At 47.1% G+C, this 42,082-nt stretch carries 51 protein-coding genes, 1 tRNA gene and 1 pseudogene; 12 read left to right on the forward strand and 41 right to left on the reverse strand.

The window, feature by feature from the left end:
* The 7 genes and pseudogenes from NFR98_RS10170 to cax form a co-directional block, all read right to left on the reverse strand.
* Positions 1–182: pseudogene (locus tag NFR98_RS10170) on the reverse strand (UPF0236 family protein); the annotation flags it as partial.
* Positions 183–528: 346 nt separating this feature from the next.
* On the reverse strand, positions 529–1,908 hold the full coding sequence (gene rlmD, locus NFR98_RS10175) for a 23S rRNA (uracil(1939)-C(5))-methyltransferase RlmD (RefSeq protein WP_035188853.1): 1,380 nt from the start codon (positions 1,906–1,908) through the stop codon (positions 529–531).
* Between the two features lie 13 nt (positions 1,909–1,921).
* On the reverse strand, positions 1,922–2,785 hold the full coding sequence (locus NFR98_RS10180; protein WP_035188855.1) for a DNA-3-methyladenine glycosylase family protein: 864 nt from the start codon (positions 2,783–2,785) through the stop codon (positions 1,922–1,924).
* A gap of 619 nt (positions 2,786–3,404) precedes the next feature.
* Positions 3,405–4,193 carry a delta-lactam-biosynthetic de-N-acetylase gene (gene pdaA / locus NFR98_RS10185; protein ID WP_061565714.1) on the reverse strand — a complete coding sequence of 263 codons (789 nt, stop codon included), beginning with the start codon at positions 4,191–4,193 and terminating at the stop codon, positions 3,405–3,407.
* A 142-nt stretch (positions 4,194–4,335) separates the two neighbouring features.
* Positions 4,336–4,533, reverse strand: coding sequence for an SE1561 family protein (locus NFR98_RS10190; RefSeq protein ID WP_017554110.1), 198 nt, complete (start codon positions 4,531–4,533; stop codon positions 4,336–4,338).
* A gap of 142 nt (positions 4,534–4,675) precedes the next feature.
* A complete protein-coding gene (locus NFR98_RS10195) occupies positions 4,676–5,470 on the reverse strand; it encodes a YfkD famly protein (RefSeq protein WP_251460059.1) in 795 nt (264 codons plus the stop codon).
* Positions 5,471–5,896: 426 nt separating this feature from the next.
* Entirely contained in the window at positions 5,897–6,958 is a 1,062-nt protein-coding gene (cax, locus tag NFR98_RS10200) for a calcium/proton exchanger (protein WP_251460061.1), read from the reverse strand.
* Between the two features lie 113 nt (positions 6,959–7,071).
* On the opposite strand from cax, the gene NFR98_RS10205 reads away from it, so the two are divergent.
* Positions 7,072–8,256, forward strand: coding sequence for an MFS transporter (locus NFR98_RS10205; protein ID WP_251460063.1), 1,185 nt, complete (start codon positions 7,072–7,074; stop codon positions 8,254–8,256).
* Between the two features lie 315 nt (positions 8,257–8,571).
* Here the strand turns inward: NFR98_RS10205 and NFR98_RS10210 are convergent, their stop codons facing one another.
* Positions 8,572–9,414: a YihY/virulence factor BrkB family protein gene (locus tag NFR98_RS10210; RefSeq protein WP_017551473.1), complete on the reverse strand. Its 843-nt coding sequence runs from the start codon at positions 9,412–9,414 to the stop codon at positions 8,572–8,574.
* A gap of 124 nt (positions 9,415–9,538) precedes the next feature.
* On the opposite strand from NFR98_RS10210, the gene NFR98_RS10215 reads away from it, so the two are divergent.
* On the forward strand, positions 9,539–9,763 hold the full coding sequence (locus NFR98_RS10215; protein ID WP_251460065.1) for a DUF1128 domain-containing protein: 225 nt from the start codon (positions 9,539–9,541) through the stop codon (positions 9,761–9,763).
* A gap of 169 nt (positions 9,764–9,932) precedes the next feature.
* Here NFR98_RS10215 and map read toward each other — a convergent pair whose 3' ends face one another.
* The 5 genes from map to NFR98_RS10240 form a co-directional block, all read right to left on the reverse strand.
* Complete coding sequence (gene map / locus NFR98_RS10220) at positions 9,933–10,685, reverse strand: type I methionyl aminopeptidase (RefSeq protein WP_251460067.1); 753 nt, start codon at positions 10,683–10,685, stop codon at positions 9,933–9,935.
* Positions 10,686–10,833: 148 nt separating this feature from the next.
* Entirely contained in the window at positions 10,834–11,349 is a 516-nt protein-coding gene (locus NFR98_RS10225) for a type 1 glutamine amidotransferase domain-containing protein (protein WP_014097235.1), read from the reverse strand.
* Positions 11,350–11,482: 133 nt separating this feature from the next.
* Positions 11,483–12,307, reverse strand: a complete 825-nt coding sequence (motB, locus tag NFR98_RS10230) for a flagellar motor protein MotB (protein WP_251460069.1) — start codon at positions 12,305–12,307, stop codon at positions 11,483–11,485.
* Positions 12,300–13,103 (reverse strand): flagellar motor stator protein MotA, encoded by an 804-nt coding sequence (motA, locus tag NFR98_RS10235; protein WP_017551469.1) that lies wholly within the window; start codon positions 13,101–13,103, stop codon positions 12,300–12,302. Before motA ends, motB begins: the two co-directional genes overlap by 8 nt.
* Before the next feature lie 254 nt (positions 13,104–13,357).
* On the reverse strand, positions 13,358–13,732 hold the full coding sequence (locus NFR98_RS10240; RefSeq protein WP_179234649.1) for a DnaJ family domain-containing protein: 375 nt from the start codon (positions 13,730–13,732) through the stop codon (positions 13,358–13,360).
* Positions 13,733–13,830: 98 nt separating this feature from the next.
* Here NFR98_RS10240 and NFR98_RS10245 point away from each other — a divergent pair, with 98 nt between their 5' ends.
* Positions 13,831–13,989, forward strand: coding sequence for a hypothetical protein (locus tag NFR98_RS10245; RefSeq protein WP_185740937.1), 159 nt, complete (start codon positions 13,831–13,833; stop codon positions 13,987–13,989).
* Between the two features lie 34 nt (positions 13,990–14,023).
* Here NFR98_RS10245 and NFR98_RS10250 read toward each other — a convergent pair whose 3' ends face one another.
* On the reverse strand, positions 14,024–14,374 hold the full coding sequence (locus NFR98_RS10250) for a DUF488 domain-containing protein (RefSeq protein ID WP_026684483.1): 351 nt from the start codon (positions 14,372–14,374) through the stop codon (positions 14,024–14,026).
* 112 nt (positions 14,375–14,486) lie between these two features.
* On the opposite strand from NFR98_RS10250, the gene NFR98_RS10255 reads away from it, so the two are divergent.
* The 4 genes from NFR98_RS10255 to mreBH all read left to right on the forward strand — a co-directional run bounded on the left by NFR98_RS10255 (position 14,487) and on the right by mreBH (position 18,661).
* Entirely contained in the window at positions 14,487–15,740 is a 1,254-nt protein-coding gene (locus NFR98_RS10255; RefSeq protein WP_179234651.1) for an MDR family MFS transporter, read from the forward strand.
* Between the two features lie 186 nt (positions 15,741–15,926).
* Positions 15,927–16,694, forward strand: coding sequence for a TraR/DksA C4-type zinc finger protein (locus NFR98_RS10260; RefSeq protein ID WP_035183711.1), 768 nt, complete (start codon positions 15,927–15,929; stop codon positions 16,692–16,694).
* A gap of 178 nt (positions 16,695–16,872) precedes the next feature.
* Positions 16,873–17,388 (forward strand): acyl-CoA thioesterase, encoded by a 516-nt coding sequence (locus NFR98_RS10265; protein WP_017551466.1) that lies wholly within the window; start codon positions 16,873–16,875, stop codon positions 17,386–17,388.
* A gap of 262 nt (positions 17,389–17,650) precedes the next feature.
* Entirely contained in the window at positions 17,651–18,661 is a 1,011-nt protein-coding gene (gene mreBH, locus NFR98_RS10270) for a rod-share determining protein MreBH (RefSeq protein WP_026684487.1), read from the forward strand.
* 72 nt (positions 18,662–18,733) lie between these two features.
* On the opposite strand, the gene floT is transcribed toward mreBH, so the two are convergent.
* The 6 genes from floT to NFR98_RS10300 all read right to left on the reverse strand — a co-directional run bounded on the left by floT (position 18,734) and on the right by NFR98_RS10300 (position 24,343).
* Positions 18,734–20,248 (reverse strand): flotillin lipid rafts scaffold protein FloT, encoded by a 1,515-nt coding sequence (floT, locus tag NFR98_RS10275; RefSeq protein ID WP_035183710.1) that lies wholly within the window; start codon positions 20,246–20,248, stop codon positions 18,734–18,736.
* 12 nt (positions 20,249–20,260) lie between these two features.
* Complete coding sequence (locus NFR98_RS10280) at positions 20,261–20,815, reverse strand: NfeD family membrane protein (protein ID WP_480038342.1); 555 nt, start codon at positions 20,813–20,815, stop codon at positions 20,261–20,263.
* Positions 20,816–21,145: 330 nt separating this feature from the next.
* Positions 21,146–22,276, reverse strand: coding sequence for a bifunctional cystathionine gamma-lyase/homocysteine desulfhydrase (locus NFR98_RS10285; RefSeq protein ID WP_035183703.1), 1,131 nt, complete (start codon positions 22,274–22,276; stop codon positions 21,146–21,148).
* Positions 22,277–22,292: 16 nt separating this feature from the next.
* Positions 22,293–23,207, reverse strand: a complete 915-nt coding sequence (locus NFR98_RS10290) for a PLP-dependent cysteine synthase family protein (protein WP_014097223.1) — start codon at positions 23,205–23,207, stop codon at positions 22,293–22,295.
* 18 nt (positions 23,208–23,225) lie between these two features.
* Positions 23,226–23,696, reverse strand: a complete 471-nt coding sequence (locus NFR98_RS10295; RefSeq protein ID WP_014097222.1) for an S-ribosylhomocysteine lyase — start codon at positions 23,694–23,696, stop codon at positions 23,226–23,228.
* A gap of 5 nt (positions 23,697–23,701) precedes the next feature.
* A complete protein-coding gene (locus tag NFR98_RS10300; protein ID WP_061565728.1) occupies positions 23,702–24,343 on the reverse strand; it encodes a class I SAM-dependent DNA methyltransferase in 642 nt (213 codons plus the stop codon).
* Positions 24,344–24,502: 159 nt separating this feature from the next.
* Here NFR98_RS10300 and NFR98_RS10305 point away from each other — a divergent pair, with 159 nt between their 5' ends.
* On the forward strand, positions 24,503–25,066 hold the full coding sequence (locus NFR98_RS10305; RefSeq protein ID WP_061087110.1) for a beta-class carbonic anhydrase: 564 nt from the start codon (positions 24,503–24,505) through the stop codon (positions 25,064–25,066).
* A 452-nt stretch (positions 25,067–25,518) separates the two neighbouring features.
* On the opposite strand, the gene NFR98_RS10310 is transcribed toward NFR98_RS10305, so the two are convergent.
* Positions 25,519–26,208 (reverse strand): N-acetylmuramoyl-L-alanine amidase family protein, encoded by a 690-nt coding sequence (locus NFR98_RS10310; RefSeq protein ID WP_014097218.1) that lies wholly within the window; start codon positions 26,206–26,208, stop codon positions 25,519–25,521.
* Positions 26,209–26,797: 589 nt separating this feature from the next.
* On the opposite strand from NFR98_RS10310, the gene NFR98_RS10315 reads away from it, so the two are divergent.
* The 3 genes from NFR98_RS10315 to NFR98_RS10325 all read left to right on the forward strand — a co-directional run bounded on the left by NFR98_RS10315 (position 26,798) and on the right by NFR98_RS10325 (position 28,886).
* Positions 26,798–26,870 (forward strand) — tRNA-Arg (locus tag NFR98_RS10315).
* Positions 26,871–26,997: 127 nt separating this feature from the next.
* Positions 26,998–27,999 carry a tyrosine-type recombinase/integrase gene (locus NFR98_RS10320; protein ID WP_251460073.1) on the forward strand — a complete coding sequence of 334 codons (1,002 nt, stop codon included), beginning with the start codon at positions 26,998–27,000 and terminating at the stop codon, positions 27,997–27,999.
* A gap of 158 nt (positions 28,000–28,157) precedes the next feature.
* Positions 28,158–28,886, forward strand: coding sequence for a helix-turn-helix domain-containing protein (locus NFR98_RS10325; protein WP_251460074.1), 729 nt, complete (start codon positions 28,158–28,160; stop codon positions 28,884–28,886).
* Positions 28,887–28,970: 84 nt separating this feature from the next.
* On the opposite strand, the gene NFR98_RS10330 is transcribed toward NFR98_RS10325, so the two are convergent.
* The 18 genes from NFR98_RS10330 to NFR98_RS10410 all read right to left on the reverse strand — a co-directional run bounded on the left by NFR98_RS10330 (position 28,971) and on the right by NFR98_RS10410 (position 38,843).
* Positions 28,971–29,417 carry a phBC6A51 family helix-turn-helix protein gene (locus tag NFR98_RS10330; protein ID WP_251460076.1) on the reverse strand — a complete coding sequence of 149 codons (447 nt, stop codon included), beginning with the start codon at positions 29,415–29,417 and terminating at the stop codon, positions 28,971–28,973.
* Positions 29,418–29,428: 11 nt separating this feature from the next.
* Positions 29,429–29,965: a hypothetical protein gene (locus NFR98_RS10335; protein WP_251460078.1), complete on the reverse strand. Its 537-nt coding sequence runs from the start codon at positions 29,963–29,965 to the stop codon at positions 29,429–29,431.
* Between the two features lie 35 nt (positions 29,966–30,000).
* On the reverse strand, positions 30,001–30,735 hold the full coding sequence (locus NFR98_RS10340; protein ID WP_251460080.1) for a hypothetical protein: 735 nt from the start codon (positions 30,733–30,735) through the stop codon (positions 30,001–30,003).
* A gap of 1 nt (position 30,736) precedes the next feature.
* Positions 30,737–31,387 (reverse strand): hypothetical protein, encoded by a 651-nt coding sequence (locus NFR98_RS10345; RefSeq protein WP_251460082.1) that lies wholly within the window; start codon positions 31,385–31,387, stop codon positions 30,737–30,739.
* 64 nt (positions 31,388–31,451) lie between these two features.
* Positions 31,452–31,799, reverse strand: a complete 348-nt coding sequence (locus NFR98_RS10350) for a hypothetical protein (protein WP_251460084.1) — start codon at positions 31,797–31,799, stop codon at positions 31,452–31,454.
* On the reverse strand, positions 31,799–32,011 hold the full coding sequence (locus tag NFR98_RS10355) for a hypothetical protein (protein ID WP_437184215.1): 213 nt from the start codon (positions 32,009–32,011) through the stop codon (positions 31,799–31,801). The genes NFR98_RS10350 and NFR98_RS10355 overlap by 1 nt, the downstream gene beginning before the upstream one ends.
* The gene (locus tag NFR98_RS10360) at positions 31,986–32,576 is read right to left on the reverse strand and encodes an HNH endonuclease (RefSeq protein ID WP_251460086.1); all 591 of its coding nucleotides are present in this window, start codon (positions 32,574–32,576) and stop codon (positions 31,986–31,988) included. The genes NFR98_RS10355 and NFR98_RS10360 overlap by 26 nt, the downstream gene beginning before the upstream one ends.
* A complete protein-coding gene (locus tag NFR98_RS15770; protein ID WP_277613382.1) occupies positions 32,573–32,698 on the reverse strand; it encodes a hypothetical protein in 126 nt (41 codons plus the stop codon). The genes NFR98_RS10360 and NFR98_RS15770 overlap by 4 nt, the downstream gene beginning before the upstream one ends.
* Before the next feature lie 5 nt (positions 32,699–32,703).
* Positions 32,704–33,018, reverse strand: coding sequence for a hypothetical protein (locus NFR98_RS10365; protein ID WP_251460087.1), 315 nt, complete (start codon positions 33,016–33,018; stop codon positions 32,704–32,706).
* A 63-nt stretch (positions 33,019–33,081) separates the two neighbouring features.
* Positions 33,082–33,981 (reverse strand): RING finger protein, encoded by a 900-nt coding sequence (locus NFR98_RS10370; RefSeq protein ID WP_251460088.1) that lies wholly within the window; start codon positions 33,979–33,981, stop codon positions 33,082–33,084.
* 124 nt (positions 33,982–34,105) lie between these two features.
* Positions 34,106–35,695 (reverse strand): hypothetical protein, encoded by a 1,590-nt coding sequence (locus NFR98_RS10375; protein WP_251460090.1) that lies wholly within the window; start codon positions 35,693–35,695, stop codon positions 34,106–34,108.
* Positions 35,696–35,753: 58 nt separating this feature from the next.
* Entirely contained in the window at positions 35,754–36,104 is a 351-nt protein-coding gene (locus NFR98_RS10380; RefSeq protein WP_251460092.1) for a hypothetical protein, read from the reverse strand.
* 390 nt (positions 36,105–36,494) lie between these two features.
* Positions 36,495–36,710: a helix-turn-helix domain-containing protein gene (locus NFR98_RS10385; protein WP_251460094.1), complete on the reverse strand. Its 216-nt coding sequence runs from the start codon at positions 36,708–36,710 to the stop codon at positions 36,495–36,497.
* A gap of 438 nt (positions 36,711–37,148) precedes the next feature.
* Positions 37,149–37,346 carry a hypothetical protein gene (locus NFR98_RS10390; RefSeq protein WP_251460096.1) on the reverse strand — a complete coding sequence of 66 codons (198 nt, stop codon included), beginning with the start codon at positions 37,344–37,346 and terminating at the stop codon, positions 37,149–37,151.
* Between the two features lie 89 nt (positions 37,347–37,435).
* Positions 37,436–37,723 (reverse strand): hypothetical protein, encoded by a 288-nt coding sequence (locus NFR98_RS10395; RefSeq protein WP_251460098.1) that lies wholly within the window; start codon positions 37,721–37,723, stop codon positions 37,436–37,438.
* Between the two features lie 291 nt (positions 37,724–38,014).
* Positions 38,015–38,338, reverse strand: a complete 324-nt coding sequence (locus tag NFR98_RS10400; protein ID WP_251460100.1) for a hypothetical protein — start codon at positions 38,336–38,338, stop codon at positions 38,015–38,017.
* Positions 38,339–38,464: 126 nt separating this feature from the next.
* The gene (locus NFR98_RS10405) at positions 38,465–38,686 is read right to left on the reverse strand and encodes a hypothetical protein (protein WP_251460102.1); all 222 of its coding nucleotides are present in this window, start codon (positions 38,684–38,686) and stop codon (positions 38,465–38,467) included.
* Positions 38,673–38,843: a hypothetical protein gene (locus NFR98_RS10410; RefSeq protein ID WP_251460104.1), complete on the reverse strand. Its 171-nt coding sequence runs from the start codon at positions 38,841–38,843 to the stop codon at positions 38,673–38,675. The genes NFR98_RS10405 and NFR98_RS10410 overlap by 14 nt, the downstream gene beginning before the upstream one ends.
* Positions 38,844–39,114: 271 nt before the next feature.
* Between NFR98_RS10410 and NFR98_RS10415 the strand changes: the two genes are divergently transcribed.
* Complete coding sequence (locus NFR98_RS10415) at positions 39,115–39,330, forward strand: helix-turn-helix domain-containing protein (protein WP_251460106.1); 216 nt, start codon at positions 39,115–39,117, stop codon at positions 39,328–39,330.
* Here NFR98_RS10415 and NFR98_RS10420 read toward each other — a convergent pair.
* Together NFR98_RS10420 and NFR98_RS10425 are read right to left on the reverse strand one after the other, a co-directional pair.
* Complete coding sequence (locus NFR98_RS10420; protein ID WP_251460108.1) at positions 39,305–39,781, reverse strand: DUF3102 domain-containing protein; 477 nt, start codon at positions 39,779–39,781, stop codon at positions 39,305–39,307. The two genes, NFR98_RS10415 and NFR98_RS10420, sit on opposite strands and share 26 nt — an antisense overlap.
* Before the next feature lie 299 nt (positions 39,782–40,080).
* A complete protein-coding gene (locus NFR98_RS10425; RefSeq protein WP_251460110.1) occupies positions 40,081–40,914 on the reverse strand; it encodes a tyrosine-type recombinase/integrase in 834 nt (277 codons plus the stop codon).
* Positions 40,915–42,082 lie beyond the last annotated feature (1,168 nt).

The raw sequence follows: 42,082 nt of genomic DNA on the forward strand, positions 1-42,082 counted from the left end.
CTCCGGCAGTACTGCCAGCCTTCCGCCTGTTTCTTCAGTCTAATCGTTTGATCTAACTTCTCAAATACGTCCCCAACCCATTGTGTAAAAACTTTTTGCATCAGAATTTTAACCTGTTCTTCAAATTCAATAAGACTCTTTGTATCCTTTAATAATCCAGCAATTATTGATATAATATCCATGGGAAGACCTCTCTCTAGATGTTCATTTCATGGTGTACATTTAGATGATAGAGTGTCTTCCTATTTTTTCCACTCATCTGCCCCTGCGAGTAAAATTTTACACATACAAAATTAATTCTAATTGATGTTTAATATTTATAGCTTCCAATATTAATATCTATCCTATCTCCACAACCCTACAAATTCATCTAATCTGTCAACTCAACCCTAAGCACTTTTTTAATGTCGACTTGTTTCCTCAATAAAAAAAATTAAGGATTTCCAAGGTTCAAAGGTACTGCCAGAAATCAGACAGAAAACCCTCCAACCTTGGAAATCCTTTATTTATAAGTACTTTGAATAGACCTTATTTCTCCACCCTTGACATCAAGACAACACACTCAACGTGCGCCGTTTGCGGGAACATATCCACAGGCTGCATGTACGCTACGTCATAAGCCTTGCTCAATATGTGCAAGTCCTTCGCCAAAGTGGAAGGGTTGCACGACACGTAGACAAATTTTTTCGGCTTTACCTTCAAAATTGTCCGTAAGAGGGCTTCGTCACAGCCCGAACGCGGCGGGTCGACGATGACAACGTCCGGGCGCCAGCCTTGGTCCAGCCATTTCGGCAGGAGGGTTTCTGCTTTGCCGGCAAAGTAATGGGCGTTCGGGATGTTGTGGGCGGCGGCGTTTTTTCTGGCATCTTCAATCGCTTCCGGAATCACATCCATGCCACGGATTTCAGATGCGCCGTCCGCGAGCCACAAGCCAATGGTGCCGACACCGCAGTAAGCATCCGCAATTTTCTCCTTGCCGGTCAACGCAGCGGCGTTTTTCACTTCATTGTAAAGCTTCACCGTCTGGATCGGGTTCAGCTGGAAAAAGGCGCGGGCGGAGAGTTCGTATGTGAATTCTTCGAGCCGTTCTTCAATGATTTCTTTTCCGGATAAATGAATCGTTTCGTCGCCGAAAATAACCGACGTTTTTTTGGCGTTCACATTTTGCGCAACCGATACGACTTCCGGCAGGCGCTTTTTGATCTCAGAAAGGATGACATCTTTGCGCGGCAGCTCCCGCCTGGCCGTAATCAGCACAACCTGGGCTTGGCCGGTCTGGGTGCCTACCCTTGTGACAATTGTCCGCACGATGCCTTTCCCGGTTTTTTCATTATACACCGGGACATGAAAATCATTTAAAATTTGTGTCACCACTTGTGTCACTTTGTTTGTCAGCGGATGCTGGACAATGCATTCCGGCACGTTGATCAGCCGGTGGGAATCGAGGCTGTAGAGGCCGGAAATAATTTTCCCATGGTCTTCGCCGAGCTGGAACTGGCTTTTGTTCCGGTAAATCCACGGGTTATCCATGCCAATCGTCGGGCGGATATCGAGTTCGTCTACTTTTAACTTTGTATGGCGTTCAAGCGCCTGGATGACAATGTCGCGTTTTTCGATAAGCTGCTGCTTGTACGCAAGGTGCTGGAGCTGGCAGCCGCCGCACTGCTCGTAAACCGGGCACGGGGGTTTTACCCGGTGGGGCGAGCGTTTTCGCACCTTTTTGGCAATGCCCTCCACGTATTTCGGGTGTATCCGTTTTGCTTCAACGACCACCTCTTCGCCCGGCAGTGCACCTGGCACGAAAACGACCGTCCGCTTAAAATAGCCGACCCCTTCCCCGTTGATGCCGAGCCGTTTGATCGTCAAGGGAAATTGCTGTTTTGGTTTAATGATGGCTTCTTTTTGCATAAAATCCGTCCTTCTATTCGATGCTGCGCCATAAGTACAAGGAGGCATAACTCAAATAAGGCTCCCAGTCTTTTGCGTAAGCGTCCATTTCTTCATAAGTAGGTTTTTTCTCAAGCTGGAAAAGTTTTTTCAATGCCTTCTGTATGCCGATGTCAGCTTTTGGAAAATGATTCAGGCGGCCGAGCCCGAACATGAGAAAATTTTGCACGGTCCACGGGCCGATGCCGCGGATTTTCACGAGCGTTTTTAAAATTTCCTCATCCGGTTCCTTCTCAAGTGCCGCCAGATCCAGTTCGCCTGATGCCACCAATTTGGAAAGCCCGATTACATACTCTGCTTTCCGCTCGCTAAACTGCAGGGCGCGTAAATCTGCGACTTGCAATGCAGCCGTTTTTTCAGGAAACGGATAAAACCAGACACCGTCTTTTTGAAAACCAAAATGGTACACGAAACGCTCTGTCAGCGTATGGGCAAATTTCATATTGAGCTGCTGGTGGATGATGCATTTGACCAGGCAGGCATATGGCGAAAAGTCGAGCACAAACGGTGTACCGCGGTGTTCTTTAAAAAGCGGTTCAAGGGCGGTGCCGGTAAAATGGTTTGTGATGCCTGCGAGGTCTTTCTCCCACTGAAAAAGGTGAAAAATCCGCTTCTCAACGATTTCAGCGGTATCCGGATTTTCGCCTTTGATGAGAAATGCAGGTGCCTCCGTCGTGCCGGTTGCAGTGATAGCCGCTGTTTCCGGATGTTTGCCGTATATCGGGATTTTCACTGTCCGTCTAAGCGGATCCACCGCATGCAACGGGTCGAGGCTTAATCTTTCGAGCGCACGATCAAAATTGTACGGGCCATTGATTTTAACGATTTTCTCCCACATGGCGTCCTCTCAATTCGTTTTTAAGTATTATAGCACAAGCGCTCGCCCTTTTCATTGCCGATTCAACGCGCATGAAAAACAACGCAAGATAAAGAGACCCGGCCTGTTACTTGTCTAATCAGAATTTTTATTTGGACAAACGCAGGTGAGCTGCACGGCTATTTGTCTAATTAGCCTTTTTAATTAGACAAAAGCGGAAGGGCTGCTCGAGCACTTGTCCAGTTAGGGCTCTACCAATTAGACAATTGCAGGAGGGTTGCGTGCTCATTTGTTTAATTAGCGTTTCCAATTGGACAAATGCAGGTGATCCGCCCGGCTATTTGTCTAATAAAGCTGCCAATTAGACAATTGCAACAGACCCGCGCGAGCATTTGTCTAATTAGACGCCCATGCCGCTGTGAAAGCAGCACCAGCGGAAAAATAAAAATCAACCGGCGCATATTTCAGAATAGACGCCCATGCTGCAGTGAACGCGGCCAGCAGAAGAATGAAGATCAGCCGGCACAATTGTTTCCAATTCGTTCAACCCAACCCGGCAAGCCCTTTTCCTTCTGGCAAGAAACCAGCCTGTTCCGGCAAGAAAAACAGAGCTGCCCACTTTTCAGGCAGCCCTCTTTGATTACTTTTTCAATTTTTCGGTTTTCATAAACTCATCCATGCTTTTGAATTTGTAGCCTTGTTTTTTCAAGTCTTTGATCACGCGTTCCAATGCGTTGGCATTGTCTTTTGACACAGTATGGAGCAAAATAATGGCCCCAGGGTGGATTTGTGACATGATGCTGTCATAGGCAAATTGTGTGCCGCGCTGGCGGTTCACATCCCAGTCGAGGTAAGCCAGTGACCAAAGGACATGGGTGTAGCCTTCTTCATTGCCCAGTTTCAGCGTCCGTTCGCTCAGGATGCCGCGGGCCGGGCGCAAATATTTCATTTCTTTCTGGCCGGTAAGGCGGGCGGTTTCTGCTTTCACTTTTTCCAACTCTTCACGTACTTGTGCATCGGAAATCTGTGTCATGTCCGGATGGCTCCATGAGTGGTTGCCAATGATATGGCCTTCTTTCACCATCCGTTTCACAAGATCCGGATGTGATTTTAAATAGTGGCCAGTGACGAAAAAGATGGCAGGGACTTTTTCTTTCTTCAGAACATCGAGTATTTTCGGGGTATACCCATTCTCGTATCCATTGTCAAACGTCAAATACACATACTTGTCATTCGGATTGCCCTTGTAAATGCCGCCGTATTTTTGCAAAAGGGCGTTATAAGCGGCGCCGGCATCCGCCTGCTGCCCGTTTTTGCCTTTGTTAAATCCCCAGTTGATTGGGGCGTTGGAAAGGGCAAAAGCATCTCGCTGCGGGCATATTGAAAAAAACAGGAAGACTGCAAAAAGTGTTGCAAAAACTTTTCTCATAACCAAACTCCTTTTTGTTGTTTTCCTTATCTTTCTCATTTCTGCAGCCGGAAATGCTGGCAGTATCTGTTCGTGCAGGAAAACAGGGCAATATCGTTCCAAAACAGCAGTCGTCCCCCGATGCCAGATAAAAAACCGGCCTTTACAAAGAAGGGGCCGGTTTGCGCTTTTTGAATTGGTCCATTTTCATTTCGATTTCATCGATCATTTGAATAAGCCGGTCAATATCTTCAAGGCCTGCCGCTTCCGGATCAATCGAATCCAGAACCTCCAAAAAGATATTCAGCCGTTCCATTAAATAAGTAAGTTGCTGGTCCTTGTCATATACCGCTTTCCCCAAAAAAATCCTCCTCACGTACTTCTTTCTTATTATAGTATACCCCATTTTCGGCACAGAAAAAAGCTGCCGTTCAGACAGCTTTTTCTTTATTAGCGTGAGACAGGCCTCCTCAGAAGCCGGCGAACCTGCCCAATAAACTTCCTTATTTCGGCTGTTCGCTCACGGAAAAGCCGAACGAAACATAGTCCTGAATCGGAATCCAGGCGCCAATGCCGTGGGAAGTGACGTTTTTCACCAAAATTTCCCGTTTCGTCCCTTTAAGGACAAGGTACACTTCGCCGTATGTCACTTTTCCTTTTTCGTTCACGGCCGGTGCATAAGCATACAAATAGCCGAGCCGTTTTGCCGGGACATTGTATTCATGGCCTTTTTTCGTGCCGGCTCCGATAATCGTGTCAAAGGAAAGCGGCAGCTTCGAGTTTTCCATTGCTTTTAACAGCATCATTTTCTTTACATCGTCCGCTTGCGGAATCCTGGCAGTCAGGCCGCCGTGCACGATCTTTTGCGCTTCCTGGACATAGTGCATTTTATAATTGGCATCGCCGCCGCGGTTATCAAAGTAGTTCGTATTGATTTTTTGGTATTGCCAGTTTGGCGACGTTTCGCTGGATTCATAATTCAGCGGCCATTCGCCCAGATAAATTTTCGCGCGCAAGCCGAGCGATAAAAACGAACGGTTCACGCTTGTTTCATTCAACATCCGCACGAGATTCGGGTTTTCAATTCTGACATTAGATGTTTTCAGCAAAGTTTCGGTAAACTTGCTCGGCTGCAAGTAAGGCAGATCCTGCGACGAGTTCGGATACGTATTTTCTTTTGTAATGTTTAGGACCGACTGTGGAATTTGCACCTGTTTATCTGCCGGCTTTGCTTCCCCTGCCGGCACAGCAAAAAGTACGGCAAGCAGGAAAATCAGGATCGTCCGCATCCATTTCATTGATGTTGTCTCCTTTCACAAGAGGTTACGAACGTACCGTTATTTTTTCCTGCCCGGATTAAAATATCCGTTCCATGCAAATAAAACCCGGCTCCTTTATGCCACATGCATCACGGCACTCCGCCGCGATGTGCCAGCGTATTTTGCGCTTCACACGGCCGATATCTTCCGGCGTTACTGAAAAAACTCCGGTTCACCGCTGGACTCCCGTTTATAACGGGCCGCAAGTTTCCGGCGTTATTGCAGATAACCCGTGTTCCTTTTATCCCGATGCATGAGCTTCACCAGTATTTGTCAAAGTATCGCACATATTGCTTCCATTTATAATGGACATAAGCTTCCGGCGTTACTGCAAACCGATTTTCCTATATCCCGTTAATGGATCGCACGCATTTTTTCCGGCTATGATGGATACCGATTCCGGAATTACAGCAAGTAAAAACCGATCCCCATGATAATGTAGGCTGCCAGCATGGTGGCACCTTCAAACCAGTTTGTTTCCCCGTCATTTGCCAAAATGATCGTAAGCATGACCGCAGCGATCATCGAGACCAGCTCCGGTATGGAAAAGACAAGCGGCATGGCTTTTTCAAAAAACAAAGATGCGAGCACCAGGACGGGGACGACAAACATGGACACCTGGAGCGTGGAGCCGAATGCAATTTCAACCGCAATATCCATTTTATTTTTTACCGCCATTAAAATGGCCGAAGCATGTTCAGCGGCATTCCCGACAATGGCAACGATGATAATCCCGATAAACATTTCGCTCCATCCGAAACTTTTTGCAACGGACTCAAAAGTATGTACGAGATTTTCCGAAATATAGGCCACTGCAAGCGTCGCAAGGGCAAGCACAAAGATCGATTTCCCCTTTGACCATTCCGGCGCTTCATGTTCTTCTTTCTGCTGGGCCCGTGCTTCCCTGTCCTGATAGATCCCGCGGTGTGTCACCAGTTTAAAAAACAGGGCAAACAAGTAAAGCAGGATTAAAATAATGGAAATGCCAATGCTGAGGCTGACCGTCTTCCCTTCTGACATATTCATGGAAAAAATTTCAGGAATCACAAATGCGACAAAAATCGCGAAAATCAAAAGCCCTGAATTATGCCGCGCATCATACACGTTGAACTTTTGGCGTTTGTATTTGATCCCCCCGAACAAAAACGACATGCCAGCAACAAGCAGCAAGTTCCCGAGCACAGAGCCTGTCAAAGAAGCAAGCACGACCTGGTGCAGCCCGGCCGCAAGGGAAAACAATGAAATAATCAATTCCACCGCATTTCCGAATGTGGCATTTAACAAGCCGCCGATCCGCGGACCCGCTATAATCGCGAGACTTTCGGTTGCCCGGCCCATAAAACTGGCCAGCGCAATGATGGTCAGGCAGTAAACGGCAAACATCAAAACGTTCGGCCAGTGCAAAAGTGCTCCTGCAACCGAGACGGGAACCCCGATCATCACCATAATGGCAAACATTTTATTCATGGCCATCCTCCTTATCTGCTTTCTATAAAATTTTACAAAAGAACGGTTGGCTTGCCAAATTTTTCTGATCTGATTATGCTATAGAGAACGAATGCACAACGAGAACAAGCCGGGTGAGAGCAATGAATCGTTATGAAAATATGCGTTTTTGGATTTTGGTATTGATGACTTCTGTTTCCGGATTTACACAGGGCATGCTTTTGCCGCTGATTTCCATTATTTTTGAAAAAGATGGAATTGATGCATCATTGAACGGGCTGAATGCAACCGGCCTGTATATCGGCGTTTTATTTGCATCCCCGCTCATGGAAGCGCCGCTGCGGAAATTCGGATATAAGCCGCTTATTTTAACAGGCGGGCTGACCGTATTTGCCTCACTGCTTTTATTTCCGGCCTGGAAATCGTTATGGTTTTGGTTTGTTTTGCGCCTTTTCATCGGCATTGGAGACCATATGCTGAATTTTTCGGCGCAGACATGGATCACGTCTTTCTCCCGGAAAGGGCAGCTCGGGCGGAACATTGCGTTATACGGGCTTTTTTTCAGCCTTGGATTTGCCGTCGGGCCGTATATGACAAGGCTTGTAAATGTGGATGAGCGCCTTCCCTTTATTGCCTGCTCCATCATCAGCCTTTGTTTCTGGCTGGCCGTTTTTCTTTTAAAAAATGAGCACCCGGAAGCAGATTTGGAAAATGTTTCTTTTCTGGCCACATTTCAGCGCTTTGGTAAGGTCTGGAAACTGGCGTGGGTTGCATTGCTCCCGCCGCTCGGTTACGGATTCATGGAATCGTCTTTAAACAGCAGTTTCCCGGTTTATGCATTAAGAAACGGAATAAATGTCGATGCTGTTTCCATGATTATCCCTGCCTTCTCGATCGGAAGCATCGTTTTTCAGCTTCCGCTCGGCATGTTAAGCGACCGGCTCGGAAGGCGAAAAGTGTTGATTGCGGTCCTTTTGATCGGCTGCGCCTGTTTTGCGGGGGCTGCTTTTAGCAAATCAAACGTCATCGCGCTGTTTGCTTGCTTTTTCGTTGCCGGTATGGCCGTCGGCTCGACGTTTTCTCTCGGGATCAGTTACCTGTCCGATCTGCTGCCGCGGCCGCTCCTTCCCGCCGGCAACATCATGTGCGGCATTCTGTACAGCTTTGGCAGCATGGCCGGCCCTTATCTTTGTGGCGTGATCATTAAATATACAAAAGGGCCCGTATTTTTCCTGCTGATTTGTATGCTATTGCTTGTTTTGTCCGTTCTGATTTTCCGTTTCAAAAAAACGGCCGCTGCTGTTCCCCGGCACTCCTGACAGCTGCCCGCTTCCGGCTTTGCCTTTTGTCCGCCGTTCTCAGCAACCTCCTTTGCTGAGAACGGCTGCGATAAGATCTACCTGAAAAACCGGCCGCGATCTTAACCCGGGGATCTCTGTGTTTAGATCGCGCGGCATTTTGACTGCCTTTCTCTAACGAAGAAATTTGTCCGTCTGTTTTAACTTAGAACGCTTCTCTGTTAAAACAGACGGAAATTGGAACGCCTTTCTTCACTTAGAATGCTTCGTCTTTTTACTAAGATGTCATGGTAACTTGCCGCTTTTTTAATATGCGCATAAAAGCAATGATCCAAATTAGCAATTTTTGTGTTTATCATTTAAAACGGCATTCAGTTCACCGCCAAAAATGAGGATGATGCCGCTAATATAAAACCAAAGCATCATGATGATCATCCCGCCGAGGCTGCCGTATGTGGCATTATAATTTCCAAAATGGCTGACATAAAACGATAAGGCGAGTGACGCCACAATCCAGCCGACTGTTGCAAAAATGGCTCCGGGGACAACCGTCAGGCAGCCAAATTTTTCATTCGGCGCAAAAAAGTATAACAAGGAAAACACGATAAACAGCAGTACCGGCGTAAGCGCCCATCTTAAAATATTGATCAAATTTTTCAAATCATTCGGCAGCCCGAAGTAAGAAAACACATAATGGATGAGCTGCTGGCCGAACACAGGAATTAAAATAACGGCTATAAACACGATGATCATCCCAAGTGTCAGCATCACCGACATGAGCCGTTGCATGACAGGCGGGCGTGATTCCTCTACTTTATAAGCCCTGTTTAATGCTTTAATGACCGCGTTCATTCCGTTTGAAGCGGACCACAAAGTCGCGATCATCCCGAAAGAAAGCAGGCCGCCGTGCCGATTGATCAGCACTTCTTTCAAGGTGGTTTCGATCAGCTTGAACGACTGGCTTGGCGCAAAATACCTGACCATATTTAACACATCATCCGTTTTAATGGGCAAATAAGGAAGCAAGGTAAACAAAAAGATCAATAGCGGAAATAGAGATAAAAGAAAAAAGTAGGATAACTGTGCAGCCATCCCGGTAATATCGTTCCGTTTTGAGTTCTCTAACAAAGCCGCAATGGTTGAACGTTTTTTTTCTGCCTGGAGTGCAATTTTATCCAATTTTCATCACCCTCTGTCCGTCCGGTTTACCACTATATTTCCCTCTCCGGTCCGTATGAAACGTTTCGGGATCGGTAGTCATGCGGTATAATAAAACAAGAAAAACACGAAAAGGGTGAAAATGTTGGATCTCTCAGAAAAATCAGCGCAAAATATGGCTTATATGGTGCAGGCAATTACAGCGAAATTAAAAATGGTCAATACGGCGGCACTGCAGTCGTCCCAGTTTAGCATTGACCATTATGACGATTTGTTTGACTTGTACGAAATGGTGATGAAAAAAAATACATTCAGCCCGAATGAAATGCAAGCTATTGTGGAAGTGCTCGGCAGCCTGAAAAAAGATTGATTCCGGCCGATTTCAGAAAATGGGGAGCCTTTATTGCCTTCCTGATTTTGGGATCGAAGCATGGAAAGCCTTTGAAGGTTTCAGAATGTAAAAAAGCTGGGAGCTTTATTGCCTCCCAGCTTTTTTAAGTTTCCGGAATAGAAACCCGGATCCGTGTTTCAGTGCAGCATTAATCTTCCTGATCGGTAATGATCACAATGCCGTCTTTTGTAATCGCAATGGTATGTTCATACTGTGCGGAAAGGGATCCGTCCCTCGTCCGGGCTGTCCAGCCGTTGTCATCCATCTTCGTTTCATAGCTGCCGATATTCACCATCGGCTCGATCGTGATGACCATCCCTTCTTTGATGCGCGGTCCTTTATGCGGCAGCCCGTAGTGCGGCACTTCCGGTTTTTCGTGGATCGTCGGGCCGATGCCATGGCCGATAAAATTGCGGACAACCGAGAACCCCTGTGCTTCCACATACGTCTGAATGGCGTGGCCGATGTCACCGATCCGGTTGCCCGGTTTGGCCTGTTCAATTCCTTTATAAAGCGCTTCTTTTGTAACATCAAGCAGTTTTTGCGTCTGCTCACTTACTTTTCCGACCGGATAACTCCAGGCGGAATCAGCCAGCGCGCCGTTCAGGTTGACGACCATATCAATCGTGACGATATCTCCTTCCTTTAACGGCGTTTTCCGCGGAAACCCGTGGCAAATTTCATCATTGATGCTTGCACATGTCGCATACTGATAGCCTTGGTACCCCTTTTGTTCAGGGGTTGCCCCGTGCTCCCTTAAATAACGGTCAACAAATTCCTCAATTTCCCATGTTGTGATCCCCGGCTTGATCATTTTTGCAATTTTTTTATGCGTATCAGCAAGCAGTTTGCCTGCTTTTTTCATCATGTCAATTTCTCTTTGCGATTTCAGTGTAATCATCTTCTACTTCCTTTCGTTATGGCAACATTATTCTATGTAAAAGTTCATTTTCTGTTTCCCCGCTCCATTTATCATATCCCTAATTTGCATTGTGCGCAAAGTAAAAAAACTGCTGCCCGGAAAGAGGCAGCAGTTTTTACATACAAGCTCATCCGTTCAGGAGTTTCAGCGATTCCCTGTTAAATGCAGGGATGTCATCCGGCGTACGGCTTGTGACAAGTTGGTTTTGGCATACGACAACTTCTTCGTCGCGGAAGTTCGCACCGGCATATTCCATGTCAACACGGATCGATTTGTAACCTGTAGCAGACCGGCCTTCCAATGCTTTTGCTGTAATCAAAAGCTGCGGGCCGTGGCAGATTGCAAACACCGGTTTTTTCGAATCCATAAACTGTTTTACAAATTGGACAAAGCGATCGTCGGCGCGGAGTTGGTCCGGAGAAAAGCCACCCGGAATCAGAAGGGCATCAAAATCACCCACGCTGACATCATCGATGCCTTTGTCAATATGGATTTCGGTGCCGTGTTTCCCTTTTACCGTTTTTCCGGCTTCCATTTCAATATTGACAATTTCATGGCCGGCTTCCTTATATGCTTTCACCGGTTCGGTGTACTCTGAATCTTCCACTTCATTGGTGACAAGTACAGCGATCTTTTTAGCCAATCGAACCATCTCCTTTTCTAATCTTTGGGACGTTTATATTTTACCTCGTTTGTGCGGTTTTAAACAAACAGTTTGCTTCACGGAACGATGGGGCGATTGGAAATACGGATCCGGGCGCTCTTTTTGCGTGGTTTTACCAGTCGCTTCCTTCCTCATTTTTCGGGAGAATGAGTACTTCCACCCGCCGGTTTTTTGCCCGGCCATCCGGCGTATCATTCGATGCAATCGGATGGTATTCCCCATATCCTTTTGCCGAAAAATATTTCGGATTTAAATTTTTGTTTTCTAAAATGATCTTTAAAAAATTGGTTGCGCGCATCACGCTTAAGTCCCAGTTTGATTGAAAGACGGAGTTGTGGATCGGCACATTATCCGTATGGCCGCTCACGATAATGCTTCTTGGCGGATCCATTACGAGCAAATTGGAAAGGGCTTTGGCTGTTTTGATATCTTCTTTCCGGACCTCCGCTTTTCCCGAATCAAACAGGACATTGTCTCGGATCGTAATCAAAAGCCCTTCGCCTGTCAAAGACGTTTCAAACTTTCCTTCCAATTTATTGTGCGCTATGTACGTGTTGATTTTTTGCTGGGTTTCTTTTAATTGGGCGTCCCCTTGCCCATTTGATGCATTTGTTGTGCTGTTGCTTTTTGAACCATTCGTTGTGCTGTCCCCGTTTTTTTGTGCATCATTTTTCTTTTGCTCGATAAATTTTTCTGTGTCGGATGTGCCGTTATCATCCCCGGATGTCTGCTTTGTATAATCGAAAAAGCTCGTCCCGCCAACAAACACCCCGTTTAAGACTTTAGAAAATCTTTGAAACTTCTGGGCATCGATAGAACTCATTGCAAACAGAACGATATACAGGGCAAGAAGCAATGTCAAAAAGTCGGAATAAGGCAGGAGCCATGCCTCGCTGTTTTCCTCTTCTTCTTGTTTTTTCTTCCGCTTTTTACTCATTTGTTGCCACGCTGCCTTCTGTAATCTCTTCCATCAGTTGTATCCGTTCTTCATTTGGCAAATAAGACGCCAGTTTCTGTTCGATCACGCGCGGGGATTCGCCTGCCAGAATGGAGAGAATCCCTTCCAGCATCATTTCCTTGTTTTTTGCTTCGTTTTTGGACTTCCGTTTTAATTTATTGGCAAACGGATGCCACAATACGTAGCCGGTAAAAATTCCGAGCAGTGTGGCCACGAATGCGGCTGAAATGGCATGCCCGAGCACTTCTGTATCCGACATATTTCCGAGGGCAGCGATCAGCCCCAATACAGCACCGAGCACCCCGAGTGTCGGGGCATACGTGCCTGCCTGTGAAAAAATGGCAGCCCCCATCTGATGCCTTTCTTCCATTGCTTCAATTTCTTCGCTCAGCACATCGCGGATATATTCGGCGCTCTGCCCGTCAATCGCAAGGCTCAGGCCGTTTTTCAAAAAAGCGTCATCGACTTCATCCAGCCTTGCTTCAAGCGCCAGCAGCCCTTCTCTCCGAGCAGTCTGGGCCCAGTCGGAAAAAAAGCGGATCATTTCTTCCGTGCTCATCAGTTTTTGTTCCGTAAAAATAATCTTCAACAGTTTCGGAACTTTTTTCAATTCACTCATTGGGAAACCGATAATGACGGTCGCAGCCGTTCCCGCCAGTATAATCAAAAGGGCAGCCGGGTTGACGAGGACAGCCGGGCTTACCCCTTTTAACACCATGCCGGTACCAATTGCCACAACACCCAGAATTACGCCGATAATTGATGATTTATCCATTTTTTTCACCTGAATATCATAATGTCTTCTTTCATTATATCGGATGGATGGCGGCAATTTATAGTAAAAAAAGCGGAAAAAATGATGCGGTTTTTAAACGCCCTTGTAAATGGGACAGCTGATTTCAGTTCCCTAGTCTTTAGTAAGCGATTACAATTCAACAGCACCCTGTACCATATCCAGGACGCCGCCCATTTTCTAACGGGCTGCCTGAAACGGAACCGCTTCACTTCCGGTCGTGTTCGCGGCGTCCCTTAATCAAACAGCTTTTTTTCAATTTTATCCTGATAATTTTTAAAAATGGCGCTGTTTGTTTTGATCCGTTTTTTGGAGATCATTTGGTTATACGCCAGCAGTTTCTCGCTCAGTTTCTTTTGTAATCCTTCTTTTTCCATTTCATTTTCAGATTGTTTGATTAAATCTTCAATGGAAAGCAGTTCTTTCTTTAAATTGGCTTCTTCCGGGGAAAAACCGGCATTCTGTAAAATCCGGTAAGCCATCCGCAAATCTTCCGGCACGCCGGAAAGCGGGTCTTTCGGAAGTGGCTTTCCGTACCCCGGCAGATTTTCAAATTGCCCTTCTTCATACGCTTTCCGGATTTTATCTTCCGTCATTCTGGTGAAATCCACAGGTCGGCACCCCTTTCGCTTTTTTTACTATTATACCGTATTCGGGTACATATTTCCTTATGTTTAAGGGACGCTATAGGCAGGAAGGGGGAACGATGATGGGACGCGGAGAAATGTTCGACCATAAAAGAAAAGGTCATCCGGGTCGTTTTCCGAAAGACCAGATGACCGATGAAAAGCAGCACAAAGACAGCAACTATGACGAAGAGCAAATCATTCCGCACGAAGCGTTTAAAAACCGTATGCACAACCCATAATAACAGGCGCCGCAACGTATGCGGCGCCTTTCGATTATGCCCGTCCTTCGAGGTATTCTTTTAACACCACCGCCTGGTTGTGCTTTTCGTCTTTTGCCGCGTAGAGCAATGTCACCGTTCCAGCCTTTCCCCATTCGATCAGCCGGTCCAGTTCCGTTCTGTCTTCCAGCCGGTCCAGCTCTTCCTTATAAAGCGCAGCAAATTCAGCAAAAAGCGCAGGATTATGATTGAATTTTTTCCTGAGGGAACTCGTTGGTGCAACTGTCTTCATCCAGGCATCGAGTGCCGCTTTTTCTTTTGATATGCCGCGCGGCCAGAGCCGGTCGACCAGCACGCGTCTGCCATCCTCGCCAGGTTCTTCATAAATTCGTTTTATCCGGTACATTTGGCAAGCCCCCTTTCAATCCTTGCCCGGTCCTTAACTTTCTTCATTGTTTTCCCCGCTTTTTCTGGTATCATAGGATTGATACCAATTCTGGACAGATGAGGAAATATTTATGAGAATACGTGATTGGGATCAAAATTTAAAAGTCCGTCTGCTTGGGGAATCCTTGATGAATATCACCTTTTGGATGTTTTTCCCCTTTCTGACCATTTATTTCACCGAGGCGTTCGGGGCCGGGCTTGCGGGTGTCCTGTTGATTGTCTCACAAGTTTTTTCCGTCATTGCCAATTTACTCGGAGGATACTACGCCGACCGCTTCGGCAGAAAGAAAATGATGGTGGTGGCTTCAATCGGGCAGGGCGTGTCTTTTTTCATTTTCGGATTTGCCAACTCGCCATGGTTTCATTCCGCCGTGACAGCTTTTATTTGCTTTACGGCTGCCGGCGTTTTCGGTTCTTTTTATTATCCGGCAAGCCAGGCAATGATTGCCGATGTTGTGGATGAGAAAAACCGCAGCCATGTGTTTGCCGTTTTTTATACATCCATGAATATCTCCGTCGTCATCGGCCCGGCAATCGGCGGGATATTTTTTGCGGATTACCGTTTTGAACTGCTTGTTTTTGCCGCCCTTTCCTGTTTTCTGCTTGGCGTCCTGCTCGTCAAATATACGCGGGAAACAGCACCGGTTTGGGCAGGCGGGCAGCAACGCGTCCGTAAAAAATGGTACAGTACGCTGATGGAACAGGCAAAGAGCTACCAGGTGATTGTCAAAGATAAAATATTTATGTTGTTTATTTTGGCCGGAATCCTGATTTCCCAAACGTATATGCAGCTTGATTTAATTTTGCCGGTATTTACAAAGCAGGCCATTCCTGAAGCAGATTTGCTTCATCTGCTCCACTTTACCGGCGAGCAGCTGTACGGTTTTATTTTATCCGAAAACGGGCTGATTGTCGCGCTTTTTTCAGTAGCGGCGACGAAATGGGTGACGAGGTACCGGGAACGGAATGTGTTTGTCCTTTCCTCCCTCCTGTATGCCATTTCGATTTATTTGTTTGGTGTCTGGATTTCAAGCATCGGCTTTATTTTCTCGATTCTGTTGTTCTCGCTTGGCGAACTGATTGTGACGGGGATTCAGCAGGACTTTGTTTCGAAGCTTTCCCCTCCTGAGATGCGCGCGCAATATTTTGCCGCTGCCAGCTTGCGCAATACAATCGGGCGTACAATTGCCCCTGTTTCCATCCCGCTTGCCGGCTGGATCGGCTATAAAGGAACGTTTTCCATTCTGGCCGTGCTTGCGGTCATGAGCGCGGGGATGTATGTGCTGATGTTTCGCCAATATGAAAAGAAACGCCTGTCTGCTTGAAAAAACGAGCACGATCCATGCACAATATGCTAAAAAAGTCTGTCTGTTTAAACGGGCAGACTTTTTTTCATGAACAGCGGCATTTTGAACCATACTAGTTTTAGAAAAGTTTGCGGACTTTTTCCCGGTGGTAAATAGACTCTAACACGATTGAATCCATCTTTTTTAAAGAAAGAAGTGGTGAGTATGCTGACTAAAGAACAACTGGCGCATTTCCGTTCCATTTTAACCGCGCAGTTGAAAGAATTTGAAGCGGAATTCGGGAAAAATGACCATTTCCAAACGGAAACGGCACACCCTTACGATTCCGTTGGGGAACTGTCCAGTTACGATAATCATCCCGCCGATACCGGTACCGAACTGTTCGAGCGGGAAAAAGATATTGCTTTAAATGACCACGCTGAATATGAAGTGGAAAAAATCAAAGCGGCCCTCAAAGCCATTGAGGACGGCACTTACGGAAGATGCAAAGAATGCGGCAAAGAGATCCCGCTTGAGCGGCTTGAAACGCTTCCTTCCACGCTGTACTGCAAAGAGCACACCCCGGATCGGACCATTCCAAAGCACCGCCCGGTTGAAGAAAACGTGCTGAATCCGCCGTGGGGAAAATTCGTTTTTGATAATGGAAAAGATGAATCGGTCGCTTTTGACGCGGAAGACTCCTGGCAGGCTGTCGCAAAATGGGGCACATCCGAGTCCCCTTCCGATTTTGAAACCCCACCAGACAGTTACAATGATATGTATACGGAATCAGATGACCATGACGGCTATGTGGAAGATTTTGAAAACTTTTCCGGCAATGACATCAACGGAAAAAACGTGGAAATCTATCCAAATGAGGAATACAAAGAATATGAAGAAGAATTGGATGAAACCCATACGATGACGCCGTTCGGGGATCTGCCCCGCAACGAAAAAGATCCTTATGTGGAAGACGAGAAAAAAAAGAAATAAGCAAGCAAAAATCAGGTTGAAGTGCCGGACCTGATTTTTCTTTTGAAAAAATTCCGGATGAAAGCCTTTTTTCTATACATTTTTGTTCGTATATGCCAACTGATTTTGCTATAATTTCTATATGGTAAAAGGAAATTTAGATCGCGTTTGACAGCGCCGACATAATGGAGTGAGACTTTTGGAAGACAGACCGAAAAGATACATGCGGGAAACCCGTACAGTAAGAACCAGTTATGTTTTTCCCCCGGACACAAACCATCTTGGCACACTGTTCGGAGGAAAACTGATGGCGTATATTGATGATACTGCATCGATCGCCGCGGCCAAATTGGCAAGATGCACCGTTGTCACGGCTTCGACTGACTCTGTTGATTTTATCGCACCGATCCGCGTCGGAAACGTCGTTACGGTAGAAGCCATGGTCAGCCGGACAGGGCGGACATCAATGGAAATATTTGTAAAGGTCACCGCGGAAGATTTGAAAACAGAAGAGACAAAAATTGCCGCCATTTCTTTTTTGACCTTTGTCGCACTGGATGAGGATGGAAAACCTACACCGGTGCCGGAAATTATCCCGGAAACCGACGAGGAACGATGGTTAAACCAAACAGCCATCCAGCGTGCCGAACAGCGGGTGCTGCGGAAACAACAAAGTGAAGAATTGGCGCGCTATTTGTCCAAAATGCCGCTGTAATGCTTCTGTAGAAAAAATTCCTTTTGAAACAAAAGGAATTTTTTCCTATCCTCCATTGTGAACAAAATTACAAAAAGATTAAATTTGGGGTGCCGGCTATAGCTGTTTTTCGCATATTTTATGGACTTGCCGCGATCATATTTTTGTAACATAAGAGAATGGAAGAAAATGTAACCTTTCAGAACGAAGAAAAAAAGCTATACTAAATGGGAGAGACTACAGTTAATCCGTGCAAAAAGATGATAAAGGTTAGGTGACATGCATGTTTTCAGGGAATGAAATTGGGATCGATCTAGGAACTGCAAATGTTTTAGTATATTCGAAAAAAGAAGGCGTTATTTTAGACGAGCCGTCCGTTGTGGCGATTGATCATTCGACAAGGCAGGTGCTCGCTTTCGGGCAGGAAGCCAAAGCGATGATCGGAAAAACACCTGAAAAAATTACTGTCATCCGCCCTTTAAAAGGCGGGGTGATCGCTGATTTCGATATGACAACAGAAATGCTAAAGCAAATTATGAAAAAAATCAATCAGCAAAGCGGCATCTCGATCCGCAAACCGAACGTCGTAGTATGTGTCCCGTCAGGCGCAACATCGGTTGAACGGCGGGCCATTGAAGATGTCGTCAAAAACAGCGGAGCAAAAACCGTCCATTTGATTGAAGAACCGGTTGCTGCCGCCATTGGTGCCGATCTTCCCGTAGACGAGCCGATCGCCAATGTGATTGTCGATATCGGCGGCGGCACTACGGAAGTCGCCATTATTTCCTTCGGCGGCGTCGTGACGTATAACACGATCCGCATCGGCGGCGATAAAATGGACGATGATATTATGCAGCATGTCAGAAAAACGTATAATCTGCTGATCGGCGAACGTACAGCGGAAAAAATTAAAATGGAGATCGGGCATGCCCTTGTCGACCATCCGGAACAAACGATGGATATTCGCGGGCGCGATCTCGTGGCAGGACTGCCGCGAACCATTACATTAAGTTCATTGGAAATTCAGGCTTCGCTCCGTGATTCCCTGCTCCAAATTTTGGAAACGGTCCGTGCCACGCTGGAAGACTGCCCGGCAGAGTTAAGCGGCGATATTGTGGACCGCGGGATTGTTTTAACAGGGGGAGGCGCCCTCCTTCAAGGCATGCAGGAGTGGCTGAGCAATGAAATTTCCGTGCCTGTCCATCTCGCGCCAAACCCGCTGCAATCTGTGGTAGTCGGCGCGGGCCGCTCCCTCCAGTTCATCCATAAAATGACTGCAGGGGCAGGAAAATAACCGGACACATTTAATTTTTAAAAGAAACGGCGTGCTTTTGCCTTTTGATTTGGCAAAAACACGCCGTTTTTTTCACCCTTTTGTGCTTTGTTCCAAGGCTTCCGGTTCTGGTTCCGCTGTTTGTTGCGGCTTAATCCCGGAAAGGCCTTCCAGCATTTCCCGGACATCAATGCCGCTTGATGCTTTCAAAGTTTCCTGTAATGTCGACATCAAATCGGTTGCATAGCCGGTGATTTTATTCGCACCGCCGTTTGCACCGCTTCCGGTATCGACAACGGTGATTTGGTCAATATTGGAAAGCGGGCCTGCTACTTGTTTCGCATACTCAGGCAACACTTTCAAAATCATATCGAGCACAGCCGCCTGGCCGAATTGTTCGTATGCTTCCGCAATTTTTCGTTTTGTTTCCGCTTCGGCCAGCCCTTTGAGGCGGATGACTTCGGCTTCCGACTCCCCTTGGGCGCGCTGGGCATCGGCTTTAGCCGTACCATCAATGCGGACGCGTTCCCCTTCTGCCTTCGCCATCGCTTCCACCCGGTATTTGTGGGCGTCGGCTTCCGCCATTTGTTTCGTTTTTTCTGCAACGGCGGCCTGCTCAACCGAATAACGATCTGCATCCGCTTTTTTCTTGACTTCGGAGTCGTATTGCCGTTCGCGCCGCAAAATTTCTTTTTCTTCGAGCTCGATTTGTTTTTGCCGCTCGATGATTTTGATTTCCATTTCCTGTGCGGTGACATCCTGTTTCGACCGGGCCGTTTCCAAATCGTACGCCTGGTCGGCTTTTGCCCTTGCGATGTCCTGTTCGCGGCGGAACTCGGCAATTTTCAACTGGTTGAACTTCTCCGCTTCCGCAATTTCAGTTGCCCGCTCCAGTTCTGCGCGTTTTGCTTCTTTTAATGCTTCCGCTTTCCGGATTCTCGTTTCTTTTTCGGCTTCTGCCGTGGCAATATCCGCATCGCGCTTGACCTGGGCAATCCGCGGTTTGCCAAGCGCATCAAGGTAGCCGTTTTTATCCTTCACTTCTTTAATCGTGAACGACACGATGATAAGCCCCATTTTTGCCAAATCCTGTGAGGCAACACGCTGGACTTCCTGTGAAAACTTATCACGGTTTTTATAAATTTCTTCAACCGTCATCGAACCGAGAATTGAGCGCAAATGGCCTTCCAAAACTTCCCGCGCTTCATTTTCGCGGTCTTCTTTTGATTTCCCGAGAAATTGTTCGGCAGCTGTGGCAATTTCACCGATCGACCCGCCGATTTTAATAATGGCAATTCCATCTGCCATCACCGGGACACCTTGTTCGGTGTAGACTTCCGGGGTGGTCACTTCCAGCTTGCTCGATAATAAGCTGAGCGGTTTTGCCTGCTGGAATACCGGGAACACAAATGTACCGCCGCCACGAATGATTTTAATTTTATTTCCAGCTTCGTCGACATGGACATTTTTACCGCCAAGAAAACTCCCTGTCACGATTAACGCTTCATCCGGCCCTGCAGTTCGGTATTTTGAAATAAAGACGCCGATAAGGGCAAGCACCAAAAATACAACAACACCGATGACAATCCAAATTCCGCTCGCAAACATGCGGATCCCTCCTTATAATTGTCTAAAATTTTCAATTTTCAATCGATAATTTTCGTAGGGCACGACATATAAAACGCCATTTTTCACTTCAATCACCAATACCTGCGTCCCTTCTTTAATTTCCTCGTCCTGTATGCTGGCTGCCGGCTTGGAGATGGTTCCTGTTTTGCTGTCAATCACCACTTCACCAAAACCGGCTTTCGGAATCGAAAGAATCGTTTTCCCAACCCTCCCTTTCAGCGAATCTTCCGTGTAAACAAGCGATTCTTCAGCCGAAGACAGCGGAACAAGTACAAACACATTGAGCAGAATATCAAGAATCACCGCGATCACGGCAGAAATGGCTATGATCAGCAGGTGGGAAAGCGGTGTCACTTTTTCCAAAATATACCCGCCTGCTGAGAAAAAAGTAAAAAATGCCAAAATCAGGGCTGGATGGATAAAATTGATGGCGTCTGCCATTCCTCCAAGCAAGTCATTGAACAACAGGTAAAGCACCGTCAGGCATCCCGCAATGATCAGTACAGCCAAATACGCCGTCTCTATCGGCACGCCGAACACTTCCATAAACATCACACCCCTTCCTTGATTGGGATTTTCTTTCAGATGACGCCGGTCATGATTGCTTACTAATCATTACGTTTAAAAATGGTTTAAGTTTCGTGAAAAAGGAAATTTTTTTAAACTGTGGATTTGTCGTTGCGGGCTGGCGGCATTAAGTTTTATACCAAGCCGCGCACCAATTCGCAAGATGATTATGTTTTACAGCAGGCAAAAACGTGGTAAAAATTTTTTCATTCATTTCGTCAAGACCAGGCGGTAGGAAACAAAGCACCAACATTTTCCATTTGATAACGTTACAAAAAGCCTGCTTCCCCATGAGAGCAGGCTAACTTTTTACCTTAGCGCATTTTCCAGATCTTCCAACAAATCTTCGACGTCTTCAATGCCGACTGAGATGCGGATAAGCCCGTCTTCGATGCCAAGTTCGAGACGGCGTTCACGCGGAATGGATGCATGCGTCATAAGCGGCGGGAGCGAGATCAGGCTTTCCACCGCACCGAGGCTTTCCGCCAACGTAAAGTAACGCGTTTTTTTCAATATTTCAAGGGCTTTTTCCTGGGATGACACTGTAAAAGAGGCCATGCCGCCGAATCCGCCGGCCTGGGAACTGTGCACTTTATGCCCGGGATGATGGATAAGCCCCGGGTAATATACCTTTTCAACGGCAGGATGTGCAGAAAGAAAATCAACAATTTGCTTTGTGTTGGATTCAATTTCTTCCATGCGTATGCCGAGTGTTTTAATACCGCGGATCAACAGCCAGCTGTCCTGCGGCCCGAGAATGCCGCCGGTTGAGTTTTGGATAAAATGCAAGTCTTCTGCAAGCGCTTCGTTTCGTACGACAACAAGGCCTGCGACCACATCACTGTGCCCGCCGAGATACTTCGTCGCGCTGTGCACGACGATATCCGCACCTAAAGTGAGTGGATTTTGCCAATACGGGGTGCTGAATGTGTTGTCCACGATAAATGTCAATCCGTTTTCACGGGCTACACCGGCAATGGCCCGCAAGTCTGTTATTTTTAATAGCGGGTTCGTCGGCGTTTCCACGTAGATGGCTTTTGTATTCGGGCGGATCGAGGCACGGACCGCATCCAGATCGCTCGTGTCCACAAAAGTGACGTCGATATGGAAACGGTTCATCACTTTTGTTAAAACGCGAAAAGTACCGCCGTATACATCATCGGTTGCCAAAATATGGTCGCCGGCCGAAAACAGCTGGATCACCGCTGTAATCGCGGCCATTCCGGATGCGAATGCAAAACCGTGTGTACCTTCTTCAATATCCGCAATCAGTTTTTCCAAAGCTTCACGCGTCGGATTGCCGGTGCGTGCGTATTCGTATTTAAAATGGCCGACGCCATCCTGCTTGAATGTGCTCGCATGATGGACGGGCACCGAAACTGCGCCTGTATATGGATCACGGCTAATGCCGGCATGAATGAATTTTGTTTTTTTACGCATGACAAACTCCTTCTCATCAAGAATAAATGCTGCGGCTGAGATACCGTTCGCTGCTGTCCGGAAAAATGGTGACAATATGCGTGCCCGGTTTTGCCTGCTTTGCTTCGCGCAGGCTCGCCTCCAAAGCAGCACCTGAGGAACTGCCGATCAAAAGGCCTTCAAGCCGGGCTGCTTCCGCAAGCCGTTTAAAAGCTGTATCGTCGGGAATCGTATGGATGGCATCAAAAAATGTACGGTCCATAAATGGCGGTAAAAATTCCATGCCGATCCCTTCCGTACGGTGGCTGCGCGGCTCGCCCCCGTTTAAAATCGAGCCTTCTGGTTCCACGATGGCTGCCTTCAAGCCCGGATTTTTCTCTTTTAAATAGCGGGCAGTCCCCATAAACGTGCCCCCGGAACCGGCACCTGCGACAAAAACATCGATATGGCCATCAAGTGCTTCCCAAATTTCAGGCCCAAGCGTCTTATAATACGTTTCCGGGTTGGACGGATTTTCAAACTGTCCCGGGAAATACGCATTTGGTGTTTCAGCGACTAGTTTTTTTGCTTTCGCAATTGCGCCTTCCATACCAAGTTCGGTCGGCGTGTTCACGACTTCAGCCCCGAGCGCCCGCATCAGCGTCTGTTTCTCCACGCTGAATTTTTCCGGCACAACAAAAACAGCATGCACGCCGTAACGAATCGCAGCAAGCGCAAGCCCGATGCCCGTGTTGCCGGCCGTCGGTTCTATGATCGTCCCACCGCGCTTCAGCTTACCTTCCCGAAACGCGCGCTCTACTAGATAAGCGCCGAGTCGGTCTTTTATGCTGCCGCCTGGGTTAAAGTATTCCAGCTTTGCAAACAGCCGGACGCCTTTTGGCAAATCAAATGCGGTTAATTCAACCAATGGCGTGTTGCCAATCAGTTCGTGTACGCTTTTCGCAACCTTCATTTCACTCGTCTCCTGTTATCAGGCAAATACTTGCGTCCACTCATCGCGTTTTGCCAGCATTTTCCGGGCAATTTCCTTTGCGCCTTCCAAAGAATGGCTTGCCGCCCAGCCGCACTGTGTTTCATTGCAGGCCGGTACTTCTGTGGCATGCAATACATCGTTTAACGTTTTTTCAATGATGTCAAGCACCTCGCCATCATCATCCAAATTGATAACGGAAAAATAAAAACCGGTCTGGCAACCCATTGGGCTGATGTCGACAATTTTATCCGTGTAATTGCGGGCGAATTCCGCCATCATATGCTCGAGCGAGTGGAGCCCCGGCATATCCATATGTTCCTTGTTCGGCTGGCAGAAACGGATATCGTATTTGCGGATCACATCGCCGTGAATCCCTTCTTTTACTCCTGCAAGGCGAACATATGGCGCTTTGACTTTTGTATGGTCCAAATTAAAGCTTTCTACGTTCATTTTTTTCATCTCTGTCATGATGATCATGCTCCTTTCATTTTTGCATCCATTAGCCACACAAACCGGTTCATCTTCCGGAAAGAGACATCAAAACCATTTTCCTCAAAGATGGAAGATAAAGCGGGAATGGTGGTGTAATATTCCGTTTCAAGATCTTCCGCAAGCCGGCAGAATCCCCTTGCTTTGGCTTCCTTGATCATCTCCTGTTTTGCTTCTTCCGTCTCAAAAACCGTATCGGCGAACACGATTTTGCCGCCCGCCTTTAACCGGGTGTGGAAAAGGGATATGGCAGCCCTTTTTTCTTCGTCTGTTAAATGGTGGAACGCATACGTGCTGGCAAATGTATCCGCCTTTTCCTGCACATGAAAATTCAAAAAATCCCCGTCTATTATTTTAACATCCGGATGCTTTTTTTGAGCGATTTTTCTCATATTAGCAGAAGGTTCTATCCCGATTATCTTTAGCCCTTTCTCCAAAAGCTTGCCCGTCAAATTGCCTGTTCCCGGGCCGAATTCAACAACAAAACCGGTTGCCCGGTCTCTGACGGCATCCAAAATTTTATCGTATTGATAGAATACTTCTTCGTATTCGGCATCATGTCCGGTAACGGTTTGATCATAGGAGCGGGACCATTCATCAAACAGCGCGTCAAACTCCCTTCCCAATCAAATCCCCCATTTCCCATAAAATAACTCTGAATTAAATGTAACACGCCCCTGGTTTTTTCGCAAACCATAAGGTGAAGGATTTACTCCCATTTTTAACGTGTATACTTTTATTTCCGGCCATTGTATTTTAAAATATGCTTAAAGGAGTGAGATGTGATGACATTGTTAGATGAAGTACTTGCATTTAACCAGGAATTTGTGGAGAAAAAAGCTTACGAGCCTTACCTGACTTCCAAATTCCCCGACAAGCGGATGGTGATTTTCACATGCATGGACACAAGGATCATTGAATTGTTACATAAAGCAATGAATATTAAAAACGGGGACGCAAAAATCGTAAAAAATGCAGGCGCCATTTTAACGAGCCCGTTCGACAGCACGATGCGGAGCCTGCTTGTTGCCATCTATCAGCTGAAGGCGGATGAAGTGTTTGTGATCGGCCATTATGACTGCGGCATGACCGGGTTAAAAGGCGAAACCGTGCTTGAGAATATGAAAAAACGCGGGGTTGACGAAAATGCGATTGAAACACTCGTTCATGCGGGAATCGACCTTGACGAATGGCTGAGCGGTTTCGACAAGGTCGAAAGCAGCGTAAAAAAGAGTGTCGGCATCATTAAAAACCACCCGCTGATGGATAAAAAAGTGCCGGTCCATGGGCTTGTCATTGACCCGGAAACCGGGAAACTTGATCTGATCGTAAACGGCTACGAAAATTAATCCCGGGCGCCAAATCCATGGCGGAGACCTTGACGGGGTTTTCTTCATTTTTTAATCGAAACTTCATGAAATGATGATGTTGCTTTCATTGTTTTTTAGGGTAACCGGTTTACAATTAATCATGTAGCGAGGACAGCAGAGCAGTAAGCATGCTGGACAAATACCCACTGTTTTATCCCCTTTTTAAGCCGGCCTGTGTGCCGGTTTTTTTGTGAGCAGAAATTTAAGGGAATTTTAAAATGGCGTTAGGCTAATAAAATGAGCGTAAGTTTTTACATGAAGACCAAGGATCAGTTTGGTTTGCTGATGATGACGGTTTGCAGCGGAAACGGTGTAACCCACGTTTCGTTCATTTTATATAATAGGGTATATAAGCTGCTGAAAGACGGGGAGATTAGGGAAACAGGAGGAAGGTGTTTCAGACAAAAAACGGGTAAAGGCCGCTTGTACGGCTACTTTACCCGTAATCTTTCCCCCACACGGATGGTATAATCATCATCCAGATTATTCCATTTCTTTATTTCTTTGATGGTCGAACCGTATTCTTTGCTTAAAGCGTAAACGGTATCCCCCTTAACGACTTTATGATACGTTGCACCGCTTTTCTTTTTGAGCTCGAAAGCTTTTGCCAGCCCATTGACATGCCCCTGTGCCACTTCTTCAATCCAGCTGTTTTTCTTCATTTTTTTCGCATCACTTGCTGTGTCAATAAAGCCGTTTTCGGTAAGGAGCGCAGGCATGATCGATTCCCTGAGCACATGAAAATCGGCCGTTTTTCTGCCCCTGTCTTTTAAATCATTCAGCTTCACCACTTCCTGGTGGATGGTTTTCTGGTAGGTTGCCGTAGCAGAGCCTGATTCTGGATAAATATAGCTCTCAAAACCCGTTCCATTTCCTGAATTGATATGAATGGAAAGAAAAAAAGTGGCGCCCCAGCTGTTGGCGGCATCCGTCCGCTCTTCCAAAGAAACAAATTTGTCCGTCGTCCGCGACATTTTTACCGAAACATTTTGGTAATGGTTTGTTAAAATGTCCTGAATCTGTTTGGCAATCTCCAAAGTGATGTCTTTTTCCTCTAGCCCGTTTCCCTCAGCGCCCGGGTCTTTTCCACCATGTCCCGGATCAAGAAACAGTTTAAACAAATACTTCACCCCTTTCCAATCATGCTCAATTTCCACATATCTTTTTTAAAGTTAAATGGTTACTTTCCTGTCCTGTTTTTTGTACAAATGGAAACCATCCGTTTTGCCGGCAGCCGGAATGGCAAGCGGCCGGCAAAATTTTACCGGACATCCGGCAAGTTGAGGCGACAGGGGCAGATTGCAAATACAGGTCAACTTTGCAAGGAAAACGAAGAACCCGGCCCTTTTTCTCACGCAGAGAACCAAATCTCTATCCTATCGTATGTAAAGCATGTGCCATTTGTGACAGGTTGTCCGCCTGTTTTGGTCCGTAAGCGTTTTAAGGAAGAATTTGGATATTGGGAAATAGAATTGTTTCTTTAAGCGTTTTGGCAGTTGAAGCGGGAAGAACCATGTTTTTTCGGAAAAGCGTATGTGTAAAATATTTTACTCGAAGGATCAGGCGAGTGAAAAAAATGGGAAGGCACTCTATCATCTAAATGTACACTTTGAGATAAACATCTAGAGAGCGGTCTACAGGGGTATTGACACAAAACGACAGATTCACTATAATATTTAAGGTGACATCGAACGGATATTAGCAATTTACGGCTCCGTAGCTCAGTGGATAGAGCGTCGGTTTCCTAAACCGTGCGTCGGAGGTTCGAGTCCTCTCGGGGCCGCTAAAAGCGTCATATCAACGTTTATAGAACGTTGAGGCAATCGTTAGGCTACACGGTGGCTAACGGTTTAAAACGCCTTCTCTCGTTTTCTTATTACTGAAGAATTCGAGGGGAGGCGTTTTTTGTTATGGAAAAACGGGTTGTCAGGCGGAGAACGGAAAGCGAGCAGCCGCCAGAATATAATTTGTCGATCACGGACGCCTTTACGTATTTCATCACGCTAAAGAAAACGGAAGGCGTACGCGAACGCACCATGACGGACTATCATAATTTATTCGGCTATTTTACGGGATGGCTGGCGGAGAAGCATCCGGATATTACGCAGATAAACGACATCACGACGAATGTGCTCCGTGAATACTCCGTTTATTTAAGCGAGGAAAAATTCAATGCCAAAACTGGCGCAAAGGGGCTTTCTCCTTACACGGTAAATGTGCGCATGCGCTTTTTGAAGGCGTTCTTTAACGCACTATTTCGGGAAAATATCGTCAACGCGAATCCGGCTAATAATATCAAACTTATGAAGGTTGATGCGGAAACATTCGAGCCATTGACCGATAAAGAACTGCGGCTGCTGCTTGATGCACCGGACGATCGGGAATATGCGCAGTTCCGCGATAAGGTTGCGATGTACCTCATGCTTGACACCGGCATGCGAATAAACGAAGTATGCAGCCTCGAAGTCGCGGACGTCGACTTTAAGGCGCGCGCAATCATCCTGCCGGCAAAGAAGAATAAAAACCGCAAGCCGCGTATCATTCCTTTTTCAAACAGCACCATGAAGCTGCTGCTCGAATTGATTGCGGAGAATCGCACGCATTTTGATACGACTTACGTGTTTGTGTCGAATATCGGCACGCCATATCAGCCGAACTCATTCCGGAAGCGATTGCATACTTACCGTGATAAGGTTGGCATCACGAAGCGTGTAAGCCCGCATGTATTCCGACACCAGTTTTGCCATGATTTTATTATGAATGGTGGCGATGTGTTTACGTTGCAGCGCATCGTCGGGCATGCCGATATATCGACAACACGGAAGTATATACAAATGACAGGTCAAGACTTAAAGGATCAGCACGCGCAGTTTAGCCCAATCGTGCGCATCCGTAATAAATATCGAAAATAAAAAAAGCGCCCTACCGCAATGGGAGAACGCATTAAACTTAAACTACTTTGATTATAGCAAACTTGCGAAAAAAATGCAATAGGCAAGTCTTATTCATCATACGCCTATAATCGAACAAATGTTCTAATTTGTGGTAGGCGCCTCGGAGGTGCCGTATTATGCAATACTTAACCGAATACCAAACATTCCAATCAAAAACCGAACTCAACGACGCAGTCAATGAGCATTTAACACGCCATAGATACGACCTAACAGACACTGACCGCGACATATTGCAAATGATCAGTCGTTATGCCGTAAAATATCCGGGCGTTGCCCATCTAAAAAACGACACAATCGCGCAGGCAATCGACAAGTCTAAGCGTACAGTTCAGCGGTCAATTCGCAAGCTGGAACGCCTCGGCATTATTGAGCGGCTGCCGTTTAAACGTAAAATCAGCGGCGGTTATGGCGCTAACGTCTACCGTGTCATATCGCCCGTGTCACCTCGCGAGCAAGCCTCCGAGCCTTGCCAATCAACGGACAAGCCCGCGAAAATGGAAAATGAACCTAGTACTTTTTTTAAACAAAATACTAATTTAGTAAATACGTATGCGACGCAGCCGCAGCCGTCTCATTACGGCCGATTCCGTCGACTATTGGAATCTACTATCGGCACCGACAACCGCCTGCTTTACCGTTTGTACGGCGTCTACAAGGCGCAGACAGCGCCGTTATTTAGGACTGAATACAACGACAAGGCGACTGTCGAAGCTATCGGCATACGAGCGCTACACGCCGCCATATACGCAACGAAGCGCATGAAAATCCGCAACCTGGCCGGCTATTATTCCGGCGTGTTAGACCGCATGCTCGACCGTTGGCAATCCGAGGAGTTATACGCATAGGCTAGGCACTATAAATAAAAAAAAACAAATTAATAAAACATATGGTGTTCAGTTTTCGAGGCATAAAAAAAGGCGGGAAAGCCGTTAAGCCTTCCCGTTTAGCATTTCGTTCAGCTCGTCGATCCCCTTCGCCACCTCGGCCGGAGATAGCCGCGTGGACCTTGGAGCCGGCAAATTCGTGATCTCCTGCCGATCGACAAGCAGGCCGAAACGTTTGTAAAACAGCTCAATCGCCCGAATGCTGGGGATGCCGTTGTTCCACTGACTTCCATCGATCAGTGACACGAGCTTAGCGTCGACCATGACGCTTAATGAGTTAAGTTTTGCATCTGCCTTGCGTCGCACGTATTCGGCAAAGTCGACGTTCTGCGTCCGCCATTTGTAAAGCTGCATTCGGCTGATGCCGACTTCGGTCGCCAATTCTTCCTGGGTGCGTTTGTCCTTGCCGGCAAACTCGTTTTCGACCAGTAGCTCGGCCGCCTGTAGCTGTTGCGGTGTTAGGCGCTCTTTTAATTCGTCCGTTGTAATCATTTTCAAACCTCCTAGTATAGATTTTTTATTGATTCGTAGTGGGCGCGGTACTTTTTTAATTCGGCTTTAAAAAGCACGCGGTCGCTTTTCAGTCTTCCGTATTCTTCGCGCATGCTTTTATCGCGAAAATCGTTAGATACGCGAAAGCCCTGCGTAAACCATAAACACTGATACAGCCGTCGGGGCAGCGAATTTGCGCTAACCTCTCCGCGGGCCGCCTTTTCTACATCCCGTATAGCTGCGCCAATAGCCAAACCGTAAGCGCGGAGGAACGTGCCCTTTGACTTGCGTAACAGCTCGGCCATTTCCGCATACGGTTGCAATTTCTCCGTTTCAAGCGGCAACACTTCGCCGGCCTGCTGCACAAGTTGCGCGTACTTCGCAAGTACCGGCACAACAGGCGCAAGTTGCTCCGCGAGCACAGCCGAAAAGGGAATCGGTAAAAATGCCGCCGGTGGGTCCGGCGGCAATCCGCGTGCAACTCTTTCCCGTTGTAATTCCGCGCGTTGGTTACTTATTTCGCGCCGAAGTAGTTCGATCGACTCCATTATGCACCTCCGTTATTAAACGCAGTCCGTTTGTTTTAATCTTCTCCCGACGAGGCAGGAAACAGATGCGGCTTATTCGCGTATCGAGCGTATTTTTGACCGACAGCCTGCTCGATTGTGTTCAGTTCCAGTGACTGCGTTCTAAATAAATCACGACCCCATGCGTCCTTTACATAACCCGCGATTTCTTGCGCCTTCTTTTGCTCCGGTGTAAGCGCCTTGCTGTTGATTGTGCCGAGTGTATCGCGCAATTTTAGCTTGACGCTCGGATTTTGGCCGGAACTCGCGATAATGTCCGTCGCTAAGCCCGCAAATTCTCCCGCCAGCTGTTTCGCCAGATAAGGATTTGTCTGCTTACTCGCAAACTCGCTGATTGCATGGGCCGCCTTTTCCGGGTCGGTGGAAAGCAGTACGTCCATTTTCAGCGCGTTTAGTTCGCGCTGAAAAGTTTTTAGCGTGATGTCGTCCGGCTTTGGCGGGTCTTGATTTAGCAAAATCTCCGCGCTTGTTTTAGCTTTTATGACTGATTTGTCGTAATCATCACGCAATTTTTTGGCGACATCGATAAACTGTTTGCCAAAATTGTCCCGTACTTTTTGACGTTCAAGGGCTTTGCCCTCGTCGGAATATAAAGGATCGCTGTTAATTTTTCGGATTTCTTCGTTCACTGCCTTTTTTAGCTCTGCCGCGATTGTGGTAACGCTACCCGGCAAGTCCAGTGTCTGTTGATACGCTTCCATCATTTCGTTAAATTTTTCTTTCATGCCCATATTAGTTATCCCCCTTTAACGGTTGTTTATAGTAAGTAGCTTCGGCGGGCAATTCGGCGCCGTTTGCAATTTTATCTAGTTGCGAGGCTAGCTCAGAAATATTTATCCCCGAATCCACAACCATATCGAACGGATTAGGTATTACGTAACTTACTTTTTGTTCGCCGTATCTTACCGCCGCTCTATCAATCTCTTTAACCTCTCGACTAATATCCTCGTATTCTCTTTTTAGCTGCTGAAAGTCGTAAAAGGCGCTTAATATTAAATCAATCCCCTGTTTCATGCGCTCTTGGATAACCGGCAAATGCTCGGATTTGACAGCCGGTACATATTCGTTCAAATAGGCTTGTACTACCTGCGGCCGTGTAATACTACCGCCTGCGCCGCTAAAATATTTGTAGGCAGCGTCCCGTTCTTGTTTTGCCTGTGCAGCGTCCTTTTCTGCTTCTTCCAATGCCTTACGCGCCGCGGATTTATCCTTTGTTTTTTGAGCGCCTGTCGTGATTTCGGTATGCACGATTTCGTCAAGTTTAACTTTCGCATCAGCAAGCGCTTGTTCTGCTGCCTTTACTTTGTCGTCATAAGCCTTACGTGCTTTTGCGATGCCCTCGTTTTGTTGGAGATACTGTTCATATAAATCAAATTTTTTCATCCTTCATCGCTCCCTTTTTGTTTTTAATTGACACCTTGCGCCTGGCAAAAATCGATCATCGGCGCTAATCCTGGCGCTGGGAAACTCGATCAACATTGCGTTGATTGCTTGCCTGCCGACTCTGATCGGGTCGCTTGCCTTCACGGTTAGGTCCTGCGCTAGGATTTCGCCTGTTTTTTCGTTTATCAAATAAATCGTTGTGATCGCGCCTACCTGTCTTTTTATCTGCTGATTTAAAACGATTAGCATTACGTCGCCCCTTTCGTTTTTGCAGCATCAAATAAGGTGGCTTGTGCTTTTTTCGCTTTAGGTGCGCCAGTGATTCGTCGCTTTCGATCAATGCTTCAAGCCATTTAGGTATTCGGTCAAAATACGTTTTGCATTGCTCGCTTTTTTCTCGCTCCCAACTCATTAAACCGCCTTCCTTTCCGGTGTCATTCGCTCGGCTGAACGGCGCTGCTCGATCGGTATTTTAAACTGCACGCCAACAAGCCGGCCATTTTTAAAATAGTCGGCCATTATGCGCCAGTCTTTTTTGTACCGTTTGATACGGCGTATCAGCTCGCGATCTTCCGTATAACCGGCCAGCCAGCCCGGCTCAAGGCGCCGTAACTCGTTTTTCACCAGCCGCCATCTCCTTATCTAGTCGCTCCATTACATAATAGGCATGCTCGTAAAGTAAGCCGTTTAGCACCTCTTGAACCGGTTGCCCTGCCGTCAAGGAAATAACACATGCGACGGTTGAAAACGCCTGTTCGGAGAATTTGTCGCGATCGCGATCGAGATAAAATGATACGAGCGGCTTATCACCCTTAGAGGCGTTGCACGATGCACAAGCGAGCACCAAATTCGATATGTGATTCGTTCCGCCTCGTCTTAACGGCGTTACATGGTCGATGTGGTGCCGACAACCGGCTTCATCCTCGCTTTTACCGCAATAAATGCATTTGCCGTCATGCGCCGTGTAAAGCAACCGCAGCTCACTCACCGTGACCTCCATCGGCACGCCTGCTTTGCGGGCACGCTTTTTCATGTCACGGTACGCGCGATGTGCCCGGTCCTCGAGCGCCGTTTTGCAAGCCTTGCAGCGGTTGGTATGGCCGCCCTTAACGCGCTTGTCGATCTCAAACATCTCAATCGGCTTGTTAGCGCCACAGATACGGCAGATACGTTTGTCCTGTCCGGTCATCGCGCATCACCGCCTAGCGCTGCGTCAAGCTTGCGTTCAATGTTTTCCGCAGATTCCGCACATTTTTCGATCAAGTCCGACAGTCTTTCCAGCACATTCGCATTTACATTTTCGTTTTTCACCGGAATCATTCTCCTTTTCCATTTTTGATTTCGAGGTTATTTATTGCGGTAATATCGTCGAGCATGTTCGCCAGTGTCGTATTTTTCGCGCGCTCGTGAAACAGCTCCACCGACAACTGATGATGATTCGTGTGCAGTGTAATCGTGCAATCGTGTAGCCCTCTGAGCGCTGTAATCAGCGACTTGTAGGCGACAAAAATGGAGTTACAACGTTCATATGTTCGCGTCATTACCTTTTCGGTGCCCGCGTCATCGACTAGCTTAATTTCGGCTTCAAAACGTGCCGGGCCAATGCGTTCAATTTTTTGATACAGTTCCATTGACAATCCCCCTGTAATTATGTTAGATTTATAATGGCGAAGTATTGGCTCCCCCCCTTATAATTAACGCGGTTTTATAGGCGCTTTTGCTGCATTTATGGCTCGTTGTCTTTCTCTTTTTAAGTGATCTTCTGTGTATTTATTCGCAAAATACTTCTTAATTTCTTCCGGCGTCATCTTTGTTACGTGCACTTCACTCGGTTCAGTCGATTCTGCTCGCTTAACTTCTTTTTGAAGCCGATAGTCTTTCAGCTTTCGTTCTTCTTCTTTCCGGTTACGTTTTCCGCTGCTTTCGTATTTTTTCAGTTCTTTTTGTGCTCCGACAAGTTCCAGCGTAGCCGGCGCAAACAATCTTTCATGCGTTTCATAGTTTTGTTTCGCCTGCCTTCCGCGCACGTCTTTATACGCATACACCGGCAGATATGTGCCGTTTGCATATAGCTGGCTCGTCCGCCTGTACTCTTTAACCGCGTTGCTTTCAGCTTTCCGGCACTCCGGGCAGCAATAAGTCTGATCTTTGCGCGCTGGAATGAATACGTTTAAGCAAAAGCGATGCGCACAAGGCCTGTATTTGCTCCGCATTTCCTGCGCCTGTTCCTGGGTCAGTTCGCCTTGCTCGACCGCCGTTAAAAGCATATCGTCCAGGTCCGGCTCGGTAAAATCCGCCTTTGTGACGTGCTCGTATTCAAGGCGGCGCCATTCTGCTGCCGATCTGTTTTGGATTTCTTTTTCCAGCGCTTCACGCTCGATATTTTCGGCCACATAGTCGAGTATGCCCGCGAGCATGTCCAGTTGTTCAGCCGGCGGAAATGCACCCGTTTTTGTGTATTGTTCCTCGATTGATTGCTCAATAGAGTCGGAAACGCCCTTAAAATCCGTTACGGCTGCGCGTTCAAATTTCATGCGAAGCTCGTACAGTTTACTTGACTTAATCTTTAACGTTTTAATTGCTTGCTGGCTCATTTACAATTCCCCTCTCACTGTTAAAAAATGAACAGTATATGTTTTTTATTGTTGTTTTTTTTTATTTATATTGACTATCGACACATAACCGTATATAATGGTAATCGTAGAAGTAGATGGACAACTATGCGAGCTTTAATTTTTTTAATTCGTGTGAAGCGTATAAATGCTTCGTGACTTCTTTCAGCAATGCCCGGCTATCTAGTTCTTCGTCAAATTGAACCTGGCCGAGTATTTCAGTTTCTGTCGCTTCTTCATTTAATAATTTGTAAGTAGTCGCACGACGCTCGCGGAATGAGTTATCGGGCACCGTAAACTCGATATAACCATTTTCTGCGAGCCAGTCGCGGCTTTTTTGAATAGTAACAGGCGATATTTTGCGCGGTTTTGCGAGCAGCTTTTGCACGGTTGCCCTTGCCGCAAAAAATTCGCCTTTTTTATTCGCGTAGGCTTTTTTCAGGAGCAGCAGCGCCCACAACAAGTCGCGCGCAGTCCGCGAGCCGTCTTGCTCTATCACACCGACAACCCACTCGACTTCACTCCTTGTTATCTCGACATCTCGCACGTTTGAATACACACCATCGACAAGCGGATAGTAGTTTTTTATGAGGTCGTCAATTTCGCGCTCGCATTTGTCTAACGGCGTTGTAATTCGACGGGCTTCATGTTCACGATGGCAAAAATTTACAAGTATTTCACGCGTTTCTCTTTCGTCGCATCCCTGCTCAATTTTTAGATACGGGATAAGCACGTTGCGCATTGCCTTCCAGCGTGTGCCAGTGCCCGGCAGGCCTTCGCTCAGTAGCTTAACGGCCGTTTCCTTCTTTTCGGCGGTCGTCTTAAACAGTCCGACTTCACGCACGCGAACGGCTTTTTGCTTCGGCTTGTCCGGTTTTGCTGCTGGCTTCGTCGCTGTTTTAGCTCGGTCGATGACGGCCAGCACCGGATCGACGTCAATCTGCTGGATGGTTGCGAGATAATCATGCGATTGCTGCTCGTCGAGCACTTCAAGCGTTTGATTGTCGCAATAACCGGCAAAGCGCCCCGTTTTTGGATGCTTCGTGAGCGGCATTTTCAAGGCGTGCGAGTTGTTGCTGGTCGGCCTGAACTCGATCGGCTCTCCGGTTAACCCTGCTTTGCCGATGATGTACCGCCCGAACGTTACCCAGTCGGCAAACGATAAATGTTGTGCCGTAAAAAGCTCGACGTGGTAGCCCTTGCCGCCGCTAAAACTAACGTGAATGTCATGACGACTAAATCCCTCGGCAACAAGCGTCTGCACAATTTTAAGCGTGTGAGTTGGCGCCTGTTCCTTGCTGTCGACATCAAAGCCGAAATAACGGGCATGTGTGCCGAATGCAAATATCGCAAGCGGATGCACGCCGGCAAAATGTGCGTTAAAATTGCTATCGCCCAGTGGGAAGCGACTGGCTGCCCTAGCCGTCGATGTTGTGCCAGGCTCATATATCTTCGTGACATAACGCATTTCACCGTCACTATCCCTGTAACCGACGACCCAGCGCTTAAAATCGACATTATACAGGCGCTTTAAATGATTGCGCGATCGTTGGTAAACGGTTAGATAGTCGAGGTTATATGCCTTCCGGTACTTCGAAAGTGACGGAAAGCCGAGTTTTTGCGCGTGCTCCTTTGTAAATCGTTCCATGCGCTCGCCCGTTACTGGGCAAGTTACATAAAGCTGGCTCATTTTCATTCCCCTCTCACCGTTCAAAATTGAACAGTATATGTTTTTATGTTTTTTTTATTTTTTTTTATAACGACAATAACGACACGTAACGCTGATAATACTCGTTAAACTTATCGTTATCGCCAGTTAAAACCGTTTCTAACATCTGCTTAACGTTGGCCAGCTCCCGCTCGGCTGTACGTTGTAGCTTTTTGTAAAAGTGCCGCAAATAACCCGATTTTGTGGCCGGCTGCAAGCTATTGATAATAGACTCGTATGATGCGGCTGCCTTTTGCAAAGCCATGATTGCCTGCGGCTTGTTTAAGCGCTGGCGTTGCTCCAGGTCGGCGAGAAGTTCAATCGCCTGTAACCGTGCATCATTGATGCTGAAATTTATTTGCTCCATGCGGACGACTTCGGCATGTGTAGAACTCATCGGACGGATACCCCCGTTTGTTAGTAGGTACATTTGCATTTACAATCAGCCTCCTTTAAAATTAACTCGGATTTTTAGGCGGTTTATTATTGACAACCGCTTTTTTCCGTGTTAGAACGGCCGCGAACGAAGTCCTCGCAAAAGATATACTTCCGATTGACAATAACATTGCGCTGCCCCTCTACTTAATATATCGTAATTTTTCGGCCTTCCGTGGCCCCACGTGGTCATATGACGGTAGCCCCTCCTCATCGTTTCCGCTTGATTCTGGCGCTTGTAGACGACGTTACCCTTACGATTAGTAAAACGTCTGTACGGGCTTCCTGCGAGCTCACAGCGTGCCGTTTAGGTGTCGAGGACGGAAATCCGCTTCCTCCTTGTAGCCCGCGGTCAAACGTCAATAAACCGCCTGGCAGCTTCGATATAATCAACGTCAATGTCGAACTCTTTCGTAATCTTTTTCGACAGGTTTGGCGTTACGGGCTTAATACCGTTTTCAACGAGCGCAATGTACGAGTTACTTACACCTATACGGTCAGCAAACTCGCGCTGGCTTAATCGGTTATTTTGCCGAATAAATCGGATAAGTTCCTTTGAAAGTTGCATTTCGATTCCCCCTTCGATTGTTCTTTGCGGGGGCGCTAACCCCCTTCATAATATATAGATAACTAACGGCCAAAAAGTAAGCTTATATATACTTAATTGACGGATTTTTTTTCGCCCCTACTACGGTAGGACTAGCGTGCAGTTTAAAATGGGACATATTCAGCGATGAATTTGGCTTTTCCATAAGTATTTCTACTACCAAAACCACTTTTTTGCTACAATGTCACGAGTTTCACCCGAATCATTCCGTTCCGGAAAATTTTCCGTATCGGTGCTTGTGTTTTGTTTAAGTGTTGCTTTTCTTCTCTCCTCCGCTTTAACTCTCTCAATTCGTTCCAACCGTCTTGCCCATTCCAGTTTTTCGCTAAATGTAAAGTATTCCCGTTCCGCAGAATTCTGCGTAGGGTCAATTTTCTTCCCGACCTCGGGACATTTCCGTTACTTATCGGTAAATGCGAAACCGGTTTCGCATTCTAAACGTTCCGACGTCGCAGCATTTAAAAGACCGCCCAGTTGCCGCTGGACGGTCGTTTGCCGGCGCCGGCTTTGTTGCCGCTTATCACCGGAAACCAAAGCCGCAAAATCACCGTTCGCCCCTCCGCGTGCCAAACCCAGCGCCGCCAATCGCTGCCGCATCATCGGGGGCCTCTATCGTTAAATTTTCGGTGTGTTTGCCGTTTACCCTCCGCCGTTGCCGTTCACGGTGTCGCCAACCACCGCCAGCATCATCGGGGCTTGCCGCATTTTAAGCCGTTCATCCCTTCGTCGCGTCCGTCCGCCTTCATCTGCGTATAAGCCTTGTTGATCGAAATTTCTCCGTTGAATACTTTATCGAATAGGTCGGGGCGATTGCGATAGATTGCGAGCAGGTAATACATGTTCGACTTGCCTGCCCCGGCTTTTGTTCGGAGTATTTCTGCGGTTTCTCCCGTTACTTCTATCGCCCTCTCCAAATTTGGAGTATCCGATCCATTCCACCGAATATCGTTACCAATCGTCCCGCCTTCAGACATCCGTTTCTTAGCCTTCCGTCGTTCCTCCTCGTAATACAACCGAATAACCAGCGCCGCTTTCTGTCCGGGTTTTAAGTCGTCCCTATTCCGGCTTTCTTTGCGAGGACTTCGTTTGTACGACCCTATTCCGAATTCGGGTCAGGGTTTCTCCAGTTGGTGAAACCTTATTCTTTCCTCCCTCACTCATTCGCTCTTTTCCCCGGCTTTACGGCGCCATCTTTAACTTCCCTCCAAATGGAGAAAAGTTATTTGTTTCCGAGTTTGGAAACGATTCTTTCGGACGGACGCCCTTTACGCGTCCTGCACCCGGTCGCCAAAATACCGTTCCATCGCTGCTAACGCCTCCTCGTCGTCCGAGTGCTGCTCTAAAAATGCGTAAGCCTGGTCGTCGCTTACCGGCTCAATCGCGGTGCTGCCGGTGCGATCGTTGCCGCTTGTAACAACCGCCATATCTGTAAGCGCCCCGCCTGCATGGTAAATAAACCATGCGCCTGCTTTTGTGCGATAAAGAGTCCGCTCGCGATAATCAAAATCGCCATATTGGCCGGTATAGTGGCTGTACACCTCCTCGGCCGTGTCCGTGTTGTACCGTTTGCCGTCGATCACTTTAATCATGTGTCGTTCGCCTCCGTTTTAATTGTGTGCCCGGCCGCCGCCAAACGGCCGAGCCTGTGCCCCTCCACGGCCAACCAGCGCCACGTAGTCGCCAACCTGCGGGCACTGCGCTTCATCGGGGCTTTTTTATGCGAGTAGCATCGCATGGCTGGCCGGAAGCTCGGCCGTGTACTCGACGTCAAGGTTAACGAGGTATAGTTCCGGGTCGCTCGTTGCGATGGCATTATACACGCCGTAACCTTCGGCATCGCTGGCAAATACGCGGCCGTCCGGCAGCAATACACCGGCATCCGTTTTTGTAAAGTCCGCAAAGCCTCCATATATGTAAGCCACTTTAATTTTTGTCATTTAAATCCCTCCGTAAGCGCCGATTGAGCGCCGTTTTGTATTGTAGTAGTCGGTCATGCCGGTACTTGTTACGGCTGGCATTGCGCCGGTTACGCACCTGCTCGGCAACCTTGCGGGTATAAAAGGCCAGGTGTTTAAGGTTCTTGCGGCTTGCCATACCGGATCCCCCTTTCCGTTCGAGTGTCTGCGCCGCCGTTGCCGCTCATTCCGCAAAATAGGCCAATCGTAAACGAGCCGATAACTGCAAATGATATTGCTGCTAGCATCTTAACGACCTCCAATCTGATTTGTTGCTCCTTTATGGTTACGTTTACCGTAATTAAAGTATAATTCCGTTTAACGTAATTGTCAACAACAAAATTGCATTTTGCGTAATTATTTTTTGACCGGTATAATTATAGAAAAAAGAAGATGGCGAGGTTAAGCAGATGAAAGTTATCGAGGTAAGATTAAGAGAAGTATTGAAAGAAAGGGGCATCGAACAGAAACAACTTGCATCAATGGCCAATTTAACCGAGCGCACAGTTAGTGAACTTGTGAACAACAAAATAAAACGCTACCCGAAGGAAGCACTCGAAAAAATTGCGGAAGCGCTAGGTATCGACGATATAAATGAAATCATAACGATTGTGGATGACAAATAAGGCGGCCAGTAACGGTCTCCTCAATTTCCGCGCAGTTGGCGCAGTGGGTAACATGCCTGCTGCGGGCTTTTTCCGCCTCTTTCAGCGCCTTTTTGACTTCGCGCAACTCCCGTACCGTCATTTTGTCGACCGTTTTTACTTCGCCTGTTGACGGGATTGTGTGCGATTGCTTGATGAATTCTTGACGATCGATTATGGCTGGAAGTGCGATAACTTCGAAAATTTTACTTGTCGTCAAATTACGCGACGTCGCGTAATCTCCAAGTTGTTCATACGCCTTCATAAACTTATTTGCAGTTTGCCAAGACATTTCAACGTTTTCTTCAAGCCATTTTCCGAATTGCCCATGCGCCAAATCGTTTTCTTTAACGTGTTTCAACCGCCGACCAATCTCGAAAATTGCTTCGCCAGCTACCCGTTGGTAGGCGTGAACGGGGCTCTTCCGTGTCATCTCCGGTTGACATTCGCGAGCTTGTTCAGCGACTTGATCGTGGCAGATTTTAGCCCCGTATGGCCGTTTTAAGCGCCTTTAGCGCCGTACCCTTATAATCACCCTAGGAGCCTGTTAAAACGGCTGTATGGCGCTAATTTGTACGTAAATCTGTCAATTACACACACTTTTTAACCACCCCAAGTGATTTGATACTGCGCGCGTTTAAGGTGCGCCAAAAACGGCGCCCTGAGCGGGTGCCGTGGGGGGTCACGCGGCCGCAAAAAAGCCGGCCATCGCGCTTATGACCGACTAAACCATTAAAATATATTTTCGATCGCTGCTTGCTTCTCTTCCTCGGTCGGCGTACTGTACCATGCGACCATGTCGGCGCTGGAATGTCCCGTAAGGCTCATGATCGTGGCCATCGGCGTGCCCGCGTCCACCAGCTTCTTGACGTAGGTGTGGCGGAGTTGATGCGGATGCACGCCGTACTGTGCAAGCATTGCCTGTACCGATCGGACGCTTATGCGCTTGTTAAAGTTAGAAAGGAATAGCGCTTGCTGGTTATCGTGCCGCTGCTCCAGGTAGCTGCGTAGCGCGTGCCGAACGTTGGCCGGTATCGGCACGACACGCGACTTGCCGCCTTTGCCATTGCGGACCACGAGAGACCCCTTGCGCTCGCTTATCGTTACATCGTCCCGATCCAGCGCCGCCAGTTCGCTTACCCGTAACCCGCAGCCGAGCAGTGTAAGGACAATAGCGTAGTCTCGTTTGCCGGCCTTGCGGCTGGCTTCTGCCACGATCTTCCGAACTGTTTTGTCGTCCAGCCATTCCGGTGCTTTATCCGTTATGCTTGGCGCTTTAACCTTCCGTACATCTTTAACGACTTCCTCGCGGCCTTGCCAGCGTGCCAGCGCTTTTATGGCGGCAAAGTCCCGATTGATTCCGGACGGCTTGCGTTTGGCAACCGTCTCCAAATATTGTATGTATAACTGCACGTCATACCGACTAAACTCGGCAAGGTTGCCACCTGTGCCTTCGAGCCATTCCGCAAACTTTTTCAGCGCATGTGCATATCCTTTTTGAGTCAACGGAGATTTGCCCGCCAACGCTTCCGCCTTAAATTGTTCGATGTATTCCAGTGTTTCCATTCCGTTTCACCTCGTTAAATAATTATACGCAACTTTTTAAACGAGTTACGCTTTCACACGTTAAAGTAACGATGTCATAAAATCAAGGATTGGCGACGATACTCGTTTTTCTGTTACGTCCATTATAACGTATAATTCATATTATACGCAAGTATTATACGCAACTTTTACAAAGTAAACGGTGCAGCGTTATATAGGCGGTTGTCTCTCGTTGTCCTACGATATAAATATGTCTTTATTACCGAAAACCAACACCCCCGAAAAAATTCCGAGGCCACGCCATTCATGCGCTATTGCAACGGAAGGCAACCCCCATGATTATGACGGCCGCACGCGCCAGTGGCGCCGTGCTGATTATACGAGCCAACCCGTCATAACTCCGATATATGTAAACCTTCGTCAATATTACGTTAACATATAAAAAATACAATTACGCACTTGTCTACGCTAACATAATCGGTTATGATAGACGTAAGTAATAAGACGAACGATAGCCGGTGTATAAACCGTATGAGGCAGCGTATAGGCTACCGCATGGCTTTCCGACGCTTTAGGTATCCGTTAGGTTTCCTAAACCGTGCGTCGGAGGTTCGAGTCCTCTCGGGGCCGCTTAACAGCAACGCCCGCAGACCTTTAATAGCAAGGGTTTGCGGGCGTTTTGCATTTCTTCTGTGCAAAATCCGTACAAAATTATTTTGTTTCTGCAAAAGTGAGTGCCTTAACATTTGTGGGTGTGGGAGAATTCTTTCGGCGAAAAAATCTTTAAAAAATCCCATTATTTCCGTTTCCTTCTTATTTGTCAGAGAATCAGCCCATTTTCACTAAAATTCCCGCCACTGAGCTAAGCATGATCCGGATTCAGCGCCGTGATAAACATTTCGAAGAGAAATTGTGTGAAGAGAGCCAGCTGTATTGAGTAGAAAAAAGAGCAGGCCGAAACCTGCTCTTGCAGGCGTTCTTCTAAAAAAGATTTAACGAAAATAGGGGGGTATTTTTTGTTGTTAAACTTAAACACTTAATCGAAAACCTTTTTACGCCTGCATAACAAATTATAAGAAAATTGATTTATTTTGTCTAGATCTCCCATTTTTTGTATGTGTCAAGTTTTTCTCGACAAGGTTTAAATATCGGGTATTCCAAGACACTCTTTTTGTACACTTTCGGCTAC

This window comes from Weizmannia agrestimuris (genome assembly GCF_943193165.1).
Classification (GTDB): Bacteria; Bacillota; Bacilli; order Bacillales; family Bacillaceae_C; genus Weizmannia; species Weizmannia faecalis.

Excerpts from the sequence above, each read along its gene's own strand:
- rlmD (WP_035188853.1), bottom strand. The coding sequence starts at position 1,908 with ATGCAAAAAGAAGCCATCATTAAACCAAAACAGCAATTTCCCTTGACG.
- NFR98_RS10180 (WP_035188855.1), bottom strand. The coding sequence starts at position 2,785 with ATGTGGGAGAAAATCGTTAAAATCAATGGCCCGTACAATTTTGATCGT.
- pdaA (WP_061565714.1), bottom strand. The coding sequence starts at position 4,193 with ATGAGAAAAGTTTTTGCAACACTTTTTGCAGTCTTCCTGTTTTTTTCA.
- NFR98_RS10195 (WP_251460059.1), bottom strand. The coding sequence starts at position 5,470 with ATGAAATGGATGCGGACGATCCTGATTTTCCTGCTTGCCGTACTTTTT.
- cax (WP_251460061.1), bottom strand. The coding sequence starts at position 6,958 with ATGAATAAAATGTTTGCCATTATGGTGATGATCGGGGTTCCCGTCTCG.
- map (WP_251460067.1), bottom strand. The coding sequence starts at position 10,685 with ATGATTACACTGAAATCGCAAAGAGAAATTGACATGATGAAAAAAGCA.
- motB (WP_251460069.1), bottom strand. The coding sequence starts at position 12,307 with ATGAGTAAAAAGCGGAAGAAAAAACAAGAAGAAGAGGAAAACAGCGAG.
- motA (WP_017551469.1), bottom strand. The coding sequence starts at position 13,103 with ATGGATAAATCATCAATTATCGGCGTAATTCTGGGTGTTGTGGCAATT.
- NFR98_RS10245 (WP_185740937.1), top strand. The coding sequence starts at position 13,831 with ATGGGACGCGGAGAAATGTTCGACCATAAAAGAAAAGGTCATCCGGGT.
- NFR98_RS10250 (WP_026684483.1), bottom strand. The coding sequence starts at position 14,374 with ATGTACCGGATAAAACGAATTTATGAAGAACCTGGCGAGGATGGCAGA.
- NFR98_RS10255 (WP_179234651.1), top strand. The coding sequence starts at position 14,487 with ATGAGAATACGTGATTGGGATCAAAATTTAAAAGTCCGTCTGCTTGGG.
- NFR98_RS10260 (WP_035183711.1), top strand. The coding sequence starts at position 15,927 with ATGCTGACTAAAGAACAACTGGCGCATTTCCGTTCCATTTTAACCGCG.
- mreBH (WP_026684487.1), top strand. The coding sequence starts at position 17,651 with ATGTTTTCAGGGAATGAAATTGGGATCGATCTAGGAACTGCAAATGTT.
- floT (WP_035183710.1), bottom strand. The coding sequence starts at position 20,248 with ATGTTTGCGAGCGGAATTTGGATTGTCATCGGTGTTGTTGTATTTTTG.
- NFR98_RS10280 (WP_480038342.1), bottom strand. The coding sequence starts at position 20,815 with ATGGAAGTGTTCGGCGTGCCGATAGAGACGGCGTATTTGGCTGTACTG.
- NFR98_RS10285 (WP_035183703.1), bottom strand. The coding sequence starts at position 22,276 with ATGCGTAAAAAAACAAAATTCATTCATGCCGGCATTAGCCGTGATCCA.
- NFR98_RS10290 (WP_014097223.1), bottom strand. The coding sequence starts at position 23,207 with ATGAAGGTTGCGAAAAGCGTACACGAACTGATTGGCAACACGCCATTG.
- NFR98_RS10295 (WP_014097222.1), bottom strand. The coding sequence starts at position 23,696 with ATGACAGAGATGAAAAAAATGAACGTAGAAAGCTTTAATTTGGACCAT.
- NFR98_RS10305 (WP_061087110.1), top strand. The coding sequence starts at position 24,503 with ATGACATTGTTAGATGAAGTACTTGCATTTAACCAGGAATTTGTGGAG.
- NFR98_RS10320 (WP_251460073.1), top strand. The coding sequence starts at position 26,998 with ATGGAAAAACGGGTTGTCAGGCGGAGAACGGAAAGCGAGCAGCCGCCA.
- NFR98_RS10325 (WP_251460074.1), top strand. The coding sequence starts at position 28,158 with ATGCAATACTTAACCGAATACCAAACATTCCAATCAAAAACCGAACTC.
- NFR98_RS10330 (WP_251460076.1), bottom strand. The coding sequence starts at position 29,417 with ATGATTACAACGGACGAATTAAAAGAGCGCCTAACACCGCAACAGCTA.
- NFR98_RS10335 (WP_251460078.1), bottom strand. The coding sequence starts at position 29,965 with ATGGAGTCGATCGAACTACTTCGGCGCGAAATAAGTAACCAACGCGCG.
- NFR98_RS10340 (WP_251460080.1), bottom strand. The coding sequence starts at position 30,735 with ATGGGCATGAAAGAAAAATTTAACGAAATGATGGAAGCGTATCAACAG.
- NFR98_RS10345 (WP_251460082.1), bottom strand. The coding sequence starts at position 31,387 with ATGAAAAAATTTGATTTATATGAACAGTATCTCCAACAAAACGAGGGC.
- NFR98_RS10350 (WP_251460084.1), bottom strand. The coding sequence starts at position 31,799 with ATGAGTTGGGAGCGAGAAAAAAGCGAGCAATGCAAAACGTATTTTGAC.
- NFR98_RS10360 (WP_251460086.1), bottom strand. The coding sequence starts at position 32,576 with ATGACCGGACAGGACAAACGTATCTGCCGTATCTGTGGCGCTAACAAG.
- NFR98_RS10365 (WP_251460087.1), bottom strand. The coding sequence starts at position 33,018 with ATGGAACTGTATCAAAAAATTGAACGCATTGGCCCGGCACGTTTTGAA.
- NFR98_RS10370 (WP_251460088.1), bottom strand. The coding sequence starts at position 33,981 with ATGAGCCAGCAAGCAATTAAAACGTTAAAGATTAAGTCAAGTAAACTG.
- NFR98_RS10375 (WP_251460090.1), bottom strand. The coding sequence starts at position 35,695 with ATGAAAATGAGCCAGCTTTATGTAACTTGCCCAGTAACGGGCGAGCGC.
- NFR98_RS10380 (WP_251460092.1), bottom strand. The coding sequence starts at position 36,104 with ATGAGTTCTACACATGCCGAAGTCGTCCGCATGGAGCAAATAAATTTC.
- NFR98_RS10385 (WP_251460094.1), bottom strand. The coding sequence starts at position 36,710 with ATGCAACTTTCAAAGGAACTTATCCGATTTATTCGGCAAAATAACCGA.
- NFR98_RS10390 (WP_251460096.1), bottom strand. The coding sequence starts at position 37,346 with ATGCGGCAGCGATTGGCGGCGCTGGGTTTGGCACGCGGAGGGGCGAAC.
- NFR98_RS10395 (WP_251460098.1), bottom strand. The coding sequence starts at position 37,723 with ATGTCTGAAGGCGGGACGATTGGTAACGATATTCGGTGGAATGGATCG.
- NFR98_RS10400 (WP_251460100.1), bottom strand. The coding sequence starts at position 38,338 with ATGATTAAAGTGATCGACGGCAAACGGTACAACACGGACACGGCCGAG.
- NFR98_RS10405 (WP_251460102.1), bottom strand. The coding sequence starts at position 38,686 with ATGACAAAAATTAAAGTGGCTTACATATATGGAGGCTTTGCGGACTTT.
- NFR98_RS10410 (WP_251460104.1), bottom strand. The coding sequence starts at position 38,843 with ATGGCAAGCCGCAAGAACCTTAAACACCTGGCCTTTTATACCCGCAAG.
- NFR98_RS10415 (WP_251460106.1), top strand. The coding sequence starts at position 39,115 with ATGAAAGTTATCGAGGTAAGATTAAGAGAAGTATTGAAAGAAAGGGGC.
- NFR98_RS10420 (WP_251460108.1), bottom strand. The coding sequence starts at position 39,781 with ATGACACGGAAGAGCCCCGTTCACGCCTACCAACGGGTAGCTGGCGAA.
- NFR98_RS10425 (WP_251460110.1), bottom strand. The coding sequence starts at position 40,914 with ATGGAAACACTGGAATACATCGAACAATTTAAGGCGGAAGCGTTGGCG.